Consider the following 54051-nt stretch of genomic DNA (forward strand, 5'->3'; position numbering starts at 1 on the left):
ATCGAGGCCATGGTCACGCTGCGGGACGTCGCCGTGACTTTGCAGCGTCAGGAAATGGTCCGGCGGATTTCGGAGGAAATCTCCCAGTACGTACTGGAACTCGGCGTCGACGGACGGCTGCTGTCCCTGCAACTCGATGAGCTCACCTCCGGGCTCGGCCCCGACAGCGAAATGATTCTGCGCGACTACGCCGAGGTCAAGGGCGGCATCGACGTCGAGCCTGCCCTGGAATCCCTGCGCACGTTCAGCTCCACCGACCTGATCGATCTGGGGCGGATTGCCAGCGTCCTGGGCTTCCAGCCCGGCGTGGACTCACTGGAAGCGGTTGTCCAGCCGCGCGGCTACCGGCTGCTCTCGGCGGTGAAGTCCGTTCCGCGGGCCGTGGCGGACCGCTTGGTGGACCACTTCGGTGGCCTGCAGAACCTGATGGCGGCAAACATCGATGACCTGATGGCCGTGGACGGAATCGGCGAGCAGCGCGCCCGCGTCATCCGCGAAGGACTCTCCCGAATCGCCGAGACCAGCCTCCTCGACCGCTTTATGTAGGAGCGGGACAGCCCCTTCGCCGCCGGGGCAAAAGGGCCTGCTTGGCTCATTGCAGGTCGAACACGATTTTGTCGCTGGTCCATGGTCCCAGTTTTGCCGTCAGGACATAGGTACCGGGCTGCGGATTGGCGTTGACTGCTTTACATCCCGGGGCGCTCCGGTTGCGCTCCCAGGTGAACTGCGCCCGTTCACTTTCGCCCGGCTCGATGGTCCGCATCAGTTCGCTGGTATCCACGGCGCAGTCCTTCGACGAGAAGATGCGGTCTTCACCGCTGGTCACCAGAAACTCCATGGCATCGGTGCCCACGTTGACCTCGCAAGCGGAGTCGCCCTTGTTAGCAACTTCGAGGATCAGGATCGGATTCTCACCGGCCGCATAGGCCGGGGCATCCGTGGATGCGGTCACGGAAATCTTGGACTCGTCGCAGGCTGCACTGGCCATCGGGCTGGGGGAAGCCGCCGGCGAGGACGTCACTGGAACGCTGCCGCCGCCGTCGTCGTTGTCCGCTACGGGCTGGCTCCCGCCGCCGAAGAGGCTGGCGATCCAGAATCCGACGGCAACGAGCAGGGCCAGAACGAGCAGGACTGCGATCAGAAGCGCCAGCCTGCGTCTGCGGTAGACGGCCGGGCTCGGCTTGCGGCCGGAAGGTGGGGTATTGCGGGTCGCCGAGGCACCGCTGCCGCGCGATGATCCCGTCCCTGTACCTGCCATACCTTAAGGCTAGAGACAGTTGCGCGGCCGGAGCGGTAACACCACGCCGAGGCAGTAAGGTATTGGTGGTCACAGACAAGGAATGCCATGCCCAACCACACGATCACGCACGCAAACCCGGCTCCGGCGCCAGATCAGACGCGGTATCTGCATGAACAGATCACGTCCTGGTTCGCCGACAATGCGCGCGAGCTGCCGTGGCGGGAGTCCCAGTGCAGCCCGTGGGGCATCATGGTCAGCGAATTCATGCTCCAGCAGACCCCCGTGGTCCGTGTGCTCCCGGTCTGGGAGCAGTGGATGCAGCGGTGGCCGACCCCTGCCGCGCTGGCGGCCGAACCTAGCGGCGAAGCTCTCCGCGCTTGGGGTCGGCTGGGTTATCCCCGTCGGGCGCTCCGATTGCACTCTGCCGCCGCAGCGATCGTGGACCGGCACGGTGGGCGGGTTCCGGACAGCCGGGAGGAACTCCTGCAGTTGCCGGGCATCGGCACCTATACCGCCGCCGCGATCGCTTCCTTCGCCTTCGAACGCCCGGAAACCGTGGTGGATACCAACATCCGCCGCGTCCACGCCCGCGCCGTCACGGGCAGCGCCCTGCCGGCACCGTCGCTGACGTCGGCGGAGATGAAGCTGGCGGCCGCGCTCATGCCCGGCCAGGAGACCAAGGCATGGAATGCCGCCGTGATGGAACTCGGAGCCTTGGTTTGCACTGCGCGCTCCCCCAAATGCGGCTCCTGCCCGGTACGGGAGCAGTGTGCCTGGGTAGCCGCCGGGCAACCCGAGCCGCATTATGTGCCCAAGGGACAGGCCTGGGCCGGTACGGACCGGCAAGTGCGCGGCGCCATGATGGCCGTGCTCCGCGAGGCGGAAACGCCGGTCCTGCGCGAGGTGCTGCTGGGCACGGTGGATCTTGTGGACCACGGCTCGGGGCATGCGGTCCACCTCACTAAGCTGCGTTCGCTCGGGGCCAGCGACGAGCAGCTGGCACGTTCGTTGGACGGGCTGCTCGCGGACGGACTCGCCGAAACAGCCGGCAGCGGCGTGCGGTTACCAAATTGAGGCTTGGCTGCAGCAGCTGCCGCTTCTAAGCTCGCAGTATGCGGCTGAACCGCCGGGAGGGAAGCTCCCTAACAACGACGGCGGTAGCCGCCTTGCTGGTACTGGTTACCGGTTGCGGTGCCTCCACCGGCTCTGAGGGCCACGCCTGTACGGAAATCGGGGCAGTGTCCGGAGTTGGCCTCACGGTTGGACAGGAGCTTGCCGACGACGTCCGCGGGGCGGAGATACAGGTTTGCTGGGACGGCACCTGCGAAAGGTTTCCGCTTGATCTGCACCCGGGCGAACGCGTGGTCGATCTGGGATGCGAGTCGGATCAACCGGACGCAGTTTGCTCGGCTACGTCCACGCCGGACGGCACGTTAACCGGCTTCGCACAGCTCGACTCGCTGCCTGCGGGCGAGGTCCAAGTCCTCGTCTACATGACCCGTCAGGATGGCACGCAGGTCGAAACGGACCCGCTTTCCGTTGCGACGGAAACAGTCTTTCCTAACGGCGAAGACTGCCCGGGCGAAGCGCAGCAGCTGGCGTTGACCCTTGACCCATCGGGACTGAGTGCAAAATAGATCTCCCCGGCGGGAAAGGGAAGGACATTTCGTCCTTCCCTTTCCGACCTGTGGGTGATCTCCAGATTCAGTGGTTCGGGTCGCCGTCCAGGCGGTCCTTCACGTCTTCGCCGACATCCTTGATTTTAGCTTCAGCCTGATCCAGCTGGCCTTCGGCCTGCAGATCCGGGTTATCCGTGGCGTCGCCGGCCTTTTCCTTGATCTTGCCGCTGGCTTCCTGTGCCTTGTTCTCGATCCTGTCGCCCAAACCCATGGCTACTGTCCTTCTTCCTGCTGGCCGCCGCCGAAGCGCTCCTGGGCACCGTCGACAGCTTCGTTTGCCTGGTCGCCGAAGCCGCCGAGCTTTTCGCCGTGCTGCTCCTGTGCGTTGTCTACTGCCTCGTTGGCGCGGCCTCCGAGGCCGCCACCCTGTTCGTCGCCGCCCTCATCATTTCCGAAGGCACCTTTGGCTGCGTTGGTGATGTCGTCAATACCCGTAGCGTTCTCACTTTCGATCGAGAGACAGACCGATCGGGAGATCGGCCCGTCCGCTTGCTGGTCATTCCCAACATCTTCACCGTGGCACATGCAGCTTTGGGCTGTCCATCCCTCGTGGCGGTTAGACCGCCCGAATCATCCGGGTATTTCCCAAAGTGTTCGGCTTGACCCGGGCCAGGTCCAGGAATTCGGCGACGCCTTCATCGTGCGAACGCAGCAGTTCCGAATAAACCTCGGGGTCAACTGCGGACTGGTCGGCCATGACCTCGAAGCCGTGCCGGGTAAAGAAGTCCACTTCGAAAGTCAGGCAGAAGACCCGGTTGACGCCCAGACTGACAGCCTCGGCCAGCAGGGCCTCGAGCAGCGCCCGTCCCACCCCGTGGCCACGCCAAGTCGATGAGGTGGCAAGAGTGCGCACTTCGGCAATGTCTTCCCACATCACGTGGAGTGCCCCGCAACCAATTACTTCGCCGTTGGAAGCCTCGGCGATCTTGAACTCCTGAATGCTCTCAAAATAGGCCACGGCTTCCTTCTCCAGCAGCACACGCTTGTCGGCCAGCGGCTTCACCAGACGGCGGATCTCGGCAACATCGGAGGTACGCGCCGGCCGGATCGTGAAGGATGCAGTCATGGTGCAAGTTTAGGGCCCGTTTCCGGTCGAACCTGCCGCCGGCCTGGCAAGCCGTCCATGCACCGCCCGGTCGGGCCGGGCTGTCATTCCAGACGGTAAAGGTCGGCGGCGGTGTCGACGTCGCCGCCGTCGGACTCATCCGAGCAGTCCACGAGATCGATCAGGTACGTATGGTCCTGCAGAAAGCCGCGGGCGCCGCTGTCGCCGCTCGCCGCTTCCGCAGCCTGCGCCATGAGCGCCGCATCGAACAGCACCGGATGGCCGCGTTGCAATTCGCCGTCCGTTCCCCGGTAGGCGGCCGCGGTGACACGGCCGGGCTTATGGCTGTCCAGCAGCCTCCTGACTATGGCAGACGTGAGGCCTGGCTGGTCCACCAGTACGGCCAGCATGTGGAATCCCGATGGCACCGCGGCTGCGCCGAGCCGGAAGGAGCTGCCCATGCCGCCGGACCAGTGGGGATTGTCCAGCACAAGGCAGCCGGACAAATCGGCTTGCCGGCGGACCTGATCGGCTCCTGCTCCGAGGACCACCACGATTTCAGTGCATCCGCCGTTCCACAGCACGGATGCCAGGTAGGAGACGAGCGGTTCCTGCCGGTATTCCAGCAGCGCCTTCGGCCCGTGGCCCAGCCGGGTGCCTGCTCCCGCGGCGAGCAGCACGGCGGCGGTCGGCTGGGAACGAGATGTCATGCCCTCACTATAGGCACCCGTCCGCACCCCAAAGCGGCATAGCTTGCCGCAACAGGGATTAACGCGACCGGCGGGCCCTGGAATGTCCAGGACCCGCCGGTTCGACGCGTTAGTAGCTTAGGAGCCCGTGCGGGCGGACCTACTGGGAGAGCGCCGGGGTGTCCGGCACTTCCTCGATCGCCTTGGGGGCGCCGGCGCTGGAGAAGACGAACTTCGCGTCCTCGCCTTCGCCTTCGACGTCCACTCGGATGAGCTCGCCGGGCATGATCTCGCCGAAGAGGATCTTCTCGGAGAGCTGGTCCTCGACCTCGCGCTGGATGGTGCGGCGCAACGGCCGCGCACCCATGGTCGGATCGTAGCCGCGGGTTGCCAGCAGAACCTTGGCCGCCGGCGTCAGCTCGATGGTCATGTTCTTCTCGGCCAGGCGCTTCTTTAGCCGCGTGATGAACAGGTCCACGATCTGCACGATCTCTTCCTGCGTCAGCTGCGGGAAGACCACGGTGTCGTCGACACGGTTGAGGAACTCTGGACGGAAGTGCTGCTTGAGCTCATCCTGGACCCGGGCCCGCATCCGCTCATAACCGGTCTTGGTATCCGTACCGGACTGGAAGCCGGTCATGACGCCCTTGGAGATGTCACGGGTACCGAGGTTGGTGGTCATGATGATGACGGTGTTCTTGAAGTCCACCACACGTCCCTGGCTGTCGGTCAGACGGCCGTCTTCCAGGATCTGCAGCAGCGAGTTGAACAAATCCGCGTGGGCCTTCTCCACCTCATCGAAAAGCACCACGGAGAACGGGCGGCGGCGGACCTTTTCGGTCAGCTGGCCGCCTTCTTCGTAGCCGACATAACCGGGAGGCGCACCGAAGAGCCTGGACACGGTGTGCTTCTCCGAGTATTCGGACATGTCCAGCGTGATCAGGGCGTCCTCTTCGCCGAAGAGGAACTCCGCCAGCGCCTTGGCCAGCTCCGTCTTACCGACACCGGTGGGACCGGCGAAGATGAACGAGCCGCTGGGACGGTTGGGATCCTTCAGGCCGGCGCGCGTACGGCGGATGGCCTGCGAGATCGACTTAATGGCTTCGTCCTGGCCGATGACCCGTTTGTGCAGCTCATCTTCCATGTGCATGAGCCGGCTGGACTCTTCTTCGGTCAGCTTGAAGACAGGGATGCCCGTGGAGTTGGCCAGAACCTCGGCAATCAGGTCCTCGTCAACCTCGGCGATCTCGTCCAGGTCACCGGACTTCCAGGCGCGTTCCTTGTCGGCACGCTCGTCCTGGAGCTTGCTTTCCTTGTCGCGCAGCGAGGCCGCACCTTCGAAGTCCTGCGCATCGATGGCAGATTCCTTCTGCTTCTTCAGCTGCGCAATGCGCTCATCGATTTCCTTCAGCTCCGGCGGAGCCGTCATACGGCGGATCCGCAGGCGGGCGCCGGCTTCATCGATCAGGTCGATGGCCTTGTCCGGGAGGAAGCGGTCCGAAACGTAGCGGTGGGACAAGTGGGCAGCAGCATCCAAGGCGCCGTCCGTGATGGACACGCGGTGGTGTGCCTCGTAGCGGTCGCGCAGACCCTTCAGGATCTGAATCGAATGCTCAACCGAGGGCTCATTGACCTGGATCGGCTGGAAGCGGCGTTCCAGTGCAGCATCCTTTTCGATGTGCTTGCGGTACTCATCGAGGGTGGTGGCACCGATGGTCTGCAGCTCCCCACGGGCCAGCATCGGCTTGAGGATCGAGGCTGCGTCGATCGCGCCTTCGGCGGCACCTGCACCAACGAGAGTGTGGATCTCATCGATGAACAGAATGATGTCCCCGCGGGTGCGGATTTCCTTCAGTACCTTCTTCAGGCGTTCTTCGAAATCACCGCGGTAGCGGGACCCGGCGACAAGCGAACCAAGGTCAAGGGTGTACAGCTGCTTGTCCTTGATGGTTTCCGGAACATCGCCGCGGACAATGGCTTGGGCCAGACCTTCGACGACGGCGGTCTTGCCGACACCGGGTTCACCGATCAGGACAGGGTTGTTCTTGGTGCGGCGGGAGAGGACCTGCATGACGCGTTCCATCTCATGCTCGCGCCCGATAACAGGGTCAAGCTTGGACTCGCGGGCAGCCTGGGTCAGGTTGCGGCCGAACTGGTCCAGCACCACGGATCCGGCCGGAGTGCCTTCCTGCTGCTGGCCGCCGGCGGAGACGGGCTCCTTGCCCTGGTAGCCGGAGAGCAGCTGGATGACCTGCTGGCGCACGCGGTTCAGGTCCGCGCCGAGCTTGACCAGAACCTGGGTGGCGACACCTTCACCCTCGCGGATGAGGCCGAGCAGGATGTGCTCGGTGCCGATGTAGTTGTGGCCCAGCTGCAGAGCTTCACGGAGGGAGAGCTCCAGCACTTTCTTGGCACGCGGGGTGAAGGGAATATGGCCGCTGGGAGCCTGCTGGCCCTGGCCGATAATCTCCTGCACCTGCTCACGCACCCCGTTGAGGGAGACACCGAGGAATTCCAGCGCCTTCGCGGCAACACCTTCACCCTCATGGATCAATCCAAGAAGGATATGTTCGGTACCAATGTAATTGTGGTTGAGCATGCGGGCTTCTTCTTGAGCCAGCACGACAACGCGACGGGCACGGTCGGTAAATCTCTCAAACATCTCGCACACTCCTAGCTACTGCGTACTTTGATGCTACGTGGCCGAAAGACGATTTTGGGGTCTGTTCGCCCAAGGGATAATGACCGGACGTAACGCAGATGCGAGGTAGGTCGCCCGCCGTATGAATAAAGGGCGGACACCGGGGTCCGCCCTTTATGGAAGAGTTATCAAAATCTACTTGCGCCGGCGCCCGTGATGCCGGCGGGCGGTACTGCTAGCCGCCGTGGGCCCGCCGGTAAGCCTCGAGGATCTCGGACTGCACGCGGCCGCGCTCACTGACGGTGTAACCGTTCTCCCGCGCCCAGGCCCGCACGGCCGACGCGTCCTGGCTGCGGCCTGCAGAAGCCGGCTTGACCTTTCCTGCGCGGGTGGGAACCTTTCTGGCCTTCTCAACATAAGTCTTCAACGCATCTCGCAGCGCTTCAGCATTCTTCGATGAAAGATCAATCTCGTAATTGATTGTATCCAGCGCAAAACGCACCGTTTCATCGGCACTGCCACCATCCAGGTCATCAACCAGAATGATTTTCACTTCCTGTGCCACAGGAGCTCCTCTATATTGAAGTTTTAGTAATCCCATCGGCTTCCCCAAAACCAATTTGATTATTGCCTATCAATGAATAGCTGGCAACACGGCAAGTTTCTGCTGTGCACTAAAGTGTCCCGCGATTATGCGAATGGCCATCGGAATGGAAGCTCTCACCATTTGAACGAATCCCGCTAATCCGCTTCCCGGAGGTATTCGAAGGCCGACAGGGATAGCCGCATAACAAGTATTATCGATGTTTATTTAGGATCCGGTCCGAACACGCCCGACAATTCTGGACTCCGCACGATCGGGCACCGAACAGAAGCAGCGGCAGCATTGCAGACGGTGGAGCGGAAGCGCGTGACCATACAGTCGGCGGCGGGACCTCATTACCGCTGCAAAATGATTAGCCCGGCGGCGAAGAATATCAGCGGCGGCACTGGTGAATATCGGTCCTGCCGCTCATCCATGATGGCAACACCGGGAGAAGAATTATGGCCAGGCCTGCGGTGAACCACGGGCCTGGCCATGTCTCCCAACTAGAGAGCGAAGCTAATTACTGTGCCCCTGCTGGTCGGCCTCGTACTCGGCTTGAGCCAGGGCTTCGCGCTCCCGGCGGTCAGCGTTGAACACGGCTTTCATAGCGAAGTAAAAAATCAGGCCGACGCCGGTTGACGGAGCCAATACCCACAAATATTCCAACATGATTATCCCAATTCAGGTTTCAAGAGCGGGAAGAGAATGGTCTCCCGGATTCCCGTCTGGGTGAAGAGCATGACCAGCCGGTCAATACCCAGGCCAATGCCGCCCATAGGCGGCGCTCCGTATTCCAGTGCACGGAGGAAGTCTTCGTCCAACTGCATCGCTTCATGATCCCCCGAGGCTGCCTTCCGCGACTGCTCGGTGAGCCGTTCACGCTGGACAACAGGGTCGATGAGCTCGGAGAAGGCGGTACCGCGCTCCATGCCGCCGATGATCAGGTCCCAGGCTTCAATGAGCCCGGGCTTGCTCCGGTGCGCACGAGCCAGGGGCTGGGCCGCCGGCGGATAGTCGTAGACGAAAGTCGGCTGAAGCAGCGTCGGCTCCACGATTTCACCGAAAAGTTCAATCACGATCTTTTCGGTGTCCCACTGGGGTTCCACCTTGACGCCGTGCTTTTCGGCGATGGCCCGCAAAGTACTGCCATGGGTTTCGGGCGTGATCTCCTCGCCCACGGCTTCGGAAAGTCCCGGGTAAACGCCCAGCCAGCGCCATTCACCGTTGAGATCAATGGTGCCGGCGTCGGTCTCGATGACGCGGCTGCCCACGGCGTCCGCTGCGTTCAGGATCATTTCCTTCATGCGCTCGGCCATCACGAACTGGTCGGCGTAGGCCTCGTAGCTTTCCAGCGTGGTGAATTCGGGGCTGTGCGTCGAATCCACGCCTTCATTGCGGAAGATGCGCCCGATCTCGAACACCCGGTCGATCCCGCCGACCACGGCGCGCTTCAGGAAGAGCTCCGTGGCGATACGAAGCGTCATGTTCTGGTCGAAGGCGTTCAGGTGCGTCTGGAACGGCCGGGCGGCCGCCCCGCCGTGGATGAGCTGGAGCATCGGGGTCTCCACCTCCACGTAGTCGCGGTTGTGCAGCGTTTCCCGGATGGAGCGGATGATCGCCGCTCGGGTGTAGACCATCTGGCGCGCTTCGTCGCGGACCATCAGGTCCACGTAGCGCTGGCGCACCCGTGTCTCTTCGTTCAGGCCGGCATGCAGCACGGGCAGCGGGCGCAGCGCCTTGGAGACCATCGACCACGATTCGGCCATGACCGAGAGTTCACCGCGCTTGGAGGAGATGACCTCGCCGCGCACAAACACGTGGTCGCCCAGATCCACCAGGGACTTCCAGCCGGCCAGCGCTTCCTCGCCGACGTTGGCCAGGCTGAGCATGGCCTGCAGCCGGGTGCCGTTGCCCTCCTGCAGTGTGGCGAAGCACAGCTTGCCCGTGTTGCGGACGAAGACCACACGGCCGGAGACGCCGACGGTTTCCCCGGTGGTCTCATCGGCCGCAAGGTGACCGTACTTCTCGCGGACCTCACTGAGAGTTTGGGTCCGGTCGACACCCACCGGATAGGGCTCCACACCGCTCTCGAGCAGTTTGGCGCGCTTGTCCATGCGCACGCGCATCTGCTCGGAGACGTCCGAAGGTTCCGGGGAAGGGGTGGGGGTTTTATGTGTGGTCACGGTAGTTAAGATTACCGGTTGCGCTCCGGTGGCTCCTATTCGAACTTCCCCGGCGCCCCGGCTAACCCAGGTCGACGTTGTCGATCAGCCGCACCGGGCCTACTGTGGCGGCGATCAGCGCCAGCGCTTCGCCGGTAAAGGGGGTGTCCTGGCAGTTGAAAGCCAGCGGCTCCAAGGTGACCGGATCGACCACCTCGAGGTAGTCCAGCTCCACCTGCCGGGCGGACATGATCATGGCCAGGGCACCCTCAATGTCCAGCGGCTCGTGCCGGTCGGCCTGCTCCTTCAGGTAGCGCAGGCTGCGCGACAGGACCAGGGCGGCCTCACGTTCCTCGGCGGAGAGGAAGCGGTTCCGGCTGGACAGCGCCAGCCCGTCCTCGTCCCGCACGATCGGCACCCCGACGATTTCGACCGGGAAATTCAGGTCCGCCGCCATCCGCCGGACCAGGGCCAGCTGCTGAGCGTCCTTCTTGCCGAAGTAGGCGCGGTAATCCGCCGGAATGGGGGGCATGCCGTAATGCAGCAGTTTCGCGACCACGGTCAGGGCGCCGTCGAAATGCCCGGGCCGTGAGGCGCCTTCGAGTTTCCCGCCCAACGGACCCGATGCCACCCGCACCATCGGTTCGCCGCCGGGATAGACCTCTTCCACGGCCGGCGCGAAAACGATGTCCACCCCGCAGGAACCCAGCAGGTCCAGGTCCGCGTCCAGCGTGCGCGGGTACCGCTCCAGGTCGGCCGCGTCGCCGAACTGCAGCGGGTTGACGAAGATGGTGGCAATAACGACGTCGTTCGCCTGGCGTGCAGCGATGGCCAGGGCGGCATGGCCGGCATGCAGGCCTCCCATTGTCGGGACCAGGCCCTGGCTCGTGTGGCCGGCATGGTGCTTGCCGGCCGCCTCGCGCAGCAGCTCCGCGCTGGCGGCGTTGAGCTCGGCGTACGTGGTGGCCAGCTGGGGGCGGTTGCTCACTGGGGGTCCTCCGGAGTGGAACGGGTACTGAGAATATCCAGGATTTCGGTGGCCTGGGCGTCTTTGAGCAGGCCGCGTTCGAACGCCCGCTTGGCCGTGGCGCGGGCCAGCTCCTCATACGCTTGCCGGATGTCGGTGCTGCCGTGCTCGAGTTCGTACGCCAGCAGCGCCTCGCGGTGGACCCGGACGGTGCCGGCATCGCCGCGGGCCACCGGTCCGGTCAGCGCGCCCTCGCCGGATGCCAGCGCGTTTTCCAGCGAGGCCCGCATCAGCGGACCCAGCAGCCGCTCCGGCTGGTCCGCACCGGCGGAGCTGAGCATTTGCGCGGCCTGCGCGGCAATGGTGACCAGGTGGTTCGAGGCATGCGCCAGGGCCGCGTGGTAAAGCGGCCGGTCCTGCTCCTCGATCACGATGGGCTCGGCGCCCATCTCGACCACCAGGGCCTGCGCAATGGGAAGCACCGTGCGCGGTGCCGTCACGCCGAAGGCACAGTCCGTGAGCCGGGTCAGGTCCAGGCTCATGCCGGTGAAGGTCATGGCCGGATGGATGGCCAGGCCGATGGCCCCTTTGGCCTGAGCAGGCGCGAGCACGTTCACGCCGTGCCGGCCGGAGGTATGCGCCACCAGCTGGCCCGGTTGCCAGGCACCGGTCTCGGCTAGGCCCGCCACCAGTTCCGGCAGGGCATCGTCCGGCACGGCCAGCAGCACCAGTTCGGCCCGCTCGATAATCTCGGGGATCTCCAGCACCGGCACACCGGGCAGCAGTATTTCGGCCCGCTCCCGGCTGGCCTCGGACACGGCGGAGACACCGACAACGGCGTGCTGGGCCGCGCGCAGGGCCGCCCCCAGCACGGCTCCCACCTTGCCGGCACCGATCACACCGATCCCTAGCCTGCCCGGTCTAACGCTGTTCATCCTCGGCCTTTCCATTCTCGTAGCCGGCGGTTCCCCCGGCAGGCGCGGGCGTGCCGGCCTCTTCCTGCTTCGGCACGCTCTCCTGCCGGCGTTCCAGCCAGCGCTCCGGCACACTGTGCCGCCGGGCCGCCGCGGCGCGCGCGGACTGTTCGTTGAACAGGCGTCGGGCCACCTCGATGTCCATCTGGTAGACCACCGGGCTGACCGGCCCCACCGTGGTCTGCAGCTGCAGGTCCGCCACCCGCAGCTTCCGTGCCACCGGCCCCTGGTGCAGGGCCATCGACTGGGTGCGCTCGTGCGGGACCACGGCCAGGCTCCGCACGAACCGGCCGGAACGCGCCAGCAAGGCTGTTTCCGTCACGGCGAAGCCGTTGCGCCGCCAGGTGAGGAGGGACAGCCACCGCACCCGCGCCGGGGAGGTGACGAAGCCGCCGTCGTTGTTCTGCCCCACCAGCCCGGCGGTAAAGACGCCGAACGGGTCCTCGGTGCCGGGGTCCGGGAGCACCAGGGCCAGCATCTGCATGACCTCGTCTCGGGTGCCGACCGGGAGCAGGGTGGTGCGCGCGCCGGAGTTCTCCGCGCTCACGCCGTAGCCGGCCACGTTGATCTTGATCCGGTACCAGTCCTTGGTCCGCCAGAGCAGCGGCTGGGACACCGCCACGGCCTGCACGCGCCCGGGCGGCACGGTCTGGGCCCGCGTCTCGAGCAGCCCGTAGCGCAGCCGGATGCCGTCCGGCGATACGGCCGCGCGGAAGTTGTACGCGGTGCTGAAAACGCTCCAGTAGCCGGCGGCGACAGCGATCATGCCGGGCACCAGCGCCGACAGCAGGACCGGCAGGCCGCCCCAGTCGGCCACGTAGCCCACCGCTGCGGCCACGCCAATAACAACGACGACGACGACCAGCGCCACCGTTGCGCCCGAAAGCACCGTGGCGCCGACGACCCGCTGCGGAGTCAGCTGGACGATGGGGTGTTCCGGGGCTTCGGGCGCCTCGTCCGGGTGCTCGGGGTCCAGCTCGGCGCCGGAGGCCCGGGCCAGAATGGTCGCCCGCAGTTGCTGGGCCGAGGCCAGCGGCAGGTAGGCCAACCGCACTGCGGACTCGCCGGCGTCGGCCACCTCGAACTTCAGCTCGGCGAGCCCGAAGATCCGGCCCAGCAGCGGCTGGATGACGTCGATCGCCTGGACCCGGTCCAGCCTGGCCTGGCGGTGCTGACGGAACAGGATGCCGGAATTGACCCGGACGTGTTCCTCGGTGACCTGGTAGCGGGTGAACCACCAGGACAGCACGAAGGCGCCCACCAGCAGCAGCACCACAACCAGCAGTACGACGACGGCCCAGATGCCCCGGCCCTCGGTCAGGAACCACAGGGGCTCGCCGCGGAACATCGCTTCGAACCAGTCGCGGCCGAAGAAGTAGGCGATAGCGGCCAGGGCGATCCAGCCCCGGACAAACGGGGAAACGGGGTGGACGCGGTGCCAGCTTTCCGCGCGGTCCGGAGTCAGCGGCACCTCGCGCGAGGGGGAAACCGGGCCGTTGCCCTCCGGGGTAGTCACAGCCCGGCCAGCCTTGCCTGCCCGCGCGCGGAAAGCTGTTCGCGCAGCCGTGCGGCTTCCTCTGCCGGGAGTCCGGGAATGGAGGCGTTGGTCTGCGGGGAGGCGGTGTGCAGTTTGACCGAGGCCAGCTTGAAGGCGCGCTCCAGCGGGCCGACCGCCACGTCGACGTACTGCATGCGGCCGTAGGGAACCACCATGAGGCGCTGGAAGAAGATGCCCTGCCGGATCAGCAGGTCCTCGTCCCGCTCCGCGTAGCCGATCGCCTTGACCTGGCGCGGAATGAGCAGGCCGATCCAAACCTGGATGACCAGTGTGCCGCCGGCCAGCAGCCAGGCGAGCCAGGCAGGGAAGTCGGGCCAGACGCCGGTGAGCAGCAGGATGAGCGGGATGCTGAGGATGGCCAGGGTGATCAGCGCGGACACGGCCCAGCCGATCAGCCGCACCGTGACGTACTTCGGCGCCACCCGGATCCAGCTGATCTCCGGCGGATCGATCGGCTCGCTACGCATACTCCCCCTCGCCCTCGGCCGTACCGTCTTCGCGTTCGGCCGATTCCGGATCCTCGGGCGGGAGCTTGCAGAACCGTTCCACCATCAGACCAATAATGACCATGACCAGGCCACCGCCCATCATAGCCAGCACCTGCAGCAGGATGGGCCCGGCCGGCCGGTAGGACAACAGCACGAGCTGGTCAACCAGAATGCCGGCATGCCAGCCGAGCAGCAGGGCGCCGGCGTAGGCGCAGGCCTGGGCGAAGACGAGGGTGCGGGCGGCCAGGATCGGGTCCAGCGGTTTCTCGCGCTTGCCGTTGCGCCAGCTGCGCACCCGCAGGCCGAGCACCAAGATGAAGACCACGACGGCGCCCATGGTGGCCAGCGAGCTCAGGTGCAGCACGGGCACCGGCAGGCCGCCGCGCGCGGTCACGAGGTTGGCCAGCCAGCCCAGCACACCGGTGACGACGGCGATGGCCGCCAGCCAGCTGTACTTGATGGTCCTCACGATGCCGCGCCCATCCGGCTCAGTGCCCTGGTTCGAAAGGCGCCAGGCCGTCCAGGTCCCCCGCGGCTTCGGCCAGTTCGCCGACCGGGACGCCGTTGAGGGTTGCGTGCGAGTCCATCCAGGCCCAGGGCTGCAGCACGAAGGCCCGCTCATGGGCGCGCGGGTGCGGGACGGTCAAGGCCTCGTCGTCGAGCTTGAGGTCGCCGTAGGTAATGATGTCCACGTCCAGGGTCCGCGGCCCCCAGCGCACCTCGCGGGTCCGGTGGTGCTTGTTTTCCACGCTCTGGCAGTGTTCCAGCAGCCGATAGGGCTCCAGGTCCGTCTCCACCTCGATCACCATGTTCAGGTAGTCCGGCTGGTTCTCGGGACCGCCTACCGACTTGGTCTGCACCACCGGCGACACCGCGCAGAGGCGGACGTTGGGGGTGTCCACCAGATCCGCGACGGCGTGGGAGAGCGTATCGCTGCGTTCGCCGAGATTGCTGCCAAGGGCCAAAACCGCGCGTACACTCATGAATTCTCCCGGTAGATAGTGATGGTGACGTCGCCGAACGGCACTTCGATGGGCGCCTGGGGCTTGTGGACCGTCACCTCCACGGCGGCAATGCTGAAGGTGGCCAGAACGTAGCCTGCGACCCGCTCCGCGAGGGTCTCGATCAGGTTCACCGGCTCGCCCGTGATGATCTCTCTGACGCCCTCGGCCAGTTCGCCGTAGTGCGCGGTCAGGGTCAGGTCATCGACGGCGGCTGCGGCACGGATGTCCGTGTGCAGGGCGACGTCGATGGTGAAGGGCTGGCCGTCCCGGCGTTCATGGTCGAACACTCCGTGGTAGCCGACGGCGGTGATGCCGGAGAGCTTGATGACGTCCGCGCGGCCGGACCCGGCTGTGCCCGTCTGCACCGGCTCTACCCGGCCCAGGCTGCGGCGACCTTGACCGCGTCCAGGCTGGCACCGGAATCGTGCACGCGCACGCCCCAGGCACCGTTGGCTACGGCCAGGGCGCTGATGGCCAGCGTGGCGTGGTCGCGCTCAGCCGGCGCGGCAACCTTGCCGGCAGAGGAGAGCAGGGTGCCAAGGAAGCGCTTGCGGGATGCTCCGACGAGGACCTTGTGGCCGAGCTTGGTGAACTCCGGCAGCCCGCGCAGCAGCGCCCAGTTGTGCTCGGCGTTCTTGGAGAAGCCCAGTCCCGGGTCGAGGATGATCTGGTCTTCGGCCACGCCGGCGGCCACAAACTTGTCCCGCAACTCGGCTAGTTCGGCCACGACCTCGGCCACAACGTCGTCGTAGTTGGCGGTGGGATCCGCGTTGCGCGCGTCGCCGCGGCGGTGCATCAGTACGTAGGGAACCTTGCGTTCGGCAATCAGTGCCGGCATTTCCGGGCTGAAGGTCATGCCGGAGACGTCATTGATGATGCCCGCGCCGGCGTCGATCGCCTTCGCCGCGGTATCCACGTGCATGGTGTCCACACTGATCAGGGCACCGGCCTTCGCCAGCGCCTCGATGACAGGCAGGATGCGGGCCTGCTCCTCCTCGGGGGTGATGGACTCGGCACCCGGACGGGTGGATTCCCCGCCGACATCGATGATGTCCGCCCCGCCGTAGAACAGTTTCAGTCCCTCGGCAATGGCCTTGTCCGGGGAGACGAACTTGCCGCCGTCGCTGAAGGAATCCGGAGTGACGTTCAGGATCGCCATCACCACGCCGCGGTCGGTGGGCAGATCCGAGAACTTTCGGGGCGCGCGCACCTTGCGTACAACGGGCAGCGGGGAGGTTGCGGGCCCGGTTCCGGGCACTGCTGCGAGTGAATCCATAAATGTCTACCGTTTCTGCTTGTTTCGCTTAGCGTCCGATGATCAGGCTCATGGCCTCTGCCCTGGTGGCAGTTTCCCTGAGCTGACCGCGGACTGCGGACGTTACCGTCTTTGCGCCCGGCTTGCGGACACCGCGCATGGACATGCACATGTGCTCGCACTCGACGACGACGATGGCACCCTTGGGCTCGAGATGCTCCATGAGGGCATCAACAATCTGCGTGGTGAGCCGTTCCTGGACCTGCGGGCGGCGGGCGAAGACCTCCACCAGCCGGGCCAGTTTGCTCAGCCCCGTCACCTTACCGTCATGGGAAGGAATGTAGCCAATATGGGCGGTGCCATGGAACGGAACCAGGTGGTGTTCACAGGTGGAGTAGAACGGAATGTCCTTGACCAGCACCATTTCTTCATGATCAATATCGAAGGTGGTGGCCAGCAGGTCCGCCGGGTCCTGGTGCAGGCCGGCGAAGACTTCGGCGTAGGACTTGGCCACCCGCCGCGGGGTCTCCACCAGCCCCTCGCGGTCAGGGTCTTCGCCCACCGCAATCAGGATTTCGCGCACTGCGCGCTCGATCCGGGGCAGGTCTATCGAGCTGTCGATTTCCAGCTCGGCGATTACATCGTCGTATTCGGTCACGTCTGAAATCCTAGCCGTTGCTGCCGGTGGTCCCGCCCGGATTGGTTCCGGGGGTGCTGCCGGGAGGGTTTTCGACGGGCAGTTCGGGCAGGGCCGGATCCGGATCAACGATGACGGCTGAATGGCCCTCTTCCTCGTCCGGGCTCTGGGCCGAGGCGGCCTCGGCACGTTCCTTGGCACTCATGACCGGCGGAATCTGGTGGACCGGACGCGATTCCTTGGACAGCCAGACGTCGCGGTATTCGCGCTTGCGGATGTCCTCGAAGACCTCGGCGATTTCGCGCTGGTTCAGCGTCTCGCGCTCCAGCAAAGCCAGGGCCAGTCGGTCCAGCACGTCACGGTTTTCGGTCAGCACGGCATAGGCCTCGTCGTGTGCGGTGTCGATCAGGCGGCGTACTTCCTCATCGACCACGAAGGCCACGTGGTCGGAGTAGTTGCGTTCGTGCGACATGTCGCGGCCCAGGAACGGTTCGCCGCCGCCCTGGCCCAGCTTCACGGCGCCGACACGTTCGCTCATGCCGTACTGCGTCACCATCTGGCGCGCGGTGCTGGTGGCCTTCTCAATGTCGTTCGAGGCGCCGGTAGACGGATCGTGGAAGACGATTTCTTCCGCAACCCGTCCGCCCATGGCGTAGGCCAGCTGGTCCAGCAGCTCATTGCGGGTGACCGAGTACTTGTCGTCCTCCGGAACCACCATGGTGTAGCCGAGGGCACGCCCGCGCGGCAGGATGGTGACCTTGGTGACCGGTGCGGTGTAGCGCAGGGCCGCCGCCACCAGTGCGTGGCCGCCTTCGTGGTAGGCGGTGATTTTGCGTTCGTGTTCTTTCATCACGCGGGAGCGCTTCTGCGGTCCGGCCATGACACGGTCGATCGCCTCGTCCAGGGCACGGTCGTCGATCAGCTGCGCATTGGAGCGGGCAGTCAGCAGCGCGGCTTCGTTGAGCACGTTGGCCAGGTCGGCACCAGTGAAGCCCGGGGCACGCTTGGCCAGCGCGCGCAGATCCACGTCCGGAGCCATCGGCTTGCCGGCGGCGTGCACCTGCAGGATGTGGTGGCGGCCTTCCAGGTCCGGTGCCTCCACCGCGATCTGGCGGTCGAAACGTCCGGGCCGCAGCAGTGCGGGGTCCAGGACGTCCGGGCGGTTGGTGGCGGCGATCAGGATGACATTGGTCTTGACGTCGAAACCATCCATCTCGACCAGGAGCTGGTTCAGCGTCTGCTCACGCTCGTCGTTGCCGCCGCCCACACCGGCACCGCGGTGGCGGCCAACGGCGTCGATCTCGTCGACGAAGATGATGGCCGGAGCGTTGTTCTTCGCCTGCTCGAACAGGTCGCGGACACGGGAGGCGCCCACACCGACGAACATTTCGACGAAGTCCGAGCCGGAGATGGAGTAGAAGGGGACGCCGGCTTCACCGGCGACCGCGCGGGCCAGCAGGGTCTTGCCCGTTCCGGGAGGACCGTAAAGCAGCACGCCCTTGGGGATCTTGGCGCCGAGCGCCTGGAACTTGCCCGGTTCCTGCAGGAACTCCTTGATTTCGTGGAGTTCCTCCACGGCCTCGTCCGCGCCGGCGACGTCGGCGAAGGTGACCTGGGGCATGTCCTTGGTGATCAGCTTAGCCTTGGACTTGCCGAACTGCATGACCTTGGAGCCGCCGCCCTGCATGCGCGAGAGCAGGAACCAGAAGATGATGCCGATGATCAGGATCGGCAGGATCAGGCTGATGAAGCCCGTGAACCAGTTGTTTTCCACCGGCTGATCCGTGAACACGTCCACGTTGGAGGTACTGATGGCATCGACCACATCTTCGGCACGGGCGGTGCTGTAGAAGAAGGTGATGCTCTTGCCTTCGTTGGCACCGTCCTGGATGAAGTCTTCACGGAGGGTCAGTTCAACGCTCTGGTTGCCGTCATTGATGCGGGCCTGCTCCACCTTGTCATCGGTGAGCAGCTGCAGCCCGACGCTGGTATCCACACGGGAGGCCTGCGGGCCGGCAAGATTGGGCACCACGATAAGCAGGATTGCCAGGACCAGCACAATCCAGATGATCGGTCCCTTGAAAATGTTCTTCAATTTCATGCGTCTAAGGGCACAATGCCCCGTCCCTCCTGCTGATCAGCCCGTGGTGTCACCCATATAGCTATACACCGTCCGCAATAATTCACGCACGGCGGCAAAGATTAGTTCCCTCTCGGCGTACAAGCAAGCCTTTGGCTCAAGCTGGAGACAGGGATCTTGGTTTTACTCGTAGACGTGCGGTGCCAGCGTGCCGATGAAGTCCAGGTTGCGGTACCGCTCGGCGAAGTCCAGGCCGTACCCGACGACGAATTCGTTGGGGATTTCGTAGCCGACGTACTTGACGTCGATTTCCACCTTGGCCGCATCCGGCTTGCGCAGCAGCGTGCAGATCTCCACCGAGGCCGGGCCGCGGGAAAGCAGGTTCGTCTTCAGCCAGGACAGCGTCAGGCCGGAGTCGATGATGTCCTCGACGATCAGGACGTGCTTGCCCATCAGGTCGGTTTCCAGGTCCTTGAGGATCCGCACGACGCCGGAAGACTGCGTGCCCGAGCCGTAGGAAGACACGGCCATCCAGTCCATCTTCACGTGGCTGTGCAGTGCGCGGGCCAGATCCGCCATGACCATGACGGCGCCCTTGAGGACTCCGACGATCAGCAGGTCGCGGCCCTCGTAGTCCTTGTCGATCTCGGCAGCCAGTTCCTGCACGCGCTGCTGGATCTGCTCCTTGGTATGCAGAACGTGCTTGAGGTCCGCCTGAACGTCGTTGGAATCCACCAGATACTCCCGTAATTAATGATGTGGCGTCACTGGGCGCGAGCCAGTTGTTCTAAAGACAAGATTGCCATAGCCGCCGCGCTCTTGCGCAACCGGGCCTGTTTGTCCGTCCGGTTCCCGCCGCACCCGGCGGTACACGCTGACCATTCCGGCCAGCTGCACGGGGCCGGCGGACCCCTGCCTCGCCAGCAGCGATTCCGCCGCGATGAGCCGCTCGTAACTGGGGTTCTCGCCGCCCATTTCGGCCGCCGCCAGGGCGATGACCCGGTGCTTCATCGCTGCGGGCAGCACCTCGATCCCGGTCCGCTCCAGTTCTATGCCGTCCGGGGTATCTATCCTGAGGCGCAGGTATTCGGTCCGTGCCTGGGCATCCAGGTAATCCGCATCCGCCCGCAGGATCTGCGCCGAACGCCACAGCGCCTCGGCAACGCCCGGGCCCAGCTGCTGCTCCAGGAACGGCAGCACTTCCGACCGCACACGGGAGCGCAGGAACTTAGGATCGGCATTGGTTGGATCGTGCCACGGCTCCAGCCCGGCGAGGGCACACAGCTCTTCGGTGTGCTTCCGTCGCAGTTCCAGGAACGGCCGCAGGTAGTTCCCGCGGCGCGGGGCCATCCCGGCCAGCGAACGCGTTCCGGAGCCCCGGCCGAGGCCAAGCAGCACCTGCTCGGCCTGGTCATCAAGGGTGTGGCCCAGCAGCATGGCGGCAGCGTCATGCTCCGCAGCGGCAGCGTCGAGCGCGGCGTACCGCGCTACCCTGGCCGCGGCTTCGGGCCCCATGCCGGGCTGGCCGACACTGACCCGGCGGACTTCCACCGGCGCCAGCCCCAGGCCCGCAAGCTGCAGGCGGGCACGTTCCGCCACCTCGGCACTGCCGGGCTGGAGGCCATGGTCGACGACGACGGCGCCCACCCGGTAGCGCTGCGTTCCGTCCCGCAGGGTCCGGGCAAAGTAAGTTGCCACGGCGGCCAGGGCCAGCGAGTCCGGCCCGCCGCTGCAGGCCACCAGCAGCAAGGGCGGTTCGCCCTTGCCCGATGCTGCAGCTGTGGTGCCGGCAGCTTTGTCCTCCGGCGCATCCAGTAATTCCAGCGCCGCCTTGATGTGGTTCCGCGCTGTGCCAACCAGCGGGTGTAGCCGTTGCTTGCGCCGCGGCACACCGACGGCGGACCCCGTGGCCGCTGCGGAGGGTTCGATCATGGACGGCTGAGGTCCATGCGGCTGATCCAGAGGTCAGCGTTGTGGATCTCTTCCTCGGTGGGCAGGTTTTCCGCCCGGATCCAGACCTGGTTGAAGCCTTCCATGCCCACCTGCTTCACCACGGCGCGGACGAACTTCGCCCCGTCGGTGTACTGGCGTGCCTTGGCGTCCAGACCCATGATTTTGCGGATCCAGTTCTCCAGCGCGCCGCGGGTCTTGGCCCGGGCGTTGAAGCGCTGGCGGATGGTCTTCACCGTGGGCACAACGCTGGCGTCCACCTCGTCCATCACGACGTTGGCGTGGCCCTCGAGCAAGCTCATGACCGCGGTGACGTGGGAGAAGATGGCCTTTTCCTCGGGGTCCTGGAACAGGTCCATGATGGTGCCGGTGGCGCCGACGGCCACTTTTCCGCCGCCGGTGCCGGCGCCGTCGTCGTTCTTGTCTTTGCCGGACATCAGGGCCTTGGCCGCCTGCTGCAGCCGCTCGCCGAAGGTATCGGCCTTGGCCACCAGGCCGGAGGAGAGCTTGCCGATCTGTTCCATCATGTGGTCGCGCAGCCAGGGGGCCGCCGCGAACTGCACGCGGTGCGTCTGCTCGTGCAGGCAGACCCACAGCCGGAAGTCCGCGGGTACGACGTTGAGCTCCTGCTCGACGGCGATGATGTTCGGCGCCACCAGCATCAGCCGCCCGCCCGCCGGACCGCCGGGCAGCAGCGAGCAGAACGGATCGTACTGGCCCAGCACCTTGCTGGAGAGGAAGGAGAGGATGGCGCCCATCTGGGTTCCCGTGAGCGAGCTGCTCAAGCCCGTGGCCGCGCTCTTGACCTGCTCGGGCTTTTTCCGGGCGAGTTCGGTCAGGGCCGGTGCCAGGAGCGCCTCGAAGCTGCGCGCGTTGGCCTTGGACCACTCGGCCCGGTCCACGATCAGCACCTGCGAATCCCGCAGATCCCGGGCGGCCTCCAGCCCGGTGATCCGGTGCACGTGGTCCACGGAAACTTCCGAGAGTTCGCGCAGATTGGCCACGGCGGCGCGGATCTGCGCCTGCGGCATCTTGGGGCCGGCCGGAGTGAGCTTGGCCGCGGTGGTAGCCGCGAGGTCCCAGTTGATCAGGCGCGGCGGGGTTTCCGGAGCGGACGGGGTGTTTCCGGCGCTGCCGGTGCTTGCGGTGCTGTCCATGATGACCATCAGATCACACCGGAGCCCGGCAGGTCACCGGCCGTTCGCCCAACGGTGAAGGAAATTTCGACGGCGGACCAGCGGACCGGGTCAGGATGCAGATCAGGCGCCGGCCAAGTGCCGGTCAGGTGCGGGCGGTCAACGGCAGCCGCAGCCGGCAAGGACCGTGGCCGCACGGTCGGCCGCCTCGCGGGCCTGCACCGTTGAATTCTTCAAGCCGTTGGCCACGAAGGCAAAGACCAGCGTCCGCCCGTCCGCGGTCACCGCGTAGCCGCTGAGCGAGGTGACCGTGTGCAGCGTGCCGGTCTTGGCCCGCACCAGCCCGGCGCCGTCGGCTGTCTTGCCCGCGAAGCGCTCCTGCAGCGTCCCGGTCAATCCCGCCACGGGCAGTCCGTCGATGCCCGCCCGCAGGTGCTGGTTGGAACCGCTGGTGATTTCCCGGAGCACCGCCGAGAGCTGCTCCGCCGAGACCTTGTTGCCCAGCGCCAGCCCGCTGGCATCGCTGATCAGCAGGCCGGAGGCGGGAATCCCGAGCTTTTCCATGACCTCCTTGATCGCCTCGGTGCCGCCTCCGAAGGACCCGGGTTTGCCGCTGGCCAGGGCCGTGTTGCGGGCCATGACCTCGGCAACGTAGTTATCGGATTCCTGCAGCATGTAGTTGACGTGCTCCGCCACGGTGGCGGATTCAACGGAGGCGAGCACTATGCCGTCCTTGGGCGCGGCACCGCGGACCACATCGGGCGCCACCTTGACGCCGCGCTCTGACATTTCCTCCGCCAGTGCCGCGCGGAAGGCCCGCGCCGCGGTGAGGGCAGCATCATCGACCAGCTCGCCGCTGCCGTCCGCGTTTTCCCGGCCGCCCGAGAGCGCCAGCGGATAGATGGGCGCGATTTCCCCCGCCTGGATGTCGGCCGGGTCCCACGCGGGGCTCAGCGTTGGGCCGGCGTAGGCGGTGTCGTCCAGCAGCACCCGCAGTTCGCCGGTGAACTTCACGGTGGCCAGCCGTTCCGCTGCGGCCTGCGCCAGCGTGGCCAGCCCGGCGTGCCCGAGGACGTCCTCCCGCTCCGACCCGCCCGCGCCCAGCAGGGCATCTCCCCCGCCGCGCAGCACCAGCGTCCCGGGCACGTTGCCCTGGATGACCTCGGTGGAGAACCGTGCCTCCGCGCCGAGGGTCAGCAGGGCCGCCGCGCCGGTCAGCAGCTTCATGTTGGAGGCCGGAATGCGTGTCTCGGATCCGTTTCGCTCATACAGCACGTCGCCGTTCTGCGCATCGGTGACCAGCGCCGCGAAGTCCCCGGCGCCGTCGTACTTCAAAGCTTTATCCAGCGCCTCGCCCAGCACCTTCGGATCCGGCACCGGTGCGGTCTCCGGCGAGTCCGTCAGGAGTTCGGCGGCGGCCAGTTTCGTCGGCGGCAGCTGGGCTTCCGGAGTGGTGACCACCGGCTTGGCCGCCCCAGGATTCCATTCAAGGGCGGGGGCAAGATGCCAGGCGGCGGGAACGGCGAGCACGGCGAAGGCAGCGGCCAGCAGCCAGGATGTCAGCAGCCGGAAGCCACGGTTCATCCTGCCCCTCCCCCTGTTTGCACGTGCGCGTCCCCGCACCCGGCAGCGGGACGGAACGCGGTTTGTGAATCGGCCGCTCCGGTTGATGTCGGGCCGGGCAGCCAAGACCTATATCGTTAAGCGTAGACCGGCGCCGGGCCCTGCCCTGTCCACCGCGCCAGTGAGACAAAACACCAAGGAGACTTCCATGCAGCACGATGTGACCATCGAGATCCCCAAGGGATCGCGCGTCAAGTACGAGATCGACCACGAGACGCACCGCCTCCGCCTGGACCGCGTCCTCTTCACCTCCATGCAGTACCCCACGCACTACGGCTACTTCGAGGACACCCTGGGTGAAGATGGCGATCCGCTGGACGCGCTGGTCATGCTGCAGGATTTCGATCTGCTGCCGGGCGTGCTGGTTGAGTCCCGCCCGATCGCCGTGTTCAACATGACCGACGACGGCGGCGGGGACGCCAAGGTGCTGTGCGTACCCTCCGACAAGCGCTTCGACCACATCCAGGAACTCTCCGACGTCCCGGAGTTCCTGGTCAAGGAGATCGAGCACTTCTTCACCCGCTACAAGGATCTTGAGCCGGGCAAGTGGGTCAAGGCCGAGGGCTGGTCTGACCGCGCCGCCGCCGAGGCCGAGCTGGAAGCTTCCATCAAGCGCTTTGCCGCACTCGGCGAGGAGTCCGCTCCGGACGAGCCTCAGGGCCGCGACGTCGAGGAAGGCACCACCAGCGGTTCCGAAGCACAGGGCCGCTAGATCTGACGCTTCTTTGAGGGTGGTCCGGACTGTTTTCAGTTCGGACCGCCCTTTTTTGGCAACCGAAATCAGTTGATTCGGCCTTTTTGTCCGTAATACTTAGGGCATGTACGTGCTAACCATCAATCAGCGCGACTCCCGCGAGGTAGGCGATCTGGTTCCGGAGCTGATCAAATCGCTGCGGCACCTGCCGACCGCCATTGCCTTTCGGCGATCGGTCGGGGACGAAGCCATCGGCGTGCTGGAAGACCCGAAGACGGCCATCGACGCCGCCATGATCGCCCTGCGGAGCCGGCGCTGGCATGTCGGGATCGGCGTGGGCGAACTGTTGGTACCGCTGCCCGAGGACGTTAACGAGGCCCAGGGATTCGGGCTGGTCTATGCGCGGCGCGCCGTGGAGCGGGCCCAGAAGACGGGCGAACGGGTCCCGCTGGCGGTCTCGGGTCCCGACGCCGACATCGCGGCCGAAGCCGAGGCCGTGCTCCGGCTGATCGGCCAGATCGTGTCCACCCGGACCGAGGCCGAGTGGAAGGTGCTGGACCTGATGACTCCCGGCGCCCGGGGGCAGCAGAAATTCATCGCCGAGGAACTCGGCATCACCACGCAGGCGGTCAGCAAGGCCGTGGTCCGCTCGCACTGGGTGGAGGAATGGGCCTGCCGGCCGGCCGCGGCGCGCCTGCTCGACCTGGTTTACGGACCCAAATCGCTGCCCGAGGCGAGCCTTCCGTACCGCTGACCTGCGGCTGGGCCTAGACTCCGAGAAGGAGTACACCGATAACCAAGAGGAGTTGACGATGATTCCGGAGATCAATTTCTGGGCCGTACTGGTGGCAACGCTGTCCACCATGGTGGTCGGGTCCATCTGGTATACGCCCATGGTGTTCGGCAACTACTGGATGCGCGTGGCAAAGGTGAGCCCCAGCGGCGAAGCGAAGGACGCGGTCAAACCGATCCTGATCACGCTGGTGGTCAGCTTCATCAGCGCCTGGGTGCTCGCGGGGGCGGCGGCCATCGCGCAGGAGTTCTACGGCGGCAGCTTCCTCTGGAACACCATTCTCACCGCGGTGATCTTGTGGGCCGGTTTCACCGCCGCACGGTTCATTACCCACGACGCCTTCGAGGGCCGGCCCGCCGGGCTGACCGTCCTGAACTGCGCTCACGAACTGGTCACTTACTTGATCATGGCGTTGATCATCGGACTGTTCGGCATCAGCGCTGCCTAGCTTCCAAGCAGCCTTTCGCTGATTTCCGCCAAGTCTCCGGCCCGCCCTGCTGCCACGTCCATGGTCAGGTCATACGCCTCGTCTTCGTTCAGCTTGAGCGGATTGCCGTTGATGTGCAAAAAGACGGCGGTGCAAGCGAAACCCAAAGGTTGGTTTCCCTCCAGCGGAGGGTGGTTCCCGACCAAAGATTGTAATAGCGACGCCGCCTTCAGTCCCAGCGTGGTGTAGGTTTCTTCGCCAAACAATTGCGTCCGCGGTCGCGCCAGTGCGGATTCCAGCAGCCCGTAGTCGAAGACTTGGACTTCACCTCCCACGGCTCCGCGGGCGATGACCAGGGCTTCCTCCAGAGTCAGATAAATGGTCACTCGTCCAGGCGCCGTAACGTAGTGGCATAGCGGCCCAACGTATCCTGCAACGCCTCGTCGATCAGTGTGGCCCTGGTTGCGCCGTCCAAATATTGCCGGAGTGCAGTAAGTGCCACTTCCTGCATCGAAACACCTTCAGACTCTGCCCGCGCCTTCAGACGCGCTGAGTCATCTTCGCTGAGCCGCAATGTCATAGCCATGCTCCAATGGTATCAAATCTGATACCACACAAGGTGGGCGGCTTCAACGATGAAGAACTAAGCGAGCAGGCTTTGCAGAATCGGGGCGGCGCCGTCTTCATCTACGGTTCCGGTCACTTCGTGGGCGACGGCGATGACTTCCTCCGGCGCCTGGCCCATGGCAACACCGCGGGCGGCCCAGTCGAGCATTTCGATGTCGTTGCGGCCGTCTCCCATGGCAACGGTCTGGGCCGGATCCACTTTGAGCTTGCGGCGCAGGGTCTCCAGCGCGCTGGCCTTGGTGACGCCGTTCGCGGCGATATCCAGCCAGGCGGTCCAGCCCACCGAGTACGTCACGCCGTGCAGGCCCGCATTGTCGATGGCTTCCTTGAACTCTTCCGGCGTGTTCTCGGTGCTGAACACCACCACGCGCACTGCCGAAGCTTCCAGCATGGTTTCGAAGTCCACGCCGACAGCCTCCACCCCGAAGCTCGCATCCTGGAAGCGCTCGGTCGAGAGGAATTTGCCCTCATCGTCCTCAAGGGCAAATTTGGCGGTGGGCAGCTTCGTGCGCAGGGCACGCAGTGCCGGACCGGGTTCGAAGGTGACGCGGTCGATGACCTCGTAGCCATCCTCCAGACCGGTGTCGATCCGCAAGGTCACACCGCCGTTGGAGCAGACGGCGTACCCCTTGGTCAGGCCGATGAGTTCGATGATCGGCAGCGTGGCGTTCAACGAGCGCCCGGTGGAGACCACCACCTCATGTCCGGAATCGACCACCGCCTGCGCGGCCTCGCGGACGGCGTCGCTCATGTGGCCGTCATGGTTCACCAGTGTGCCGTCCACATCCAGGCAGACCATTTTCCGCACCTGGTTGTGCGTCCGTGTTAAATTCCGGTACGTGTTCTTTTGCTGGTCTTCGATGCCAGCAATCGCATTATCAGCTGTAGTTGTCATTGTTCCAGTGAATCAGAGGCAAGCCCCGGAACGGTAGGGCGGCGCTCACATTGGGAATTAACGGCCAATGAACACCGGCCGAACTAGCTGAGTACGGGCAGGACCTCGAGGCCGCCCAGGTATGGACGCAGCGCCGCGGGCACGGTAACGGATCCGTCGGCATTCTGGTGGTGCTCAAGAATGGCCACGATCCAGCGTGTGGTGGCGAGCGTGCCGTTCAGGGTGGCCACGGCACGGGTGCCCTTCTTTTCCTCGCCGGTGACGCGTTCACGCACATTCAGGCGTCGGGCCTGGAAGGTCGTGCAGTTGGAGGTGGAAGTCAGCTCGCGGTAGGCATTCTGCGTGGGGACCCACGCTTCACAGTCGAACTTGCGGGCAGCACTCATGCCCAAATCGCCGGCGGCGGTGTCGATCACCCGGTAGGGCAGTTCCACCTTGGCGAGCATCTCCTCTTCCCAGGCCAGCAGCCGGGCGTGCTCCTCGGCGGCGTTCTCGACCGTGGTGTAGATGAACATTTCCACCTTGTTGAACTGGTGGACCCGGATGATCCCGCGCGTATCCTTGCCGTGCGAGCCTGCTTCACGGCGGTAGCAGGAGGACCAGCCCGCGTAGCGCAGCGGGCCGCCGGCCAGGTCCAGGATTTCGTCGCCGTGGTAGCCCGCCAGCGGCACCTCGGACGTGCCCACCAGGTACAGGTCGTCTTCGGCCAGACGGTAGATTTCGTCGTCGTGCGCCACATCGAACCCGGTGCCCTGCATGGTCTCCGGGCGGACCAGCGTCGGGGTGATCATCGGGGTGAAGCCAGCCGCGATGGCCTGGTCCATGGCCATGTTCAGCAGCGCCAGCTCCAGGCGGGCGCCGACGCCCTTGAGGAAGTAGAACCGCGCGCCGGAGACCTTCGCGCCTCGCTCCATGTCGATGGCGCCGAGCAGTTCGCCGATCTCCAGGTGGTCCCTGGGCTCGAACCCGTCCGGGCCGAAATCACGCGGCTTGCCGACGGTCTTGATGACCTCGAAATCGTCCTCGCCGCCGGCGGGAACGCCGTCTTCGATGAGGTTCGGGATTTGCCGCAGCAGCGACTCCTGCTCCGTTTGGGCGGCGTCCGACTCGGCCTGGGCCGCCTTGACAGACGCGGCGAGCTCCTTCACCTCGGCCAGCAGGGCCTGCTTTTCCTCGCCCTTGGCCTGGGCGACCTTCTTGCCGAAAGCGTTCTGCTCGGCGCGTAAGGATTCGTAGCGGGTAATGGCTTCGCGGCGGGCGGAGTCCGCGGAAATGACTGCATCAATCAGGGAATCATCGGCTCCCCGGGTACGCTGCGAGGCTCGGAAAATCTCAGGATTGGCGCGGAGTTCATTTACATCGATCACCTGCTAAGGGTACCGAACAACCGGCTGCCACCTCGATCCCGCGCCCGAGTGGTGCGGCTATTCTAAGAGCATCATGGAGACTCAGTGGATGGTTGGCCTCGTCGTTGTTATCGCCGCGGTGGTTTTTCTCGTGAGCTGGCTCAGTGTGCGCCATCTACCCGCCCGGCGGGCGACCGCGGTTTCCGGCGTGCCGGTGGAAGTCCTTGACGCCAGGGCGCAGCGCGTGGCCGTGATCCTCAACCCCGTGAAGAACGACGCCGACTTAGCCCGGGAGAAGATCCGGCTGGCCTGCACTGCGGCCGGGTGGCCGGAGCCGATGGTCTTCGAGACTACGATCCAAGACCCCGGGCACACACAGACACGGCGGGCGCTGGAAGCCGGCGCCGACGTTGTCCTGGCCGGCGGCGGCGACGGAACGGTCCGCGTGGTCACCGGCGAGCTGGCCGGCACGAACACACCCTTCGGCCTGGTGCCGCTGGGCACCGGAAACCTGCTGGCCCGCAACCTCGGCATCAACCCCGGACAACTGGACGCAAACATCCTCACGGCCCTGCACGGTGCGGACCGCCGGATCGACACCGCGACCATCACGCTGGAGAATTCGGCGACCGGCAGCAGCATCACGGAGAGCTTCCTGGTGATCGCCGGCATCGGGCTGGACGCCCAGGTCCTCGCGGACACCAAGGACGATCTCAAACGCAAGTACGGTTGGCTGGCCTACTCCGAAGCGGGCGTACGGAACCTGCCGGGCAAACGCAAAAAAGTCACCATCAGTATTGACGACGGTCCGGCCCAGACCCGCAGCATCCGCAGCATTTTGTTTGCCAACTGCGGCAAACTGCCGGCAGGCATCGACTTCATCCCGTCCGCCACGGTGGACGACGGCGAACTGGACATCGTGGTGATGAGCCCACGCAACGCCTTGGGCTGGATCCGGATTGCCGCCAAGACGCTGCTGCGGCACAACGCCCGGATCCCGGTCATCGACTATTACCGCGGGCGCAAGGTCACGGTGACGGCCCATGAACCGATGGGCACCCAGCTCGACGGGGATCTCTCGGGCGACGTGACATCACTGACCGTCCAGGTCCGGCCCTCCGCGCTCAGTGTGCGGGTGGATCCGCAGACCCTGGCGGAGGTTGGCGCCGCAGCTGGCCAGGACCGCCGGGCGGCCTGACCTTAGCTGCGGCACCAGTCCAGCGGTCCAGGCAGTCCTAGGTGTCCTGGCCGCCGAGGTTGTACGGATCGTCGCTCGCGTCCGCCTCGTCCGTATTGTGCAGTTCCTCGCCCGGGACATCAATGGCTTCCCGCTCCGCGTCCAGCGGCGGCACATCCTCGAGGTTTTCGCCCTCGTCTTCCGGATTCGGAAATTCGCCCTTGGCCTGGTGCTTGATCATTTCCTGCTCCTCGGCCAGGCGCAGGTCATTGCCGAGGTCACCGGCATCGCCGGAACGGAACTCGCTGTTGGTCTGCTGCAGCTGCTCGTCATACTGGCCGCCGTCGGCGCCGGTCTCGCTGTGCAGTTCCTCGTTGCTTTCGGTCATCGTAGGCACCTTCCGTTCAGTATTGCTCGGCTCCAACTTCGATCAGCTTACTTAGCAAGTGGGGCCAGCGAAAGCTCAACGCCTTCTCAGGCCGGCTGCAGCAGGCGCTGAACCCATTCATGCGCCTCGCGGAATGCTTTGTCCTGATTGTGCCTGGGCACCGCGTAAGCGCGGCCGTCGGCGCGGGGATACGAGCCCAGGAAGCGCGTATCGGGACTGATCCGGTGCAGTCCCCGGACGGCGTCGGCCACACGCTGCTCGGCCAGATGTCCGTCAACGTCGAAGCTGAAGAAGTAGTCGCCCAGGAACTGGCCCGTGGGCCGCGATTCGATGCGGCTCAGGTTCACTCCGCGAGTGCTGAACTGTTCGAGGATTTCCATCAGGGCGCCCGGACGGTCTTCGGGCAGCGGGACCACCAGCGTGGTCTTATCAGACCCGGTGGGCTCAGGCAGTCCGTTGGGCCGGCTGACCAGGATGAAGCGCGTGACAGCATCGGAAATGTCGCCGATATCCTCGGCCAGCACGTGGAGGCCGCGCTGTTCTGCCACCAGCGGCGAGCAGATGGCCGCATCATACGGGCAACTGTCATCGAGCAGCCCTACAGCGGCGGCGGCGGTCGAGGATGCCGGCAGATATGCGGCTTGCGGCATATTCGCTTCGCTCCACCTGCGGCACTGGGCCCAGGCATGGGTATGGGTGGAAACAGCCTTGATGTCGGTAAGCGCCAGCCCCGGACGGGCTACCAGAACGAAGCGGATGGGAACCAGTTCCTCGCGCAGGATCTGCAGGGGTTTCCCCGTGGCAATGGCATCCAGCGTGGCGCTGACGCCGCCCTCGACGGAATTTTCGATGGGCACCATCGCGGCATCTGCCGTGCCGTTGCGGATCAGTTCGAGGGCGCCGCTGACATTTGCCGCCGGTATGCGGTGCGCCGCGGCGGCCCCCGGGACTTGCAGCAGGGCGGCTTCGGTGAAGGTGCCCTCGGGACCCAGGAAGGTATAGGTACCGCTCATTATTTGACCGTCGGCTCCTGCCCGTTATCGGACACCATCGGCTTGCCGGCCTCCAGCCACGCACCCATCCCGCCGTCGACATTGACCGCCGAGTAGCCGTTGCCCACCAGCCAGGCAGCGGCACGGTAGGAGCGCCCACCGGTCCGGCAGATCACGTGCAGATCCTCGTCCGGGTCCAGTTCGTCGAGCCGCTCGGGCAGCTGGTCCAGCGGGATGTGCAGCGCGCCGTCGATATGGCCCGCCTCCCACTCGTAATCCTCGCGCACGTCCAGCACTTTGGCGTCGGCGCCGATGCTGTCCACATCCACGTTCTCGAAGTCGCTCATCGGGGAAACCTCCGCAGAAATCAGTCGTAAGACGGACTGTTTGCCGTCCTCTCCAGCCTATAGTGGGATCACGCTGTGCACCTTAACAAGACTTCCAGACAGAGGTACTGATGGCCGCTGAGCAGCCCACCATTCTGGCCACTTCCGGTGGCTACAAAGCAGGATCCCGCACCCGGTTGGAGTTCAACCACCTGGTCCACCACGCCGTCGAGCTATCCGGCGCCAGTGGACGGGCACCGAAAATCACCCACCTGGGAACTGCCGGCGGTGACCAACGGTGGTACGCGGCCGAGCTGGACGAGGCCGCCCGGGTCGCCGGCTTTGAACTGTCCCATCTGAACCTGTTCAGCATGCCCAACATCGGCAACATCGAGGAGCACCTGCTGGGCCAGGACGTGGTCTGGGTGAACGGCGGGTCCGTGGCCAACCTCCTGGCCGTGTGGCGGGTCCACGACCTGGATACGATTTTCCGCCGGGTCTGGGAAGCGGGTGTGGTGCTGGCAGGTGTGTCCGCCGGTTCCATCTGCTGGTTCCGCGGCGGCACCACGGATTCCTTCGGTCCGGAACTGCGTGCCGTCACGAACGGGCTGGCGCTGCTGCCCTATGACAACGGCGTCCACTACGATTCCGAAGCCGAGCGCCGGCCGCTGGTCCACCAGCTGGTCAGCAACGGCACCCTCGGCGAAACCCACTGCACTGACGACGGCGTGGGGCTGGTTTACCGCGGCACCGAGCTGGCGGAGGCGGTCACCGAGGTCAAGGGCAAGCTAGCCTACCGGGTTACGGCGAGAGCCGGGGACGGCCCCGAAGCCGTGGCGGAAGAGGAACCGATCGAGCCTCGCTACCTGGGCTGACGCACACACCGCGGTTCCGGCTGCCGGCCGGCTGGGAGGCGGAGAGCGCCTGCCGCGGAACAGACGGGGGATGTATGGATCTGCAGCTGCTACGCGATGGTTTTGTCTCCGGGCTCGGGACCGCCATCGCGCTCATTGCCGCCGCCCTGACACTGCTTCTGCTGGCCTGGCTGGCCGCCACCATTGCCCGCCGGGTCCTCGGCGTACCGGTCGGCTGGCCGCGCTCCATGGTGGTGGGCGTGTTCATGATTTTGTCCTTCTCCGCCATGTCCAGATATCTCTACGACGCGGCAGACCTGGGCAGCGTGGACGGCAGCCAACTGAACGTTCCGGCCGCCGTCGTACTGATGTTTTTGGTACTCGCCGTGGCGTGGGTCTTCGCGATCGGCGTCGCCGTGCTGGTGGGGCTGGAGGTTGCCTTCCCCACCGGGTCGCTGCCGAAACTCACCAGCTTCTTCTCCGGCTGGCGCGCCCGGCGGCAGCGCGCCAAGCGCTACACCGACGTGGTGCGGATTGCCTTCAAGCACGGGCTCGGTTCGCAGCTGCGCGGGCTGACGCGCAACGTCCGGAGCGCGGATGAGGAAGAAACGGCGCTGCACCTGCGGCTGGCCCTGAACGAGGCGGGCGTGACGTTCGTGAAGCTGGGCCAGATGCTCTCGACCCGCCGCGACGTCCTGTCCGATCCCTACATCCGCGAGCTCTCCAAACTGCAGACCCACGCCGAGCCCGAACCGTGGTCTGCGATCCGGCCGGCCATCGGCAAATACCTCGGCCGGGACCTGGACGAAGTCTTCTCCTGGGTCAACCCGGAACCGCTCGCTTCGGCATCCGTGGCACAGGTCCACGAGGGCACGCTGCTCTCCGGGCAGGTAGTGGTCCTGAAGGTGCAGCGGCCCTCGGCGCTCCGGCAGGTGCGCCGGGACATGGACATTGTGCTGCGGATGGCCCGCTGGCTGGACCGCACCGCGCCTTGGGCCCGCTCGCTGGGCATCAACAATCTCGCCCAGGGATTCGCGGACTCGCTGCGGGAGGAACTGAACTACCGCGTGGAGCTGGAGAACATGCGCAGCGTGGCGGCCGCACTGGCCGAGTCCGGCATCGAGGACGTTCTGGTCCCGCATGCCTACGAGGAGTTCTCCGGCAGCCGCCTGCTGGTCATGGACAAGCTGGAGGGTCTGCCCATCTCGCACGCCCATCACCTGCTGACCGCAATGCAGCCGGTCCAGCGCCATGGGGTCGCCGAAAAACTGCTCAAGGCCACCCTGAGCCAGATCGTGGACACGGGAGTGTTCCACGCGGACCTGCACCCAGGCAACATCTTCCTGCGCGACGACGGCGGCGTCGGCCTGCTGGATTTCGGTTCCGTTGGGCGGCTGGATCCGGTTACCCGCCAGTCGCTGGGAACGTTGCTGTACGCGGTGGAGAAGGACGACGGCGTTTCCGCCACGGACGCCCTGATCGAGCTGCTGGACCGACCGGATGAACTCGACGAACGGGCACTCGAGCGCGGTGTCGGCCAGCTGCTTACCCGCTACCGCACCGGGTTCGGCGCGCATGGCAGCCGCAGCATGTTCTCGGTCCTGCTCAATCTCCTGGTGCAGCACGGTTTCGCCGTGCCGCCGCAGATCGCCGCGGCCTTCCGCGCTCTGGCCGCCCTCGAGGGGACGCTGGGGCAGATCAGCCCGGATTTCGACGTCGTTGCCGCGGCCCGCGCCGAAGGCAAGCGCATCATGGGCCGGCAGTTCAAACCGGGCAACCTCAAGGACCAGCTGGAAAGCCGGATGCTGCAGCTGCTGCCGCTGCTGGACCGCATGCCGCGCCGCATCAACAAGCTGACCGAGGACCTGGAGCAGGGCCGCTTCTCCATGAACGTGCGGATGCTGGCCGATAACCGCGACCGGCACTTCCTGGACACGCTGGTCCAGCAGGTGGTGGTGGCGCTGCTGGCCAGCGCGGCGACGCTGGGCGCGATTGTGCTCATTGCCAGCGATACCGGTCCGATGCTCACGGAGAACGTCCGGATGCACGCGTTCTTCGGCTACACGCTGCTCTTTGCCGGGTTTGTCCTCTCGCTGCGGGCCGTGGCGCTGGTGTTCCGCCGGCATCCCGAAAGCGCCAACCGGGACATCTGAGCCGGTACCCGCCGTCGTAGCATGGTGGTTCGGGCTACCGAAGGGCATCTGAATTTTATGAGCGATCTGCACGAACTCTCGGCACTGCAGCAGCGGGACGCCGTCCGCCGCGGGGAGGTCGGCTCGCGGGAGCTCACCGAGCACTATCTGACCCGGATCGAGGCGCTGAACCCCGAGCTGGGCGCCTTCATCACCGTCACCGCGGAGCAGGCCCTTGCCGCCGCCCGCGAGGCAGACGAGCGCCAGGCCCACGGCCGGGAGCTCCCCCGGCTGCACGGGCTGCCGCTGGCCTTCAAGGACCTGACCGATGTGGCCGGCGTGCATACCACCCACGGCAGTTCCGCCGTTGACCATGTCCCGGCACCGGCCAACCACACGCTGGTCGACGTCCTGCAGAGTGCCGGCGCCATCAGCCTGGGCAAGACCCAGGTCCCCGAGTTTGGGCTGACCTCCTACAGCGAAAACCGGATCGCCCGGCCCGCGCGCAACCCGCTGGATCCGTCCACCAGTCCCGGTGGCTCCTCGGGCGGAAGCGCGGCGGCGGTGGCGGCTGGCATGCTGCCGTTCGCGCCGGGTTCCGACGGCGGCGGCTCCGTCCGGATCCCTGCCGCGGCCACCGGACTGGTCGGGCTGAAACCGGGACGGGCCCGGGTACCGGCCGGTTCCTCCGGCGAGGATGCCGGACGGCTGGTGGTGGCAGGTCCGCTGGCCCGGACCGCGGCGGACGCTGGCCTGCTGCTGGACGCGATGGTGGACGAGCCGCTGGCCCGCGCGGCCTTCGGGAAGGAGCCTGATTTCCTCGGTGCCGCGCTGCGGGCCGAGGGCAGGTTCCGGATCGGTGCCAGCACGCTTTCGCCGTTTGCCGCCAGCTACCCGCTCTGGCTCGAGCCCGAGGCCCAGGCCGCCTTCGACCAGGGCATCCGGCTGCTCGCAGGCCTTGGCCACGATGTGCTGGACGCGGATTTCCGGTACGACAACCGCTATCCGGACGCCTTCACCACCGTGTGGACCTCCTCGCTGGCCCAGCTGCGGATGCCGGCCAGCCGCGAACCGCAGCTGATGCCGCTCACCCGGGCCTTCCGCCGTCGTGCTTTGAAAAAATCTCCGGCAGAACTGGCCGACGCGCTGGGGATCCTGGCGAGGTTCCAGGAAGACACACTGGCACAGTTCGGAGAGTACGACCTGGTGCTCACGCCCGCGCTGGCCATGACGCCGCGCCCGGTCGGCTGGTACACCGCCACCAGCGCCGAGGTGGACTACATGCGCCAGTGCCAGTACTCGCCGTACACCTCCATGATCAACGTCTGCGGGCTGCCGGCCATCACCGTGCCCGTGCTGACCACTGCACGCGGGCATTCGATGGGCATCCAGCTGGTGGGTAAACCCGGTGCGGAAGCGGTCCTGCTGGCGGTCGCCGCGCAGCTCGAAAACGTGCGCTGACCGGGGAAAACTCCTGCGCACATCCGGGCATTTCGCAATACCATCGGTTGCAGCAGGCAACCAAGAATATGACAATGCATAAAGCCCGGTGGCAAAATGGAGTAAATGAGCCAAACCTCACAATCGGCTACTCGGCCACAAGTTACCGGCGGTAAGACATTTTTCGGGCACCCCCGAATGCTCGCCAACCTCTTTTCCGTAGAACTGTGGGAGCGCTTCTCCTTCTACGGCATGCAGGGCATCCTCCTCTACTACATGTACTTCTCGATCGCCGAGGGCGGCCTGGGCATCGACGAAGGCATCGCCACCGGACTGGTGGGCGCCTACGGCGGCGGAGTCTACCTCTCCAGCATCCTCGGCGCGTGGGTCTCGGACCGCCTTCTCGGTTCCGAAAAGGTCCTTTTCTACTCCGGCATCATGATCATGTTCGGCCACATCGCGCTGGCTCTGATCCCGGGCACAGTGGGTCTGGCCATCGGCCTGATCCTGGTCGCCGTCGGTTCCGGCGGGCTGAAGGCCACCGCCACCTCGCTGGTCGGCTCGCTCTACGGCGAGAAGGACGAGCGCCGCGATGCGGGCTTCTCCATCTTCTATATGGGCGTGAACATCGGCGGGCTGGTGGGCCCGCTGCTGACCGGACTGGCCCACGTCCAGCTCGGCTTCCACTACGGGTTCGGCCTGGCCGCGATCGGCATGGCCATTGGCCTGACGCAGTACGCGCTGACCCGCAAGAACCTGCCCGAGGAATCCCACCACGTGGCCAACCCGCTTCCGCGCACCCACTTCGGCAGGGTCGCCGGCATCGGGATTGCCGGCCTGGTGGTTGTGGTGCTGGCCGTGGCGCTGGGCCTGGTCACCGCGGAGAACCTCGCCCCGATCATGGCCTGGCTGGCGATCCTCGCTGCCGTGGCCTACTTCGCGGTGATTCTCTCCAGCAAGAAGGTCACGCCGCTGGAGCGCGGCCGCGTCTACGCCTTCATCCCGCTGTTCATCGGCTCCGCCGCGTTCTGGGCACTGTTCCAGCAGCAGTTCACCGTGGTGGCGCTGTACGCGGACAAGCAGCTGGACCGCAACCTCTTCGGCTGGGAAATGCCCGCCAGCTGGGTGCAGTCAATCAACCCGGTGTTCATCATCATCTTCGCCGGCATCTTCGCCACCGTCTGGACCAAGCTCGGCCCCAAGCAGCCCGGCTCCCCGCTGAAGTTCGCCATCGGCCTGGCCGTGATGGGACTGGCCTTCCTGGCCTTCATCCCGCTCTCCGGCGCCGGCGCCAACAGCACCCCGCTGCTGGCGATGGCGGGCATCCTGTTCCTGTTCACCATGGCGGAGCTGTTCCTCTCCCCCACCGGCAGCTCCATCTCCACCAAGCTGGCCCCGAAAGCGTTCCAGACCCAGATGGTGGCGCTGTTCCTGCTCTCCATCTCGCTGGGCACCACGCTGGCCGGCATCCTCGCCGGCTACTACGATCCGGCGAACGAGGCCCCGTACTTCGGCTTCATCGGCATCACCGCGATCATTCTGGGCGTTGCCCTGGCCATCGCGGCACCGTCCCTGAAGAAAATCATGGGCGGCGTGCGCTGACCCGGACCTGATCCGCCGGCCTCGCGCCGGTTCTGCACCTGCAACCAACTAACGACGGCGCCGCTCGAGGTGGGTTTTCCAACTCACCTCGAGCGGCGCCGTCGTTAGTTCAATCGCTGCCCGGTTGCCAACGCGGAGGGCAAGCCCCTTAGCCGGATTTCTGCTGGGCTTGCTCCCCCAACTGCGCCTCGGCCGAAGCGTAGTTTGTTCCCCAGCGGTCGAGATCCGCAACGATGTTTTCCAGGCTCCGCCCCAATGCTGTCAGCGAGTACTCCACCTTGGGCGGGACCTGGGCGAAGACCTTCCGGTCGACGACGCCGTCCTCCTCCAACTCCCGAAGCTGCCGGGTGAGGGTACGCGGACCGGCCAGCGGGAGCAACCGGCCGAGTTCGCCGAAGCGCAGGGTGCGGTCCAGCAGGTGTTTGACAATGGTGAGCTTCCAGGTGCCGCCCAGAACCGCGACCGCAACCTCGACCGGGCAAACCTGTGCCGCAGTTTCCACTGCTTTCCTCATTGGAGCCCCTTAGTGACAAATTTGTCTGTATCAGCGGTTAAAGACCGTACTGTTGCGATCGAGCCTTAGAACCTAGGCTAGCTGGCATGGCTGGACATTCAACTGTTTTATGGGTCAGTGCCCATCCCGAACCGGAGTCGCTGAACGGCTCGTTTCGCAGGGCGGGGCTGGAACAGCTCCGAAAAAATGGACAAACAGTGATCGAATCCGATCTCTACAAGATGGGCTGGAACCCCGTCCTTGCGGGCGAGTGCATGGCTTCGCCGGCGCAGCCATTCCGGGTCACCGACGACACCAGACGAGCCTATGTCGACGGCACGCAACCGGCCGACGTAGTACGGGAACAGCAAAAAATCCGGGACGCCGACGCTCTCGTGATCCAGTTTCCGCTGTGGTGGTACGGCATGCCCGCCATTCTCAAGGGGTGGTTCGACCGCGTGTTCGTCAGCGGGTTCGCCTTCGGCAAGGATCCTGCCAGCGGAAGGCGGCTGCGCTTCGAAAACGGCCCCTTTGTAGGCAAGCGTGCCATTGTCATTACAACGCTCGGGGACCGGGAGGCCTCCATTGGCCCGCGGGGCAAGAGCGGCGAAATCACGGAACTCCTCTTCGGACTGCTGCACGGGACGCTGGCCTACACCGGGATGAGTGTCCTGGCACCGTTCGCCCTGCCCAGCGCGGATTTCACGGACCCTTCAACCTACTGCGGTCATCTCCGGAGCCTGCTGGACCGGCTTGACGGCTTGTTCTCCGAGCCGCTGATCCCCTACCGGCCACAGTTCCAGGGCGACTACACGGAGCAATGGGAATTGGTACCGAGTGTCTGTCCCGGGGAAACCGGACTGTCCATCCACTCCCTGTAACCAGGATGCCGGGTACCGTCAGCGCGCGGGCAATCCGGACCGCCCGTGGGCCAGGCCGGTAGGAATTCCGAGGAAGGACGGCTCCGGAGCCGGGCAGCAGGCGGCGTCTTGGGCTTCTTCCAGGTCTGCAGCGATATCGGCCGCGGGTGTGTCACAGCTGCCGGCGAGGTCCGTGGAGCAGACACCGGTTTCGGGCAGTTCCAGCTGCAGCTTGTCGGCAGCTTCGCGGTCTCCGGCGACGGCGGCTGCGACGGAGCGGACCTGTTCATAGCCGGTGGCCAGCAGGAAGGTCGGGGCGCGGCCGTAGGACTTCATTCCGGTGAGGTAAAAGTCCTTGTCGGGGTGGGCCAGCAGCTTGGCGCCATGCGGAGGCACCGTACCGCAGCTGTGGAACTCCGGATCGATCAGCGGGCCCAGCTGGCGGGGCGCCTCTACGGCGGGATCCAGCTCGAGCCGGAGTTCGCGCACCATGTCCAGGTCGGGGCGGAAGCCCGTGGCCGGAATCAGCAGGTCCACGTCCAGCTGCACGTCGCCGTCGGGCGTCGTCCCGAACACGGCGAGGGTGTCCGCGGTCTTGAAGCCCGTGATGCTGAAGGAGGTATGCAGCTCGATCCGGCCGTCTTCCACCAGCTTGCGCAGCCTGGTACCGAGCTGGCCGCGGGCGGGGAGGCCGTCCAGATCGCCGCCGCCATAGAGCCCGGTTACGTCCGCGCCGCGCACAGCCCAGCTGATCCGGGTGCCGGGATCGTTCCTGGCCAGCTGTCCGAGGTTGAGCAGGGTGTTGGCGGCCGAATGTCCGGCTCCGACCACGAGGATATGTTTGCCCGAGAACCGCGCACCGCCGTGGCCGGTCACGTCGGGCAGCGGTTCGGTAATGTGTCCGGTAGCGATGGCTTCCGCTTCGCCCGGTGCGGGCAGTCCCGCCTGGCCCAGCGGGTTGGGCTGACTCCAGGTGCCGGAGGCATCGATCACCGCGCGGGCGTGATGATCGGCCACCGTGCCGGAAGCATCCCGGACCCGGACCAAGAACGGCGTCTCGTCCCTGTGCCGGGAATGGGTTTTATCCAGCCCTGCCCGGCTGACGGCGATCACCCGGGAGGAAGTGTGCAGGGTGTCCCGGATGGCCGGGACCGCTGCCAGCGGCTCGATGTACCGCTCGATGAGGTCGGTGCCGTAAGGCAGCGAGGTCAGCCGCGGTTCCTCCCAGCCGGTCCCCTCGAGCAGTCGGCGGGAGGCGGCGTCGATGTTGAACCGCCACGGCGAGAAGAGCCTGATATGGCCCCAGGCACGGATGGCCGCACCCGGCCCGGTTCCGGCTTCGAAGATGACCGGCCTCAGTCCGCGCTCCAACAAGTGGGCCGCGGCGGCCAGGCCTATCGGCCCGGCCCCGATGACGACGGCGGGAAGTTCCGCGATGTCAGTGGGATCGGCTTTGTCAGGCATGGCTTCCTCTTCCTCGAGCGGACCACGGCGCGGATTCCTACGCGGCGGCGTACGGGTGGTTGGCGTACCGGAGCTAGTTGGCGTCCGGGTGGGCGGCGGGCAGCAGCTCGCCGATGAGCTTTTCGATGCGGCCCTTGATGTCGTCGCGGATGGGGCGGACGGAGTCCACACCCTTGCCGGCCGGGTCCTCCAGCACCCAGTCTTCGTAGCGCTTGCCCGGGAAGTAGGGGCACTCGTCGCCGCAGCCCATGGTGACAACGACGTCGGAATCCTTGACCGCCTCGGTAGTCAGGACCTTGGGCAGTTCAGCGGAGATGTCGATGCCCTCTTCGCGCATCGCCTCGACGGCAGCAGGGTTCACCTGGTCCGCGGGCTGGGATCCGGCGGAACGGACCTCGATGGCCCCCTTGGCCAGATGGGTCAGGTACGCCGCGGCCATCTGGGAGCGTCCCGCGTTGTGGACGCAGACGAAGAGGACGGACGGCTTTTTGGCGGTGGATTCAGCGCTGGTGGTCATTACTTCGTCTTCCTTCGATCGGTGCTGAGAGTGCGGGGGTGGCTGCGGGCCAGTATTTCTTCTGGGCCCAGAGCGCTACGTAGACCAAGGCCACCAGGACCGGGACCTCGATCAGCGGACCGACGACGCCGGCCAGCGCCTGTCCGGAGGTGACGCCGTAAGTGCCGATCGCTACCGCAATGGCCAGTTCGAAGTTGTTCCCGGCTGCGGTGAACGCCAGCGTGGTGGTCCGTGCGTAGCCCATGTTCAGGAGTTTGCCGATCACCATGCCGGCCCCGAAGACCACGGAGAAGTAGACCAGCAGCGGCAGCGCGATCCGGGCGACGTCCAGCGGATTGGACGTGATCTCGTCGCCCTGCAGGGCGAACAGCAGCACGATCGTGAACAGCAGGCCGTAGAGAGCCCAGGGACCGAGCTTGGGCAGGAACTTGTTCTCGTACCAGTCGCGGCCCTTGGCCTTTTCCCCGATGGTGCGGGTCAGGAAGCCGGCCAGCAGCGGGATGCCCAGGAAGATCAGGACACTTATGGTGATGGCCCAGAAGGAGAATTCGGCGCTGGTGGTGGGCAGTCCCAGCCAGGAGGGCAGCAGGTGCAGGTAGAACCAGCCCAGCGCGCCGAAGGCGATGACCTGGAAGACGGAGTTAATCGCCACCAGCACGGCCGCGGCCTCGCGGTCACCGCAGGCCAGGTCGTTCCAGATCATGACCATGGCGATGCAGCGGGCCAGCCCCACGATGATCAGGCCGGTCCTGTACTCGGGCAGGTCCGGCAGGAAGATCCAGGCCAGCGCGAACATAAATGCCGGGGCCGCGAGCCAGTTGATCACCAGCGAGCTGATCATGAGCTTCTTGTCGGCCATCACGCGGTGGGTTTCGTCGTAGCGAACCTTGGCCAGCACCGGGTACATCATCACCAGCAGCCCGACGGCGATGGGGAGCGAAACATCCGCAACCTGGACCGCGTCCAGCGCGCCGGCCAGGCCCGGGATGAAACGGCCCAGCAGCAAGCCTGCCGCCATGGCGGCGATGATCCAAACGGGCAGGAAGCGGTCAAGAGTGGAAAGACGGGCGGTAACCTGCCCGGTTTCGGGTGTTGCGACGGGGGTGCTCACGTAGCTCCTCGGCATGGGATCTGTTCGGTGCGAGGCCAAGCGTTTGGCACCGCAAACATTGACGGGAATCGATGTGTATCGATACCGAGTATGGAGGTAGATATCGACGAGTGTCAATCTCTGTGCATAATGGATGACATGACTTCCGTTACTGAGTTTGAGTCACCCCGTATCCAAGAGGATCAGGCATCATGCTGCACCCCGGCCGGAGCACCGGTCATGAGTGCCGAGCGCGCCGCCGCGCTGGCGGCGCAGTTCAAGGCAGTTGCGGATCCGAACCGGCTGCGTTTGATCTCGATCATCTCGGCCAGCGTAGGGGCGGAGGCCTGCGTCTGTGACCTCATGGAACCATTGGGCCTGGGCCAGCCAACGGTGTCCCACCACCTGAAGGTTCTGGTCGACGCCGGCATCCTGCATCGGGAGAAGCGGGGCGTCTGGGCCTACTTCTCGCTGGTGCCGGGAGCGTTGGACAATCTGGCCGGAGTGCTGGCCGAACCCAAGTAGCAACGCCGGCAGCGGGAAGTAGCAGCCAGGGGCGGACCGCCCGGGAGACCGGAGCGGGGCGCGTCAGAAACCGCTGCTGGCCGCGCCGATGAACCCGAAGAACAGCAGAATGGCCCAGAGTCCGGCCACCAGATAACCCATCACCAGGCCGCCGATGGCCATCCCGCGTCCGGCGGGCTCTTTGGACAGGCCGATGTGGCCCAGCACGATGGCGGCGATCTGGGGCAGGAAAAGGAAGCCGAAGGTCACCACGCCGACGATCCCGCAGACCAGCGCCCCGATGCTCAAACCCTTGGGCTGAGGCTGCGGCTGGTAATACATCTGCTGGTTGTAGCCGGGCCCGCCGTAAGGGTTGTACTGCGGTGCAGGCTGGGCACCCGGGCCGGGCTGGAAGGCGTAGGGATTCGGGGCGACTTCAGGCGACGACGGCGGGACCGGCGCATTGCCCGCGGCGCCCGGCTCCGTGTACCAGCTCGGGTGTTTGGGATCGTTGAACGGTGGCTGCTGCCCGTGGTCCGTACCTGACATGGTGCTGCTCCCCTTGATCCGCTCCGCTCAGAACAGCCTACCTGCGGGCCGCCTGCCGCTACTAGTTTAGAACTTTGTTGTGGATAACGCGGAGGTAAGCCGTCGCCGTCGTAATCTGATGAATTTCCGGTAACCCAAGTCACTAGTCCGACCCGATGTTTGGCATGCTGGTGCAATGGCAAACCGTGCGGGCACCGTGGCCCAACCCAGCGACCTTGTTGACCTCACCGCGCTGCTCGACGCGTATTTCGACATCAAGCCGGATCCGCGCGATCCGGTCCAGCGCGTGGCCTTCGGCACCTCCGGGCACCGCGGCACCAGCCTCAAGGGCTCCTTCAACGAGGAGCACATCGCCGCCATTACGCAGGCCATCGTCGAATACCGCGCCGGCCAGGGCATCAGCGGGCCGCTGTTTGTCGGCAAGGACACCCATGCGCTCTCCGATCCGGCGCAGAACACCGCCCTCGAGGTCCTCGCCGGCAACGGCGTGACCGTCTGGGTGGATGCGCGGACCGGCTGGACGCCAACGCCGGCCGTCAGCCATGCCATCCTGAAGCACAACGCCGCGCATCCAGACGCCCAGGGCGACGGCATTGTCATCACCCCGTCCCACAATCCCCCGCAGGATGGCGGCTTCAAGTACAACCCGCCACACGGCGGACCCGCCGATTCGGACGCCACCGGCTGGATCGCGAACCGGGCCAACGAGCTGCTCGAATCCGGTCTGCGCGGCGTGAAGCGCATTCCCATCGGCCAGGCCCAGCTCTCCGGCGCCGTGGGCAGCTACGACTTCATGAGCAACTATGTGGAAGACCTGCCGCAGGTGCTGGACCTGGATGCCATCCGCGAGGCCGGCGTGCGGATCGGGGCGGACCCGATGGGCGGCGCGTCCGTGGACTACTGGGGCGCGATCGCAGACCGGCACAACCTGGAACTCACCGTGGTCAACCCGACGGTGGATCCGCAGTGGGCTTTCATGACGCTGGATTGGGATGAAAAGATCCGGATGGACTGCTCCTCGCCGTCCGCCATGGCCTCGCTGATCGCCAAGGTGCGCGACGGCGGTGCCTCCTTTGATATTGCCACCGGCAACGATGCCGATGCGGACCGGCATGGGATTGTCACTCCGGATGCGGGACTGATGAACCCCAACCATTACCTGGCCGTGGCCATCCAGTACCTCTACACACACCGCCCGCAGTGGCCGGCGGAGGCCTCGGTGGGCAAGACGCTGGTCTCCTCCTCGATCATCGACCGCGTGGCGGCGGACCTGGGGCGCAAGCTGGTGGAGGTTCCGGTCGGTTTCAAGTGGTTTGTCCCGGGCCTGCTCTCCGGCGAGGGTGTCTTCGGCGGCGAGGAATCGGCGGGCGCGTCCTTCGTCCGGTTCAACGGCCAGCCCTGGTCGACGGACAAGGACGGCATCCTGCTGGCGCTGCTGGCCTCCGAGATCAAGGCCGTCACGGGCAAGTCGCCGTCCGAAATCTATGGTGAGTTGACCGCGAAGTTCGGGTCGCCGTCGTACGCCCGCATCGACGCCGCCGCGAGCCGGGAGCAGAAGGCGGCACTGGGCAAGCTCTCGGCAGACGACGTCACGGCCACGGAGCTGGCGGGCGAAGCGATCACCGCCAAGCTGACCGAGGCGCCCGGCAACGGAGCGCCGATCGGCGGGCTCAAGGTCACCACCGAGAACGCTTGGTTTGCCGCGCGCCCCTCCGGGACCGAAGACGTCTACAAGATCTACGCGGAGTCCTTCAAGGGCGAAGACCACCTCAAGCAGGTCCAGGCCGAGGCCAAGGCGATTGTCGACGGCGTCATCTCCTAGCCCGGAGCCGGAACCGGGAAGACAAACCTCGAACCCGATTACCCGGGCGCCGACAGGCCTCCGGGAACTGAAACGGGCCTCGTCTGCAATATCGGTGCTGGGCAGCACCGTTTTCGCAGGCGGGGCCCGTCGTCGATGAGTCAGGTTCCTCTCGGGCCCGCTATACCCGTGGATAAGGGTGGCCTTAGGCGGCCGTTTAGACCGTGGCGGTGGCGAACTCGAAGTCGAGGCGGGGCAGGCGCGGGTGCCAGGCGTTCTCGCCCGGCTTGCCGAGATTGACCACCATGAAGGTCCTGCGGTTCAGGCCCTCGTGGAATTCGGCGTCGATACTGGCGGCATCGAATGCGCCCATGGGGCCGGCGGCCAGGCCGACAGCGCGGACGGCCATGATGAAGTAGGCGGCCTGCATGTGGCCGTTGTTGTTGCCCATCACCGCGCGGAGTTCTTCGTTGCCGTCGAACATGGCCTTGCGCTCGGCCGCGTGTGGGAAGAGCGCGGGGAACTGCTCGTGCCATTCGGTGTCGAAGCTCAGCACGGCTACCATCGGAGCCGCGGCGGTCTTGGCCTGGTTGCCCTCCGCCATGTGCCTGACCAGCCGCTCACGCGCTGCGGCGGAACGGACCCAGGTGATGCGCAGCGGCTGGATGTTCATGGACGTGGGGCCCATTTTCGCCAGCTCGTAGATGGCGCGCAACTGCTCGTCGGTGACCGGTTCGTCCGTGAAGGTGTTGGCTGTGCGTCCCTCGAGGAACAGTGCGTCGGTGGCAGCGACATCGAGGACCAGTTCGTCCTGAAGGTTGATTTCGGCAGTGCTCTGGGCGCTCATGGGGACCTTTCGGTAGGGATGCGGCGTTCACAGGTGCCAACGCATTTTCGGCGCTGAACCCTCCACCCCCTGACATGATCTGCGTCACGATCATGGCCGCACTGCGGCCAAGGCGTCAGCAAACCCGTGTGAGCAGCTGCGCCGCGGAAGCCCGGTATCGCTGCTGGCGGTAAAGTTTGCTCAGAAAATCCCCTTATCTGCAGGAGACTCGCCATGGGTACGCTCGGTTCCACCAAACTCGGCCTCGGCTGGACGATGCACGGCGATGGCAAGCGCATCGGACCGGGGTCCGTAGTCTCTCCGCAGGAGCGGTTGAGCTGGCCGCGGACCATCGGCATCGGCGCCCAACATGTGGTGGCGATGTTCGGCGCGACTTTCCTGGTTCCGCTGCTCACCGGTTTTCCGCCGTCGACCACCCTGCTGTTCTCCGGCGTCGGCACGATCCTGTTCCTGCTCATCACCGCCGGCCGCGTCCCGAGCTACCTCGGCTCAAGCTTCGCCTTCATCGCCCCGATCGGCGCGGCGATGAACCAGCACGGCATGGGCGGTGCCCTGGGCGGCCTCGTCATGGCGGGCGCCGTGCTCTTCGTCGTCGGCCTGATTGTGCACAAGGCCGGCACGCACTGGATCCAGGTGGTCATGCCGCCCGTGGTCACCGGTTCGATCGTGGCGCTCATCGGTCTAAACCTGGCCCCGACCGCCAAACTGAACTTCGAGCAGGGCGCCGTCACCGGGCTGGTCACCGTGGCCGCCATCCTGCTGACCACAGTCCTCTTCCGCGGCCTGCTGGGACGGCTGTCCATCCTGATCGGCGTCCTGGCGGGCTATGTCACGGCGATCTTCCGCGGCGAGGTGGACTTCTCAACAATTAACGACGCCGCGTGGTTCGGCCTGCCGCCCTTTCACGCACCCGAGTTCCACCTTTCCGTCGTCGGGCTCTTCATCCCCGTGGTGCTGGTGCTGGTTGCCGAAAACATCGGCCACGTGAAGTCGGTGGCCGCGATGACCGGGCAGGATCTGGACCCTTACACCGGGCGCGCGCTGATGGCTGACGGCCTGGCCACGGTCCTGGCCGGTTCCGGCGGCGGTTCCGGAACCACCACGTACGCGGAAAACATCGGCGTCATGGCTGCCTCGAAGGTCTACTCCACCGCCGCGTACTGGGTGGCCGGTGTCATCGCGGTGCTGCTGAGCCTGTTCCCCAAGTTCGGCGCGGCCATTGCAACTGTGCCGCCGGGAGTGCTGGGCGGGGCGGGCGTGGTGCTGTACGGCATGATCGGCATCCTGGGTGTGCGCATCTGGGTGCAGAACAGGGTGAACTTCGCCAACCCCATCAACCTCTCCGTCGCCGGCGTCTCGCTGGTGGTCGGCATCGCCAACTTCACCTGGAGCATCGGCGCACTGACCTTCGAGGGCATTGCCCTGGGCACGGGCGCCGCGCTGCTGATCTTCCACGGCATGAGCGCGATCGCCCGGTGGCGCGGCACCGAACCGCTGGACTCGGCCGAGGATTCCGGGGTAAAACCGTCCAAGCTCGGCTGACGATGCGGCCGGCACCCTAGACCGATTCCGGCAAGACGACTAGCGTTGCAGACATCGCGCCTCAGGGTCCGGTCCTGGGGCCATCTTCAAGGAGGAAGCATGGCCAACCACGTCTACAACGTCACCGAAATCGTCGGCACGTCCCCGGACAGCATGGAAAAGGCAGTTGCCAATGCCGTCGCGGAGGCGTCCAAGACGCTACGCAATCTGGACTGGTTCGAGGTCAAGGAAACACGCGGCCACCTGAAAGACGGCGCCATTGCGGACTGGCAGGTCACCATCAAACTGGGCTTCCGGCACGAAGGCTGAGACCACCTCCGCCGGCAGCACGGGCGGACCCTAGGATTCGACATGACGGACCATTCCGCACAGATCCAGCACCAGGCGCTGCCGCTGCGTGCCGAAGCAGACCTGGATCCGTTGCTGGAGCGGATCGGCGACGCACGCTACGTACTCATCGGCGAAGCCTCACACGGCACCCATGAGTACTACGCCTGGCGTGCGTCGCTGACCCGCCGCCTGATCCAGGAGCGGGGCTTTTCCTTTGTCGGGGTCGAGGGCGACTGGCCGGACTGTTACGCCGTCAACAACGCGGTGACCCTCGCACCCGGTGCGCCGGAAGATCCCGAGGACGTGCTTGCACGGCTTCGACCGCTGGCCCACCTGGATGTGGTCTTCGATGAAACGACGGCGCTTGACCCATTGCATGGCGTCCACGCGCACGGCGGCGAAATGGAAACGTGGCCGGCCAATACCTGAAATCCGCCTAGGCCGGAGCCGCCTGTGCTGGGCCGGTCTGCAGTGTCCGGCTGAACCAGGCGGCGGCCTGGCGGGCGACTTCCTCCAGCGTCCCCCGTTCGGAGAAGAGGTGCGTTGCGCCCGGGATGATGGACAATTGGTGCTCCGCCGGCAGTCGCGCGGCTGCCTGTTCGTTGTAGGCGATGACCTGCTCATCGAGCGAGCCGACCAGCAGCAGGGTCGGGGCGCGCACTCCGGACAGCGCTTCGGCGGCCAGATCCGGCCGTCCGCCGCGGGACACCACCGAACGTACGACGCCGGGACGCGCCGCCGCCGTGCCGAGCGCAGCTGCAGCGCCGGTGCTGGCGCCGAACAACCCCACGGGCAGGCCTGCCAATTGGGGACGGGCTGCCACCTCGTCCACCACCGCGGTCAGCCGGTCCGTCAGGAACCCAATGTCGAAGCGCAGGGACGCATCCACGGCATCGCGCCGTTCCTCCTGGGAGGTCAGCAGGTCGAAGAGGAGCGTGCCCAGGCCCGCCTGCTGCAGCTCCTTGGCCACCAGGATGTTGCGCGGGCTGCGGCGGCTGCTGCCGCTGCCGTGGGCGAAAACCACCATCCCCCTGGTACCGGCGGGCAGGTGCAGATCCGCATCCAGCCCCGGTCCCCCGGGCAGCACGACGATCTGTTCGTCCATGTATCCAGCATGCCAAACCGGCGGCGGCGACACACTGGCCTGCCCACAGAATTTTTTAGCCCGTAGCACCCGCGGGGAACGCGGAAGCCATTGTGCCCTTTCGGCAGCGGTGGTTGGCTGGAATCATGACCCAGATACCAGAAGAGAACCTCCCCGAGGACGAGCACCTGCGTCAGGACATCAACGCCGCGGAGCCCGAACGCGAATCCGCTGCCGAGTTCGACGGCGACACCTTCACCTCCGGTCTGACCAACGCCGGCCAGCGGGTTCCCGGGCTGAGTCCGGACGGCGAGTACGAGGCCCGGCAGGATCCGGAGCGTGAGGACGACCCGGGCCAGGACGGCTTCCTCCCGCCGGAACCCGTCCCCGAGGATTGACGCCCTGCTGCCTACGCTCCCTCGAGTGCCTGCTGCGTACCCCAGGTGACGTACTTGGCCGCCTGTGCGAAGGCTTCTTCCGGCGTGCGGGCAAGGTCCAGCAGGCTGATGGCGGCCTCCACTCCGTGCGCGGCCAGCTGCTCCGGCGTCAGGGTGATTTTCCCGGCAACAACGACGGCGGGAATTCCCCTCTGGTGCGCACGGTCGGCGATGCCCATGGGCGCCTTGCCGTATTCCGACTGCTCGTCCATGGACCCCTCGCCGGTGATCACCAGGTCCGCGCCCTCCAGGGCAGCATCGAGACCGGTCAGTTCGGCCACCAGGTCAAAGCCGCGCTCCAGCCGTGCCTTGGTCAGGCCGAGGAAGCCCGCCGGGAAGCCGCCCGCAGCACCGGCTCCGGGAACATTGACCTCGGCCCCGGTCTCCTGCCGCAGCAGTTCCGCCCACCGCTGCAGTCCTTCATCCAGGAGCTGCCGGCCCGTGGCGTCCGCACCCTTCTGCTGGCCGAAGACATGCGCGGCACCTTCCGGACCATGCAACGGGTTGTCCACATCCGCGGCAATCCGCACAGTCACCGAGGCCAGCCGTGCGTCCAGGCCGGAGGCATCGATCCGGTGTGCCGTGGCCAGGCCGGCCCCGCCGAGCGGAACCTGCGCCCCGCCGTCGTAAATCTTCAGACCCAGCGCGCACAGGGCACCGGAGCCGCCGTCCGTCATCGCGGAACCGCCGATGCCGAGCACAATTTCCTCCGCGCCAGCATCGAGGGCCGCGGCGATCAGCTGCCCGCTGCCGTAGGAATGCGCCGCCAGCGCGGTCTGCACGGAGGGCTCGGCGAGCAGCAGCCCGGAGGCCCGGGCGGTCTCGATCACTGCGGTTTTGATACCGCCCCGGTCAAGCATGGCCCAGGAGGCGGTGACCTCGCGGTCCAGCGGTCCGCGGACCCGGCTGGTGTGTTCCTGGGCGCCGGCGGCCAGCGCGGCTTCCAACGTCCCCTCGCCGCCGTCCGCCACCGGCAGCGTCCGCACCTCGGCATCCGGGTAGACGCGCAGCACTCCCTCCGCCATCGCCTGGGCTGCCTCCGCCGCGGACAGCGTGCCCTTGAACTTATCCGGTGCCACCAAAACCTTCATGCCTGCTCCCTCTGCGGCCAGAAACCGCGTTCGTCCATCACCTGTGCCAGTACATCGGCCCGGTCCGTCATGATTCCGTCCACGCCGAGATCCAGCAGCCGGTTCATCTCATCACGCTCATTGATCGTCCACACGTGCACGTGCAGCCCGGCCGCATGGCAGCGCCGCACGAAGGCCGGTGTGACCACGCGGAACCGCCCGTAGGCTACCGGCACCTGCACGGCATGCATCCGCGCCGCGCGGCCCACCGCCCGGGTCAGCCCCACGCGGCCCAGCCCCACCAGTGCACTCAACGATACGATGCCGCCGGAACTGGCCGCGGGCAAGGTCAGACCGCGGAAAACACCGAGGCGCCGCCGGTCCGAGAAGGACGTGACGAGGATGCGGTCGTGGGCCTTGTACTGCTCGATCAGCCGTGCCAGCAGCGGGCCGCCGGCGCGGTCCTTCACGTCCACGTTGATCTTCAGGTCCGGCCACTCGCGCAGGAGTTCCTCCATGGTGGGGATCGGCTCGGCGCCGCCGATGCGGACTTGCCGCAGCTGGGAACGGGTGTGCTCGGCGATCGGCCCCGAACCGTCCGTGACCCGGTCCAGGCTCTCGTCGTGGAAAACCATCAGTTCGCCGTCGGCGGTGGTACGTACGTCGGTTTCCACATACCCGTAGCCCAGCTCGATGGCAGCGCGGAAGGCGGCCAGCGAGTTCTCATGGCCGGCCGGTGAGAAGCCGCGGTGTGCAAAGGCTACCGGCCAGGGTTCGGCACCGGCCGCGGCCCCGAACACATTACGCAGATACGGGTAGTCACTGCTCACCTTCCGGCTCCGCCTACAGCTCGGCGAGCCGGGCTTCGAGAATCTGGGCCACGCCGTCGTCGGCGAAAGCCGGGGCCTGGTAGCGTGCAGCTCCGATCGCTTCAGGGTGGCCCGATGCCATGGCGTACCCGTGGCCGGCCCACTCGAGCATCTCGATGTCATTGGGCATATCGCCGAAAGCAACCACGTCCTGCGGGTCGATGTTCAGCGACGAGGCATAGCCCGCCAGCGTCACGGCCTTGTTGATGCCCGGCTGCGCCATCTCCAGCAGAGCCACGGTAGGCGCCGAATGGGTCACCGCCACCAGATGGGACACCGCATCCTGCACCTCGGCCAGGAACGCATCCGGATCCAGGTCCCGGCCGCGCGCCAGGAACTTCACCACCGCATCCCGTTCCGTCAGGGACTGCTCCAGCAGCATCGGCTCAATTCCGTCCAGCAGCTCCACGGACCCCTGCTCCACGAAGCCCGGTTCCAGCTGGAATCCGAAGGTGGTTTCGGCCGCGAAAGTAGCGCGCGGATGCAGCCGCAGAATGATCTCACGGGCCTGGAAGATGTTGGTGTGCGGCAGCGTTTTGGCCGAGATGACCTCGCTGCGCACCAGGTCGTAGACCACCGCGCCATTGGAACAGATCACGGTGCCTTCGTGGCCGATCTGCTCGCGCAGCGGATCCAGCCACCGCGGCGGACGGCCGGTGACAAAGACAATTTCGACGCCGGCAGCAGCCGCGTCCTTGAACGCCCGGACTGTGCGGGCGCTGATTTTCCCGTCCCGGCCAATGATGGTCCCGTCCAGATCACTGGCAATCAAGCGCATACAGCCCAGTCTATGCGTCACCCGATGATTCAGCGGGCAAGTTCGTTCCGGCTGGGGGGATTGGCACCGGCGCGTGAAACCGTGACGGCGGCAGCACTGGCCGCGAAGTCCAGGATCTCCCGCAGAACATCGGCAGACAGGTTCTGCAAGTGCTCGCGGCTCCGGGAACCGGCCAGCCCGCGCTCCATCAGGGCCGCCAGCAGCGCCGCCATGAAGGAGTCCCCCGCGCCGACCGAATCCACCACCTCGACCTCGGGCACCGGGGATTCGGCCGCGCCGTCGCGCACCACGCCCCACGGTCCCAGGGCTCCCTTGGTCACCACGACAATGCCCGGTCCGCGGGACAGCCATTCACGCGCCGATTCCTCCACCGGACGATCCGGGTAGAGCCACCGGAGGTCTTCCTCGGAGGCCTTGACCAGATCGGCCAGCGCCACGAATTTCTCGGCCTGCCGGCGGGCGAAGTCCCGGTCGGTGATCAGGGTGGGCCGGCAGTTCGGGTCATAACTGATCAGGGCCCGCGGATGCGCGCGCTGGACCGTGGCCAGCACAGTGTGCGCCCCGGGCTCGAGCATGGCGGCGATCGAACCGGTGTGCAGCCAGAGCGTTTCCTCGAGCAACCTCGGCAGGGCCGTCTCCAGCGGCGGCAGTTCCCACAACAGGTCGAACGTGTAGTGCGCGGCGCCGGTCCGGTCCAGCGTCGCCTTGGCAACGCTGGTCGGCCCACCATCGGCGCCGAGCGGCGTGAGTACCGAATTGGAGCGCAGGTGGTGGAGGATCCGGGCGCCATGGTCATCGCGGCCGTACCGCCCAACGAACTGTACCGGCTGGCCCAGCCGCGCCAGCCCCACCGCGACGTTCAGCGGGCTGCCGCCTACGTGGACACGCTCAGCAGAAGTATCGCTTGAAACAACGTCGACCAGGGCCTCACCGATAACTGTCAGCACAGTGTCAACGTAGCAGAGCGCGCCGGTCCGCGGCAGGGGTGGGGCCGGGCATTACCCCAAGGTCTGAAGCACGGCGCGGATCTTTTCGAAGGCCACCGAAGCCGGGTCGATGATGTCAAAGTGGTCCCCGGAAACCCTGACGAGTTCCGCGCGGCCGCCAACTGCCCGGGCCGCGGCCACATAGTTTTCGGACAAGGCCACCGGCACGGCGTCGTCGGCCTCCGAGTGGAACGCGTAGACCGGGACGGCCAGCGGGACCTGCTGGAGGGGATCGGCCCGGCGGAACCGCTGCGGATCATCGTCCGGGCCGCAGCCCAGGAAGTTTTCCACTGCCTGATCGCTCAGGCCCAGTTCCCATGCCCGCCGCAGGTCCAGCACACCGGCCTGGCTCAGCACCGCGGAAATTCGGACCGCCGGATCCGCTCCGGGCACGCCGGCGGGCAATGCCGCGCGGCCGCCCGCCCAGACGGCCAGGTGTCCGCCGGCCGAATGTCCCAGCGCCACCACGTTCTCCACCGGCAGCGCCAGCCGGGCACCCAGCTCGGCGAGCAGATCGATGCCGGCCGCCACGTCGTCGAACGTTTCGGGCCAGCCGCCGCCGTTGCCGGCGCGGCGGTATTCGAGGTTCCAGCACACGTAGCCGCGCGAGGCCAGGTCGCGGGCCGCCGGCTCGCCCAAGGCCAGACCATAGCGGGAACGCCAGTAGCCCCCGTGGATAATAACCACGACGGCGTCATGTGTGCGCTGCGCGGGCAGGTACAACTGGCCGTACTGGCTGGAATCCGGTCCGTAGCTGTAGCTGGTGCAGTCCATAGGCAGGACTCTAAGTGGCGGCCGTGGTGCTCACAACTCCGTTGTCTCCGTTGCCCGACTCGGCGTCCTGCCGCTGCGTAGTCCCGCGGAAGCGCATCTTCCACGGCACCGGAACCTTGCGGCCTTGTTCGCCGGCTTCGCCCTTCAGCCGGGCCAGCAGCAGATCCACCGCCAGGTGCTCGGTAGGATCCGGGCCCACCGTGCTCAGGGCCGGGTCCGAGTTCTTCCCCAGCTGCGAATTCTCCACGCCGATAATCTCCAGCTGGTCCGGGATTTCCAGACCCTTCCAGGTAGCCGCCCCCGAGACGCACAGTGCCTCAAGATCAGCCGTGGTGAAGAATGCGGTGGGCGGTTCGGGCAGCGAGAGCAGTTCCAGCGCGCTTTGGAAGGCTGTGCGCCAGGACCCGCCCGAGGCACGGACCAGCGAGTCATCGAGCTGCACGCCGTTCTGTGCCAGGGCGGTCCGGAACAGTTCCAGCCGCGTGCCGCGCGGACCCGGGGCCGAGGTTCCCCGGTGGATCACGCCGATCCGTTCATGCCGGCCGCCCAGGTACTCGGCTGCCTCGGCAATCCCGCCGGCGGCGTCCACCGAGAGCACATCGAAGCCCTGCGGCTCGAGGAACTGGGACACCACCACCTGGGCCACGCC

At 66.0% G+C, this 54051-nt stretch carries 61 protein-coding genes (2 of these 61 cut by a window edge); 18 read left to right on the forward strand and 43 right to left on the reverse strand.

The window, feature by feature from the left end; all coding sequences use genetic code 11:
- A protein-coding gene (gene disA / locus AC5RWO_RS17620; protein WP_498732805.1) for a DNA integrity scanning diadenylate cyclase DisA crosses the window boundary here: on the forward strand, positions 1-546 show its 3' portion. 528 nt of this gene lie to the left of the window's left edge; only the last 546 of its 1074 coding nucleotides appear in the window; its start codon lies off the left edge, out of view; its stop codon occupies positions 544-546.
- Positions 547-592: 46 nt separating this feature from the next.
- Here disA and AC5RWO_RS17625 read toward each other — a convergent pair whose 3' ends face one another.
- On the reverse strand, positions 593-1258 hold the full coding sequence (locus tag AC5RWO_RS17625) for a hypothetical protein (protein WP_498732806.1): 666 nt from the start codon (positions 1256-1258) through the stop codon (positions 593-595).
- Between the two features lie 87 nt (positions 1259-1345).
- On the opposite strand from AC5RWO_RS17625, the gene AC5RWO_RS17630 reads away from it, so the two are divergent.
- Both AC5RWO_RS17630 and AC5RWO_RS17635 read left to right on the forward strand, forming a co-directional pair.
- Complete coding sequence (locus AC5RWO_RS17630) at positions 1346-2314, forward strand: HhH-GPD family protein (RefSeq protein ID WP_498732807.1); 969 nt, start codon at positions 1346-1348, stop codon at positions 2312-2314.
- A 38-nt stretch (positions 2315-2352) separates the two neighbouring features.
- Positions 2353-2877, forward strand: coding sequence for a hypothetical protein (locus tag AC5RWO_RS17635; protein ID WP_498732808.1), 525 nt, complete (start codon positions 2353-2355; stop codon positions 2875-2877).
- A gap of 67 nt (positions 2878-2944) precedes the next feature.
- Here AC5RWO_RS17635 and AC5RWO_RS17640 read toward each other — a convergent pair whose 3' ends face one another.
- From AC5RWO_RS17640 to dacB, 22 genes are all read right to left on the reverse strand, one after another.
- Positions 2945-3130 (reverse strand): CsbD family protein, encoded by a 186-nt coding sequence (locus tag AC5RWO_RS17640; protein ID WP_498732809.1) that lies wholly within the window; start codon positions 3128-3130, stop codon positions 2945-2947.
- 2 nt (positions 3131-3132) lie between these two features.
- Positions 3133-3444 (reverse strand): hypothetical protein, encoded by a 312-nt coding sequence (locus AC5RWO_RS17645; RefSeq protein WP_498732810.1) that lies wholly within the window; start codon positions 3442-3444, stop codon positions 3133-3135.
- 31 nt (positions 3445-3475) lie between these two features.
- Positions 3476-3985 carry an amino-acid N-acetyltransferase gene (locus AC5RWO_RS17650; protein ID WP_498732811.1) on the reverse strand — a complete coding sequence of 170 codons (510 nt, stop codon included), beginning with the start codon at positions 3983-3985 and terminating at the stop codon, positions 3476-3478.
- Positions 3986-4068: 83 nt separating this feature from the next.
- Positions 4069-4674 (reverse strand): nicotine blue oxidoreductase, encoded by a 606-nt coding sequence (gene nboR / locus AC5RWO_RS17655; RefSeq protein WP_498732812.1) that lies wholly within the window; start codon positions 4672-4674, stop codon positions 4069-4071.
- Between the two features lie 139 nt (positions 4675-4813).
- Entirely contained in the window at positions 4814-7315 is a 2502-nt protein-coding gene (locus AC5RWO_RS17660; RefSeq protein ID WP_498732813.1) for an ATP-dependent Clp protease ATP-binding subunit, read from the reverse strand.
- A 214-nt stretch (positions 7316-7529) separates the two neighbouring features.
- Positions 7530-7859 (reverse strand): histone-like nucleoid-structuring protein Lsr2, encoded by a 330-nt coding sequence (locus tag AC5RWO_RS17665; protein WP_498732814.1) that lies wholly within the window; start codon positions 7857-7859, stop codon positions 7530-7532.
- A gap of 537 nt (positions 7860-8396) precedes the next feature.
- The gene (locus tag AC5RWO_RS17670; protein ID WP_498732815.1) at positions 8397-8528 is read right to left on the reverse strand and encodes a hypothetical protein; all 132 of its coding nucleotides are present in this window, start codon (positions 8526-8528) and stop codon (positions 8397-8399) included.
- Positions 8529-8551: 23 nt separating this feature from the next.
- Complete coding sequence (gene lysS / locus AC5RWO_RS17675; RefSeq protein ID WP_498732927.1) at positions 8552-10006, reverse strand: lysine--tRNA ligase; 1455 nt, start codon at positions 10004-10006, stop codon at positions 8552-8554.
- A 118-nt stretch (positions 10007-10124) separates the two neighbouring features.
- Entirely contained in the window at positions 10125-11030 is a 906-nt protein-coding gene (panC, locus tag AC5RWO_RS17680) for a pantoate--beta-alanine ligase (RefSeq protein WP_498732816.1), read from the reverse strand.
- Positions 11027-11944 carry a Rossmann-like and DUF2520 domain-containing protein gene (locus AC5RWO_RS17685; RefSeq protein WP_498732817.1) on the reverse strand — a complete coding sequence of 306 codons (918 nt, stop codon included), beginning with the start codon at positions 11942-11944 and terminating at the stop codon, positions 11027-11029. The genes panC and AC5RWO_RS17685 overlap by 4 nt, the downstream gene beginning before the upstream one ends.
- Positions 11931-13499, reverse strand: a complete 1569-nt coding sequence (locus AC5RWO_RS17690) for a PH domain-containing protein (RefSeq protein WP_498732818.1) — start codon at positions 13497-13499, stop codon at positions 11931-11933. Before AC5RWO_RS17690 ends, AC5RWO_RS17685 begins: the two co-directional genes overlap by 14 nt.
- A complete protein-coding gene (locus tag AC5RWO_RS17695) occupies positions 13496-14008 on the reverse strand; it encodes a PH domain-containing protein (protein WP_498732819.1) in 513 nt (170 codons plus the stop codon). Before AC5RWO_RS17695 ends, AC5RWO_RS17690 begins: the two co-directional genes overlap by 4 nt.
- Positions 14001-14498, reverse strand: a complete 498-nt coding sequence (locus AC5RWO_RS17700; RefSeq protein WP_498732820.1) for a DUF3180 domain-containing protein — start codon at positions 14496-14498, stop codon at positions 14001-14003. Before AC5RWO_RS17700 ends, AC5RWO_RS17695 begins: the two co-directional genes overlap by 8 nt.
- A gap of 19 nt (positions 14499-14517) precedes the next feature.
- Complete coding sequence (folK, locus tag AC5RWO_RS17705; protein WP_139003848.1) at positions 14518-15012, reverse strand: 2-amino-4-hydroxy-6-hydroxymethyldihydropteridine diphosphokinase; 495 nt, start codon at positions 15010-15012, stop codon at positions 14518-14520.
- Positions 15009-15398 carry a dihydroneopterin aldolase gene (gene folB / locus AC5RWO_RS17710; protein ID WP_498732821.1) on the reverse strand — a complete coding sequence of 130 codons (390 nt, stop codon included), beginning with the start codon at positions 15396-15398 and terminating at the stop codon, positions 15009-15011. The genes folK and folB overlap by 4 nt, the downstream gene beginning before the upstream one ends.
- A 5-nt stretch (positions 15399-15403) precedes the next feature.
- A complete protein-coding gene (gene folP / locus AC5RWO_RS17715; protein ID WP_498732822.1) occupies positions 15404-16309 on the reverse strand; it encodes a dihydropteroate synthase in 906 nt (301 codons plus the stop codon).
- Between the two features lie 28 nt (positions 16310-16337).
- Positions 16338-16946 carry a GTP cyclohydrolase I FolE gene (folE, locus tag AC5RWO_RS17720; protein ID WP_498732823.1) on the reverse strand — a complete coding sequence of 203 codons (609 nt, stop codon included), beginning with the start codon at positions 16944-16946 and terminating at the stop codon, positions 16338-16340.
- 10 nt (positions 16947-16956) lie between these two features.
- Complete coding sequence (gene ftsH, locus AC5RWO_RS17725; protein ID WP_498732824.1) at positions 16957-19026, reverse strand: ATP-dependent zinc metalloprotease FtsH; 2070 nt, start codon at positions 19024-19026, stop codon at positions 16957-16959.
- Positions 19027-19188: 162 nt separating this feature from the next.
- Positions 19189-19740, reverse strand: coding sequence for a hypoxanthine phosphoribosyltransferase (hpt, locus tag AC5RWO_RS17730; RefSeq protein ID WP_498732825.1), 552 nt, complete (start codon positions 19738-19740; stop codon positions 19189-19191).
- A gap of 15 nt (positions 19741-19755) precedes the next feature.
- A complete protein-coding gene (gene tilS, locus AC5RWO_RS17735; RefSeq protein ID WP_498732826.1) occupies positions 19756-20937 on the reverse strand; it encodes a tRNA lysidine(34) synthetase TilS in 1182 nt (393 codons plus the stop codon).
- On the reverse strand, positions 20934-22112 hold the full coding sequence (locus tag AC5RWO_RS17740) for a zinc-dependent metalloprotease (RefSeq protein ID WP_498732827.1): 1179 nt from the start codon (positions 22110-22112) through the stop codon (positions 20934-20936). Before AC5RWO_RS17740 ends, tilS begins: the two co-directional genes overlap by 4 nt.
- Before the next feature lie 138 nt (positions 22113-22250).
- Positions 22251-23675 carry a D-alanyl-D-alanine carboxypeptidase/D-alanyl-D-alanine endopeptidase gene (gene dacB, locus AC5RWO_RS17745; protein WP_498732828.1) on the reverse strand — a complete coding sequence of 475 codons (1425 nt, stop codon included), beginning with the start codon at positions 23673-23675 and terminating at the stop codon, positions 22251-22253.
- 187 nt (positions 23676-23862) lie between these two features.
- Here dacB and AC5RWO_RS17750 point away from each other — a divergent pair, with 187 nt between their 5' ends.
- The 3 genes from AC5RWO_RS17750 to AC5RWO_RS17760 all read left to right on the forward strand — a co-directional run bounded on the left by AC5RWO_RS17750 (position 23863) and on the right by AC5RWO_RS17760 (position 25649).
- Complete coding sequence (locus tag AC5RWO_RS17750; RefSeq protein WP_074700220.1) at positions 23863-24426, forward strand: inorganic diphosphatase; 564 nt, start codon at positions 23863-23865, stop codon at positions 24424-24426.
- Positions 24427-24532: 106 nt separating this feature from the next.
- Positions 24533-25162 carry a hypothetical protein gene (locus AC5RWO_RS17755; protein WP_498732829.1) on the forward strand — a complete coding sequence of 210 codons (630 nt, stop codon included), beginning with the start codon at positions 24533-24535 and terminating at the stop codon, positions 25160-25162.
- Between the two features lie 58 nt (positions 25163-25220).
- Positions 25221-25649 carry a DUF1761 domain-containing protein gene (locus AC5RWO_RS17760; protein ID WP_498732830.1) on the forward strand — a complete coding sequence of 143 codons (429 nt, stop codon included), beginning with the start codon at positions 25221-25223 and terminating at the stop codon, positions 25647-25649.
- Here AC5RWO_RS17760 and AC5RWO_RS17765 read toward each other — a convergent pair.
- The 4 genes from AC5RWO_RS17765 to serS form a co-directional block, all read right to left on the reverse strand.
- Positions 25646-26014 (reverse strand): type II toxin-antitoxin system death-on-curing family toxin, encoded by a 369-nt coding sequence (locus AC5RWO_RS17765; protein WP_498732831.1) that lies wholly within the window; start codon positions 26012-26014, stop codon positions 25646-25648. The genes AC5RWO_RS17760 and AC5RWO_RS17765 overlap by 4 nt on opposite strands.
- Positions 26011-26208 (reverse strand): ribbon-helix-helix protein, CopG family, encoded by a 198-nt coding sequence (locus AC5RWO_RS17770; RefSeq protein WP_498732832.1) that lies wholly within the window; start codon positions 26206-26208, stop codon positions 26011-26013. The genes AC5RWO_RS17765 and AC5RWO_RS17770 overlap by 4 nt, the downstream gene beginning before the upstream one ends.
- A 63-nt stretch (positions 26209-26271) precedes the next feature.
- Entirely contained in the window at positions 26272-27150 is an 879-nt protein-coding gene (locus tag AC5RWO_RS17775) for an HAD family hydrolase (protein WP_498732833.1), read from the reverse strand.
- A gap of 83 nt (positions 27151-27233) precedes the next feature.
- A complete protein-coding gene (serS, locus tag AC5RWO_RS17780) occupies positions 27234-28517 on the reverse strand; it encodes a serine--tRNA ligase (RefSeq protein ID WP_498732834.1) in 1284 nt (427 codons plus the stop codon).
- A 73-nt stretch (positions 28518-28590) separates the two neighbouring features.
- On the opposite strand from serS, the gene AC5RWO_RS17785 reads away from it, so the two are divergent.
- On the forward strand, positions 28591-29694 hold the full coding sequence (locus AC5RWO_RS17785) for a diacylglycerol/lipid kinase family protein (protein ID WP_498732835.1): 1104 nt from the start codon (positions 28591-28593) through the stop codon (positions 29692-29694).
- 37 nt (positions 29695-29731) lie between these two features.
- Here the strand turns inward: AC5RWO_RS17785 and AC5RWO_RS17790 are convergent, their stop codons facing one another.
- The 3 genes from AC5RWO_RS17790 to AC5RWO_RS17800 form a co-directional block, all read right to left on the reverse strand.
- A complete protein-coding gene (locus AC5RWO_RS17790; RefSeq protein ID WP_498732836.1) occupies positions 29732-30061 on the reverse strand; it encodes a hypothetical protein in 330 nt (109 codons plus the stop codon).
- Between the two features lie 86 nt (positions 30062-30147).
- Positions 30148-31074, reverse strand: coding sequence for a prephenate dehydratase (gene pheA, locus AC5RWO_RS17795; RefSeq protein WP_498732837.1), 927 nt, complete (start codon positions 31072-31074; stop codon positions 30148-30150).
- Positions 31074-31400, reverse strand: a complete 327-nt coding sequence (locus AC5RWO_RS17800) for a rhodanese-like domain-containing protein (protein ID WP_074700228.1) — start codon at positions 31398-31400, stop codon at positions 31074-31076. The genes pheA and AC5RWO_RS17800 overlap by 1 nt, the downstream gene beginning before the upstream one ends.
- A 110-nt stretch (positions 31401-31510) precedes the next feature.
- On the opposite strand from AC5RWO_RS17800, the gene AC5RWO_RS17805 reads away from it, so the two are divergent.
- From AC5RWO_RS17805 to AC5RWO_RS17820, 4 genes are all read left to right on the forward strand, one after another.
- Positions 31511-32254, forward strand: a complete 744-nt coding sequence (locus tag AC5RWO_RS17805; protein WP_498732838.1) for a Type 1 glutamine amidotransferase-like domain-containing protein — start codon at positions 31511-31513, stop codon at positions 32252-32254.
- A 74-nt stretch (positions 32255-32328) separates the two neighbouring features.
- Positions 32329-34386, forward strand: coding sequence for an ABC1 kinase family protein (locus tag AC5RWO_RS17810; RefSeq protein ID WP_498732839.1), 2058 nt, complete (start codon positions 32329-32331; stop codon positions 34384-34386).
- 57 nt (positions 34387-34443) lie between these two features.
- Positions 34444-35826, forward strand: coding sequence for an amidase (locus AC5RWO_RS17815; RefSeq protein WP_498732840.1), 1383 nt, complete (start codon positions 34444-34446; stop codon positions 35824-35826).
- Between the two features lie 105 nt (positions 35827-35931).
- Positions 35932-37407: a peptide MFS transporter gene (locus tag AC5RWO_RS17820; RefSeq protein ID WP_498732841.1), complete on the forward strand. Its 1476-nt coding sequence runs from the start codon at positions 35932-35934 to the stop codon at positions 37405-37407.
- Between the two features lie 148 nt (positions 37408-37555).
- On the opposite strand, the gene AC5RWO_RS17825 is transcribed toward AC5RWO_RS17820, so the two are convergent.
- Positions 37556-37921 (reverse strand): winged helix-turn-helix transcriptional regulator, encoded by a 366-nt coding sequence (locus tag AC5RWO_RS17825; RefSeq protein WP_498732842.1) that lies wholly within the window; start codon positions 37919-37921, stop codon positions 37556-37558.
- An 86-nt stretch (positions 37922-38007) separates the two neighbouring features.
- Between AC5RWO_RS17825 and AC5RWO_RS17830 the strand changes: the two genes are divergently transcribed.
- Entirely contained in the window at positions 38008-38781 is a 774-nt protein-coding gene (locus tag AC5RWO_RS17830; protein WP_498732843.1) for an NAD(P)H-dependent oxidoreductase, read from the forward strand.
- Between the two features lie 18 nt (positions 38782-38799).
- Here the strand turns inward: AC5RWO_RS17830 and AC5RWO_RS17835 are convergent, their stop codons facing one another.
- From AC5RWO_RS17835 to arsB, 3 genes are all read right to left on the reverse strand, one after another.
- Positions 38800-40224: an FAD-dependent oxidoreductase gene (locus AC5RWO_RS17835; RefSeq protein WP_498732844.1), complete on the reverse strand. Its 1425-nt coding sequence runs from the start codon at positions 40222-40224 to the stop codon at positions 38800-38802.
- Positions 40225-40297: 73 nt separating this feature from the next.
- Entirely contained in the window at positions 40298-40741 is a 444-nt protein-coding gene (locus AC5RWO_RS17840) for an arsenate reductase ArsC (RefSeq protein WP_498732845.1), read from the reverse strand.
- A complete protein-coding gene (arsB, locus tag AC5RWO_RS17845; protein WP_498732846.1) occupies positions 40725-41867 on the reverse strand; it encodes an ACR3 family arsenite efflux transporter in 1143 nt (380 codons plus the stop codon). Before arsB ends, AC5RWO_RS17840 begins: the two co-directional genes overlap by 17 nt.
- Positions 41868-41990: 123 nt before the next feature.
- On the opposite strand from arsB, the gene AC5RWO_RS17850 reads away from it, so the two are divergent.
- A complete protein-coding gene (locus tag AC5RWO_RS17850; protein WP_498732847.1) occupies positions 41991-42356 on the forward strand; it encodes an ArsR/SmtB family transcription factor in 366 nt (121 codons plus the stop codon).
- Positions 42357-42419: 63 nt separating this feature from the next.
- Here AC5RWO_RS17850 and AC5RWO_RS17855 read toward each other — a convergent pair whose 3' ends face one another.
- The gene (locus AC5RWO_RS17855) at positions 42420-42884 is read right to left on the reverse strand and encodes a DUF4190 domain-containing protein (RefSeq protein ID WP_498732848.1); all 465 of its coding nucleotides are present in this window, start codon (positions 42882-42884) and stop codon (positions 42420-42422) included.
- Between the two features lie 175 nt (positions 42885-43059).
- Here AC5RWO_RS17855 and pgm point away from each other — a divergent pair, with 175 nt between their 5' ends.
- Positions 43060-44706, forward strand: a complete 1647-nt coding sequence (pgm, locus tag AC5RWO_RS17860) for a phosphoglucomutase (alpha-D-glucose-1,6-bisphosphate-dependent) (protein WP_498732849.1) — start codon at positions 43060-43062, stop codon at positions 44704-44706.
- A 196-nt stretch (positions 44707-44902) separates the two neighbouring features.
- Here pgm and AC5RWO_RS17865 read toward each other — a convergent pair whose 3' ends face one another.
- Positions 44903-45532 carry a malonic semialdehyde reductase gene (locus AC5RWO_RS17865; RefSeq protein WP_498732850.1) on the reverse strand — a complete coding sequence of 210 codons (630 nt, stop codon included), beginning with the start codon at positions 45530-45532 and terminating at the stop codon, positions 44903-44905.
- Between the two features lie 213 nt (positions 45533-45745).
- Here AC5RWO_RS17865 and AC5RWO_RS17870 point away from each other — a divergent pair, with 213 nt between their 5' ends.
- The 3 genes from AC5RWO_RS17870 (at position 45746) to AC5RWO_RS17880 (ending at position 47833) form a co-directional block, all read left to right on the forward strand.
- Positions 45746-47074, forward strand: a complete 1329-nt coding sequence (locus AC5RWO_RS17870) for a uracil-xanthine permease family protein (protein WP_498732851.1) — start codon at positions 45746-45748, stop codon at positions 47072-47074.
- Between the two features lie 99 nt (positions 47075-47173).
- The gene (locus AC5RWO_RS17875; protein ID WP_074700241.1) at positions 47174-47383 is read left to right on the forward strand and encodes a dodecin; all 210 of its coding nucleotides are present in this window, start codon (positions 47174-47176) and stop codon (positions 47381-47383) included.
- Between the two features lie 42 nt (positions 47384-47425).
- On the forward strand, positions 47426-47833 hold the full coding sequence (locus AC5RWO_RS17880; RefSeq protein WP_498732852.1) for an erythromycin esterase family protein: 408 nt from the start codon (positions 47426-47428) through the stop codon (positions 47831-47833).
- Positions 47834-47840: 7 nt separating this feature from the next.
- Here AC5RWO_RS17880 and AC5RWO_RS17885 read toward each other — a convergent pair whose 3' ends face one another.
- The gene (locus AC5RWO_RS17885) at positions 47841-48509 is read right to left on the reverse strand and encodes a dienelactone hydrolase family protein (protein ID WP_498732853.1); all 669 of its coding nucleotides are present in this window, start codon (positions 48507-48509) and stop codon (positions 47841-47843) included.
- Positions 48510-48634: 125 nt separating this feature from the next.
- Between AC5RWO_RS17885 and AC5RWO_RS17890 the strand changes: the two genes are divergently transcribed.
- The gene (locus AC5RWO_RS17890) at positions 48635-48886 is read left to right on the forward strand and encodes a hypothetical protein (protein ID WP_074700244.1); all 252 of its coding nucleotides are present in this window, start codon (positions 48635-48637) and stop codon (positions 48884-48886) included.
- Positions 48887-48897: 11 nt separating this feature from the next.
- Here AC5RWO_RS17890 and AC5RWO_RS17895 read toward each other — a convergent pair whose 3' ends face one another.
- The 6 genes in view from AC5RWO_RS17895 to AC5RWO_RS17920 are tightly spaced (at most 51 nt apart) and all read right to left on the reverse strand, a layout consistent with a single transcriptional unit that may run on beyond the window.
- Entirely contained in the window at positions 48898-50016 is a 1119-nt protein-coding gene (locus tag AC5RWO_RS17895; protein ID WP_498732854.1) for a glycerate kinase, read from the reverse strand.
- Positions 50013-50825: a glycerophosphodiester phosphodiesterase family protein gene (locus AC5RWO_RS17900; protein WP_498732855.1), complete on the reverse strand. Its 813-nt coding sequence runs from the start codon at positions 50823-50825 to the stop codon at positions 50013-50015. The genes AC5RWO_RS17895 and AC5RWO_RS17900 overlap by 4 nt, the downstream gene beginning before the upstream one ends.
- A gap of 13 nt (positions 50826-50838) precedes the next feature.
- The gene (locus AC5RWO_RS17905; protein WP_139006410.1) at positions 50839-51642 is read right to left on the reverse strand and encodes an HAD family hydrolase; all 804 of its coding nucleotides are present in this window, start codon (positions 51640-51642) and stop codon (positions 50839-50841) included.
- 29 nt (positions 51643-51671) lie between these two features.
- Positions 51672-52589, reverse strand: coding sequence for a carbohydrate kinase family protein (locus AC5RWO_RS17910; protein ID WP_498732856.1), 918 nt, complete (start codon positions 52587-52589; stop codon positions 51672-51674).
- Between the two features lie 51 nt (positions 52590-52640).
- Entirely contained in the window at positions 52641-53402 is a 762-nt protein-coding gene (locus AC5RWO_RS17915; protein ID WP_498732857.1) for an alpha/beta hydrolase family protein, read from the reverse strand.
- A 10-nt stretch (positions 53403-53412) separates the two neighbouring features.
- A protein-coding gene (locus AC5RWO_RS17920; protein WP_498732858.1) for a LacI family DNA-binding transcriptional regulator crosses the window boundary here: on the reverse strand, positions 53413-54051 show its 3' portion. 429 nt of this gene lie beyond the right edge of the window; 639 of the gene's 1068 nt are visible here — the last part of the coding sequence; the start codon falls outside the window, past its right edge; its stop codon occupies positions 53413-53415.

The sequence above is a fragment of the Arthrobacter sp. B055-34 genome (assembly GCF_059090425.1).

Excerpts from the sequence above, each read along its gene's own strand:
- AC5RWO_RS17750 (WP_074700220.1), top strand. The coding sequence starts at position 23,863 with ATGCAGCACGATGTGACCATCGAGATCCCCAAGGGATCGCGCGTCAAG.
- AC5RWO_RS17755 (WP_498732829.1), top strand. The coding sequence starts at position 24,533 with ATGTACGTGCTAACCATCAATCAGCGCGACTCCCGCGAGGTAGGCGAT.
- folP (WP_498732822.1), bottom strand. The coding sequence starts at position 16,309 with ATGGATTCACTCGCAGCAGTGCCCGGAACCGGGCCCGCAACCTCCCCG.
- AC5RWO_RS17660 (WP_498732813.1), bottom strand. The coding sequence starts at position 7,315 with ATGTTTGAGAGATTTACCGACCGTGCCCGTCGCGTTGTCGTGCTGGCT.
- AC5RWO_RS17890 (WP_074700244.1), top strand. The coding sequence starts at position 48,635 with ATGACCCAGATACCAGAAGAGAACCTCCCCGAGGACGAGCACCTGCGT.
- AC5RWO_RS17640 (WP_498732809.1), bottom strand. The coding sequence starts at position 3,130 with ATGGGTTTGGGCGACAGGATCGAGAACAAGGCACAGGAAGCCAGCGGC.
- AC5RWO_RS17915 (WP_498732857.1), bottom strand. The coding sequence starts at position 53,402 with ATGGACTGCACCAGCTACAGCTACGGACCGGATTCCAGCCAGTACGGC.
- AC5RWO_RS17865 (WP_498732850.1), bottom strand. The coding sequence starts at position 45,532 with ATGAGCGCCCAGAGCACTGCCGAAATCAACCTTCAGGACGAACTGGTC.
- AC5RWO_RS17895 (WP_498732854.1), bottom strand. The coding sequence starts at position 50,016 with ATGAAGGTTTTGGTGGCACCGGATAAGTTCAAGGGCACGCTGTCCGCG.
- folK (WP_139003848.1), bottom strand. The coding sequence starts at position 15,012 with ATGAGTGTACGCGCGGTTTTGGCCCTTGGCAGCAATCTCGGCGAACGC.
- AC5RWO_RS17805 (WP_498732838.1), top strand. The coding sequence starts at position 31,511 with ATGGCCGCTGAGCAGCCCACCATTCTGGCCACTTCCGGTGGCTACAAA.
- AC5RWO_RS17635 (WP_498732808.1), top strand. The coding sequence starts at position 2,353 with ATGCGGCTGAACCGCCGGGAGGGAAGCTCCCTAACAACGACGGCGGTA.
- lysS (WP_498732927.1), bottom strand. The coding sequence starts at position 10,006 with ATGCGCGTGCGCATGGACAAGCGCGCCAAACTGCTCGAGAGCGGTGTG.
- AC5RWO_RS17775 (WP_498732833.1), bottom strand. The coding sequence starts at position 27,150 with ATGACAACTACAGCTGATAATGCGATTGCTGGCATCGAAGACCAGCAA.
- AC5RWO_RS17625 (WP_498732806.1), bottom strand. The coding sequence starts at position 1,258 with ATGGCAGGTACAGGGACGGGATCATCGCGCGGCAGCGGTGCCTCGGCG.
- pheA (WP_498732837.1), bottom strand. The coding sequence starts at position 31,074 with ATGAGCGGTACCTATACCTTCCTGGGTCCCGAGGGCACCTTCACCGAA.
- ftsH (WP_498732824.1), bottom strand. The coding sequence starts at position 19,026 with ATGAAATTGAAGAACATTTTCAAGGGACCGATCATCTGGATTGTGCTG.
- AC5RWO_RS17885 (WP_498732853.1), bottom strand. The coding sequence starts at position 48,509 with ATGGACGAACAGATCGTCGTGCTGCCCGGGGGACCGGGGCTGGATGCG.
- AC5RWO_RS17790 (WP_498732836.1), bottom strand. The coding sequence starts at position 30,061 with ATGACCGAAAGCAACGAGGAACTGCACAGCGAGACCGGCGCCGACGGC.
- AC5RWO_RS17785 (WP_498732835.1), top strand. The coding sequence starts at position 28,591 with ATGGAGACTCAGTGGATGGTTGGCCTCGTCGTTGTTATCGCCGCGGTG.
- AC5RWO_RS17770 (WP_498732832.1), bottom strand. The coding sequence starts at position 26,208 with ATGACATTGCGGCTCAGCGAAGATGACTCAGCGCGTCTGAAGGCGCGG.
- AC5RWO_RS17760 (WP_498732830.1), top strand. The coding sequence starts at position 25,221 with ATGATTCCGGAGATCAATTTCTGGGCCGTACTGGTGGCAACGCTGTCC.
- AC5RWO_RS17835 (WP_498732844.1), bottom strand. The coding sequence starts at position 40,224 with ATGCCTGACAAAGCCGATCCCACTGACATCGCGGAACTTCCCGCCGTC.
- pgm (WP_498732849.1), top strand. The coding sequence starts at position 43,060 with ATGGCAAACCGTGCGGGCACCGTGGCCCAACCCAGCGACCTTGTTGAC.
- AC5RWO_RS17740 (WP_498732827.1), bottom strand. The coding sequence starts at position 22,112 with ATGGACAGCACCGCAAGCACCGGCAGCGCCGGAAACACCCCGTCCGCT.
- AC5RWO_RS17650 (WP_498732811.1), bottom strand. The coding sequence starts at position 3,985 with ATGACTGCATCCTTCACGATCCGGCCGGCGCGTACCTCCGATGTTGCC.
- AC5RWO_RS17685 (WP_498732817.1), bottom strand. The coding sequence starts at position 11,944 with ATGAACAGCGTTAGACCGGGCAGGCTAGGGATCGGTGTGATCGGTGCC.
- AC5RWO_RS17810 (WP_498732839.1), top strand. The coding sequence starts at position 32,329 with ATGGATCTGCAGCTGCTACGCGATGGTTTTGTCTCCGGGCTCGGGACC.
- dacB (WP_498732828.1), bottom strand. The coding sequence starts at position 23,675 with ATGAACCGTGGCTTCCGGCTGCTGACATCCTGGCTGCTGGCCGCTGCC.
- AC5RWO_RS17800 (WP_074700228.1), bottom strand. The coding sequence starts at position 31,400 with ATGAGCGACTTCGAGAACGTGGATGTGGACAGCATCGGCGCCGACGCC.
- AC5RWO_RS17855 (WP_498732848.1), bottom strand. The coding sequence starts at position 42,884 with ATGTCAGGTACGGACCACGGGCAGCAGCCACCGTTCAACGATCCCAAA.
- AC5RWO_RS17645 (WP_498732810.1), bottom strand. The coding sequence starts at position 3,444 with ATGTGCCACGGTGAAGATGTTGGGAATGACCAGCAAGCGGACGGGCCG.
- arsB (WP_498732846.1), bottom strand. The coding sequence starts at position 41,867 with ATGCCGAGGAGCTACGTGAGCACCCCCGTCGCAACACCCGAAACCGGG.
- AC5RWO_RS17825 (WP_498732842.1), bottom strand. The coding sequence starts at position 37,921 with ATGAGGAAAGCAGTGGAAACTGCGGCACAGGTTTGCCCGGTCGAGGTT.
- AC5RWO_RS17840 (WP_498732845.1), bottom strand. The coding sequence starts at position 40,741 with ATGACCACCAGCGCTGAATCCACCGCCAAAAAGCCGTCCGTCCTCTTC.
- AC5RWO_RS17630 (WP_498732807.1), top strand. The coding sequence starts at position 1,346 with ATGCCCAACCACACGATCACGCACGCAAACCCGGCTCCGGCGCCAGAT.
- AC5RWO_RS17875 (WP_074700241.1), top strand. The coding sequence starts at position 47,174 with ATGGCCAACCACGTCTACAACGTCACCGAAATCGTCGGCACGTCCCCG.
- AC5RWO_RS17870 (WP_498732851.1), top strand. The coding sequence starts at position 45,746 with ATGGGTACGCTCGGTTCCACCAAACTCGGCCTCGGCTGGACGATGCAC.
- AC5RWO_RS17830 (WP_498732843.1), top strand. The coding sequence starts at position 38,008 with ATGGCTGGACATTCAACTGTTTTATGGGTCAGTGCCCATCCCGAACCG.
- tilS (WP_498732826.1), bottom strand. The coding sequence starts at position 20,937 with ATGATCGAACCCTCCGCAGCGGCCACGGGGTCCGCCGTCGGTGTGCCG.
- AC5RWO_RS17850 (WP_498732847.1), top strand. The coding sequence starts at position 41,991 with ATGACTTCCGTTACTGAGTTTGAGTCACCCCGTATCCAAGAGGATCAG.
- AC5RWO_RS17695 (WP_498732819.1), bottom strand. The coding sequence starts at position 14,008 with ATGCGTAGCGAGCCGATCGATCCGCCGGAGATCAGCTGGATCCGGGTG.
- AC5RWO_RS17880 (WP_498732852.1), top strand. The coding sequence starts at position 47,426 with ATGACGGACCATTCCGCACAGATCCAGCACCAGGCGCTGCCGCTGCGT.
- AC5RWO_RS17820 (WP_498732841.1), top strand. The coding sequence starts at position 35,932 with ATGAGCCAAACCTCACAATCGGCTACTCGGCCACAAGTTACCGGCGGT.
- AC5RWO_RS17905 (WP_139006410.1), bottom strand. The coding sequence starts at position 51,642 with ATGCGCTTGATTGCCAGTGATCTGGACGGGACCATCATTGGCCGGGAC.
- AC5RWO_RS17815 (WP_498732840.1), top strand. The coding sequence starts at position 34,444 with ATGAGCGATCTGCACGAACTCTCGGCACTGCAGCAGCGGGACGCCGTC.
- nboR (WP_498732812.1), bottom strand. The coding sequence starts at position 4,674 with ATGACATCTCGTTCCCAGCCGACCGCCGCCGTGCTGCTCGCCGCGGGA.